Here is a 57049-nt window from a genome sequence, read left to right on the forward strand (position 1 = left end):
GAGACTCAACGAGTTCGCTACGGTATTCCTCATAGGCGATCGTAGGTTTATAGAGGTATTTATCAAAGCGGCAGCTTTTCAGTTTCTCACAGCCATTACAAGCTCCCGGAGTACGATCTCTGCGTTTACAGCGGAACTTAGAATAATCAGGGCAGTTGACAGTACAATTCTTTCTCTTAAACTTACAGTGAGCATAGTTCTCGCATTCTAGAGAAAGTGTAGATTTATGAGAGAGATAACGGTGAGCACGGATTTCCTTACCTATCGTAGATTTATCTTTGCCTAGATTATCAGCAATAGCTTTTTTAGAAGAACCATTAACGATGCCGATCGCGATGACATTGCGATCGTCCTGAGTCAGATGTTTGTTTTTGTTCGTTGCCATATTCATCACCCTTTGTAATGTGTATGATAATAACCAGCGGTTACCTTCATCATAGATATAAAAAAGGATATATGAAAGACTAAATGCAATTGTAAGTGTAAATTCAACTAGATTGTTGTGTAAGAGTCTTTTCTACTTAGCTACTTTGAAAGTGGAATTTAACTTTTCACTTCAGCGCCAGTCTGCTGTATCCTTTATAATTTGTTTCACATTATCTTCCAATCTGGTAAAGTATTGCTGATAATATGTGTATTGCTGCCTACTGATGAGCTCTTTTTGATTTGCCGTTTCTATGATGCAGAGAAATGTTATCAGCAGTGATGCCATATGTGTACGTGTTTCGATAAAGCTTTCCTCAGAACCGCATAGCTTATTGATGACGATATCCGAAAGGTTTGCAAGGGGAGAATTCGAATCAATAGTTATACATACTACAGGGATATTCAACCGTTTACATTCCTGTGCCATCCTGATTGGTCCGATTGTTGTTCCTGAATGTGCAGGGCAAAGCATAAGCATTTCATCCGGGCTATACTGCTGATTGATGTTAAATTGAAAATATTCAGGAAAGGAGGCAGGATTGCACACCTCTGTTTCCACCTGCAGCAATTTCTCCATACAGGGGGCAAGCATATTCCCTATAAAGGTGCCGGATGCCTGTCCGCTGAAATAAACCTTTTTTACTGTATGTGTCAGAAAATGCTGAACAAAGTCCTCAGTGAGTTCTTTTTTATGCTGTAGGAGTCTACGGATGAGCAAAGGTTCATCAGTAATCGTCCGCAGTAATGCAGTGCGTTCCTGTTCCTTTGCTGTTGTCTTGGCACCTTCCATATCAGATGATACCGGAGGAGCCCAGAATGACACCAATAATAATAACCCAGATCATTAAAACGGTAGGCTTAACATTCTTTTTACGCATCAGCCATGCACACAGCAAAGTTAGAAGCAACGGCAGAAGATTCGGACAAATTTGATCAAACAGCTCCTGAATAATGATAGGCTCCTTTCCATAGCTGATCTGTAATGGTGTAGACAACGACACATAAGCACTCGTCAACGCTCCAACCACACTGAGTCCGACAATTAGACATAAATCTGTAATTTTTTGCAAAACGCCGGAGTTAACGACCTTTTCAATGAAGACCGATCCCATTTTAAAGCCCTGATGAATACCCCACCAATGAACCAGATAATTTGGCACATTATAAATCAGGAAATAGAGAAGCAGACCAAATGGATTGCCTGCGATACACATAGAAGCCCCAATGCTGGCGGATATGATGCGAAAGCCGCCGGTCTGAAAGAAGGCATCACCGATTACGCCTGTAGGTCCCATCAAAGAGGTTTTAACTGCTTCAATCGTAGGTCCCATGGTATTACCGGATTCGACGTTTTTCACCTCCAGGGCTGCAACGATGCCGACAACAATTGCCTCAAATTGCGGACAGGTATTATAGAACTGCATATGCCGTACCAGTGCATCCCGCATTCCCTGCGGGTCATCCTTATAAATCTTTTTAAATATCGGAGTAAGGGAATAGACATAAAACATATTGTGCAGACGCTCACTGTTGTAGGAAATTTCAATCGGCATGCTGCGCCAAAAGACCTTGTGTAAATCTGACTTTGTAATTTCAAATGCTTTCTCACTCATATGCGTCTTCTCCCTTCTCATTACCTGATGCATACATGGCTACAAAGCCAAGACCTGTTGCGATGATAGTGATAGCGATAACATTCAGATTCAGGAAAGCGGCAACTGCGAAGCCGACGAAATACAGACCGATAAAACGTTTGTCCCAGAGAATGTTTAAAAGCATACCGAATCCGACAGCAGTCAGCATTTCACCGGCCTTGCCAAGACCGTTCAATACATTTTCAGGAATGACATTGATCAGTGACGTAATCGCCCCGGTTCCCAGAAGAACGGTAAGAAAGACAATGGCTGTCATGAAGAACAGCTTTACAAAACCGACACCGAGGTGAAACTGTCCGATTTTTTTATAATTTCCTTCTTCAGCCCATTTGTCAGCCCAGCGATGCATCAGATAGCTGACAACAATGTTATAAGCATTGGATACGTTCCCGCCCAGAATCGCGATTGGCATTGCAATGGAAATCGCGACATCAAAGCTGTTTCCGGTTGCCAGTGCAAAATAAGTTCCTAAAATCGCCCCGATACGCGTTTCTCCATTGATGATACCGGCATAGCTGATAAACCCCATCCATACCAGTTCCAGTGTTCCCCCGATAACAAGCCCCTGCTCGAAATTTCCCATGACCAGACCCGTTAAGGCACCGCATACGATTGGTCTGTCCATAAAGGAGCTTCCGGCGATATTGTCCATGGACCATGCAAATGCATAAACAAGGCCCAGTAAGATAGCTGTTTGCATAAGTTCTCCATTCTCCCGCTTTCTGCGAGTAAATTTTAACGAAACAACATAGATAAAGATTTGTTATTTCCTTTTTCTCTTTCTTATAAATACTTCGTAATGGATACCGGACGTTCATCCGGTGTAACATAGGATTCCGCTTTCACGCCGAGGTCTACGATACTGCGAAGGTCATCATAATCCTCAGGGGCAAAAGCCAGAGAAGGGCATACCATCTTCTTACCCGGTCCGCCTTTCATAAGTGCTACATTCAGATGCTGTATTCCGGGTACACTGCGGATGATACGCAAGGCGTCCTTCGGTGTTTCCACAAGCAACTCAATTCTTCGACGTTCGTTTTTAGGATCCATGAGAAACAACCCTGCTTTTTCTACAGATAGAATCTTCAGACCGCAGTTTGCCGGAGCCGACATTTTCATCAGACTCATACGCAGAGGGTCCTGTATCACTGCATCATTGGCAACAACGATCATATTGATATCCAGTTTTTTCGGCCACACCTGTGAAGTCTGGTAATGTAGTAAGCGAAAATCAATTCGAAACAAACTGATCATACAAATCTCTCCTTTCTTTCCTTATTGTACACACGGTGGTGAGCTCAGGCCTCCGCATGGTTCAGGCACTACTTTTTGAATATATAATCATACATATATAGAATTTCACTCACAGGGATGTCCACCTTGTAGTAATCCATAATTCTGGCAAAGCTGTCGTTGAACATTTTCTGAAACCGTTTCTGTTCTACATCCAAAGAGTAACCACGTTCCTTCCGGGCGATTTTATTTTTCATGACAAGCCGTTCTATAATACAGGAAATATGAATGTACATACCAACCATAGTTTCATTGGCGATCAGCATACCCAGCAGCTCCTGAAGGTGATCCAGTGCTTCTTCAATAAAGGTGATCAGTTTATCTGCATTGAGTACGGTCAGGTAATTCATGACATTTTCCAATGTGAAATTCTTGATGAGATTCCGGTTAAACTGCTCTTGCTCATTCTTTGTGAAGTAGCTGTTCAGTGTTGAGGTTATACTGTCCACATCCTTGAATGCAATGACATCCTCCATCGGTACGCTGGAAACATTGCGTATGTCTAACCGTGTTGTTGTGACAATGAACAAAACATCATACAGCTTGAATATATCATCCTGTTCCTTGTTTTTCTGTAGGCTGAGACAGTCATAGGCGAAAATACTGATATCAATCTGTCGGGGCATGCTGTTTTTAAAAAGCTGAACAACACGCTCGATTGCTTCCATTCCTGTTTCCGAGGTAAATATGATTGCTTTTTTGCGATTGATATTGCTGAATATTTTATATTCACATACGGTTTCTCTGCTTACCTTGCTCAATATTTCCTTCATTTCTACATTTCTGCGGATCTCTCCGGCCACATGCAAGGCCATTCGGGTGGAAACATTGTTGATGATTCCGATATTGATGCCGCATTCTTCAATCAGCTGTGTACCTATATTCTCCAGAGATCCCATATCCACAAGCAGAATCAAATCCTTTCGTATACTGTTGTCGTTGATATATTTTCTCAGCTTCATGACAATGTCGTCCATGGACGTACTAACCGGCATATCAATTCCTTCCATAATGTGGCTTCCAATCAGCTTGTTCGCAGCGTCTGCTATGGAAGAGGCAGTGGAATAGCCATGTGAGATAATAATGCAGTTGTAACGGTATTTATCAATGGAACGGTTATAAAACTGAATATTCAAAATCAGAAATATCAGATTCATATCATTGATTTCCACATCAATTGTCTGTCGTATCTTGGTCATGATTTCCATGGCGCTTCGATAGCCTGTGGGATAATGCTCCTTTAACAGATGAATGACCTTACTGATTTCTTCGGCATGCTGCACCTCATAGCTGCGGATGGAAGAAAACATCTGCATATAGCTGTAAATAACGCGTGCAACAACGAAAGCACAATTGGATGGTATGTAGATATCATAACGGTCCAGCATATGTTCAAATACATCCAAAACCGCTTTTTCATAGGCACGAACGCGTGCATTGTAATATTTATGCTCAAATACGATATAGTCATAATAGACATTCATGTTATCAATGCAGCGTTCAAGAAACAGCTTCAGATCGATGCTTCCCTTTTCATATTCCCGATAGGCAGTCACAATAAAATCGAAGAAATCAATGATTCTTCCATTTTTTGTCTGCGGCAGATATTTGCAGATATCAATCATGTATTCCTCTTCACTATTGCTTTTATCAAGAGTCAAAGAATTGATAATAGATACCGGAAGATGATACAGATATATGTGCAGATCATCCGATACATCGTGTGACAGATAGGCATTTGCACAGCTCGACTGTATGCAGGTTGATAATTCCTCAATATTGTTTTCATAGGTATGATTCACCAGGGCGATAAACGCCTTGCTGGAAATGAGAATATTTTTCTTCAACCGCAAGCCTTCCTCTTTGAAAAATTCAATGATCAGCATTTCCTTATCTTCTATCGGCCTGTTTTGAAGGCTTGGGATATGACAGATAATCGGTATGCTGTGAAAGAAAGCGTTATGTATATTCTGCTTTGAGTCTATACAGCTGGTAAAGATAATACGGGTTCTGGACTTAAATACCTTTCCCTGTTTTCCTGAGGAAATGGTATATTCACCACTTTGCATGTACTGAATCAATAGAAAGTAGCACTGTGGTGAAAGCCGCTCAACATTCTCTATGACCAGAATTCCATTTTTTGCTCTGGCAATCAAACCACCTAGATATTTCTGCGAGCCGTTGTCCAGATAAGTCCCGAAGATGATTTGTACATCCTTTTCCCTGCCATTGCTTTCCTCATACTGACTTTCATTAAAGAAGACCAGTCTGGCATCTTTGTCTATTAGCGATTCTTCGATAGCATACTGGTAAATCAGGCGTGTGAAGAAGGTCTTGCCCACGCCGCGTTCCCCGTAAAGGAGGATTGGCAAACCGTTTGGCGGGTATTTAATAGCAGACTGGCACTGCAGAATACATTCACTGAGAGAGGTATCATGTCCAACAGCCTTCAGAAAGCTTCGTTTTGTTCGCAAAGACCTACCAAACTGATCAGTCAGCTCCTTTTCATCGTAAAATTCATTATTTTCCAGCTTGATCTGATATACACTTTCAAGTGTATGCCGATCCAGAAAATAAACCGGTCGTGTTTGAACCTTCAGAAAGATACCGTCTCTGTAAAATTCATTCAGATACTGTGAGGCAAGCGAACGAGAAATGTTCAGGCGCTTGCTTAAGTAGCTGGAATCACATTTCAGCAGCTGATTGCTGCAAAATTCAAATGTGCATTTTACAATAAATTCATAAACTTCATTTTTTGTTTCTCTACTCATTGCGGCTCCTTTCTGCACCCAATCTTTCCACTTTTATATTAAAGGGAAACGGACGCCATATGTAATGTGTCGACACTTTCGATACATAGGCAGGAAATATCGTCAGCGAATGCGTCTTTAGACCTGCCCTCATGAAGTAAAAGGTATCAGGTTCTGCTGTTAGTATTGAGCTATGCTGCTAATATATGAATTTCAATCAAGAGAACATGAAAAAAGAAAGCCGGCAACTGCCAGAATGATGGGAATAAGTGTTCAAAGTGTCGACACTTCCCTGCCCTGTCATCAGAGTATTTATAATGAAGATAAAGATATGAAGGAAAGGAGGAAATAAGCATGCGATTTGTTATAACAAAGGATTATGATGAGCTGAGTCAGGTGATTTCATCCACCATGCTGAAGCATATGCACACAGACCGGCCTCGCGTCAATATTTGCGTGACAACCGGCACGACGCCCGTACAGGCATATCAAATACTGGCTCCCCTGGTGAAAGACAAGCCGTATTTTGAACATGTCCATTACTATGTGGTGGATGAGTTCTGGTATGCAAAGGAGCCGGGAACTCAGGATATGGATATTCCCGTAAATAAAATGAGCATGGATTTAAAATTCTTTCAGGCAGCCAGTATCCCGGAAGAGAGAATTCATACTCTGCGGGATGAAACCGTGGACAGCTTTGATGCGGCGATACAACAGATTGGCGGCATGGATATGGTTCTTATGGGAATCGGTACGGATGGTCATTTCTGCGGGAACCATCCGGGTACCTTTACAAACTGGAATCAGGGCTGCCACAGCATTGACCGCTACTGTACGCCGCAGGTGAATCAGCTGCTGGAATTTCTGTTGAAGGATGACATTCACAGTGATGATGTGTCGAGAATCCCTGATCATTACCTCACGATGGGGCCGAAGACGATTATGGATGCAAAAAATATTGTCATGATTTTCTCAGGGAAAGGAAAGGCTGAGACGGTACGCAGGGCATTCTTCGGTCCGGTCACTATGGATTTTCCGGTATCTGTTTTCCAGCTTCATCCACATGTAAGCGTGCTTTTGGACGAAGCAGCGGCATCTGAAATAAGGGAGCTTTTGTAAACGGGATGCTGATTCCCCAGTATCAGCGGAAAGGAAAAGGCAGTTTCAATAAACTGCCGGTGAATGTATGAGATTTATAATTACAAAGGATCATGAAGAAGTAAGCAATGTTATGGCACAGCTAATGCTGAAGCATATGCATAGCGACAAGGAGCGTGTCAATATTTCTATCACAACGGGCAAAACGCCAGTTCGCGGATATCAAATCCTGGCTGAACAGACGAAGGGGAAGGCATATTTCAACAATGTGCATTACTACATTTTTGATGAATTCTGGTATAAGGATGATCCAAAAGGTATCTGCCGTGCCAGCCTGGACTACAAATACTTTGATCTTGCGGATGTAGAGGAGAGTCATATTCACAATCTGGATGAGAGTAACGCGGACACCTTTGATGAGGATATACAGCAGGTTGGCGGTTTGGATTTGATAATTATGGGAGTTGGAAGCAATGGCCATTTTTGTGGAAATCAGCCGGGAACCTTTGATAACTGGAATACGGGTACCCATCGTATTGACAGACATGCGACACCGCTTGTAGAAGAACTGCTGCTGCAGCTGTTGAAGGAGGATTTACATAGCGACGATACAGCACGTATTCCGAATCATTATATTTCCATGGGGCCGAAAACAGTCATGGCTGCGAAAAGTATTGTCTTCCTGATGAGTGGAGAACAAAAGGCAGAGGCAGTGAAACGAGCGTTTTTCGGACCTATCAGTGAAGATTTTCCGGTATCCATTTTTCAGCTGCATCCGGATGTGACAGTCGTTCTGGATGAAGCTGCCGCAGGCAAAATCAAAGAGCTGCTGTAATGCTGCGTGTACACCGCTTTGAACAGGACTGTCAATATATCGAGGATACCAAGCATCATAAGCTTTATCACATTCCCGCAGAGCAGTGCGGTATATTTCAGGTATTGCACGGGGCTTTGTTTGCCGGTACTGCGCTTTGCGGTGCTGCGCTGGGACTTTCGCTACCGCTTTGGCTGGCTGTCTCAGCAGGCTGTATGCTGGCAGTACTGCTGAAGCTATATGAACATCGTGTTTTTCTGCCACGGCTTTCCTGTGTGAAACGACTGCCGAAGCAGATGGATATATCGCGCAGACAACATCATAAGCTGCTTATTATCAGCGGATTTCTCATTGCCTTCCCACTGCTTATCTTATGGAATCAGACATATCAGAATCCTGTTGTAGTTACACTGGCGCTTACTGTGACAGGTACATCCGCATTTCAGTTCATACGGCAGCTGCGAATATTACGGAAAAGGAGAATGCTATGAAATTTATTGTTACCAGAGATTATGAGGAACTGAGTCAGGTTATGGCTCAGCTGATGCTGAAGCACATGCATACTGAAAAAGAACGTACCAATATCGCTATCACAACCGGAAGCACCTGTATACAGGGATATCGACTGCTTGCCAAACAGGTGCATGGCCGGCCGTGGTTTGATCCGGTGCATTACTATATCTTTGATGAATTCTGGATTCAGGATGAACGTCATGAGAAAGAAATATCCGTTTGTCAAATCAGTCTGGATGAAAAATATTTCCACGCCGCAGAGGTTGCGCCGGATCATATTCACGATTTGAATATGGAAAATTATAAAACCTTTGATAAGGATATACAGAAGCAGGGAGGCTTAGATCTTGTGATTATGGGAATCGGGAAGAATGGCCACTTCTGTGGAAATCAACCGGGTACCTTTGACAGCTGGAACGCAGGAACACGGCTTGTGCGAACAGATGAAACACCATATCTGAGAGAGTATTCCCGTAAGCTGCTGCATCATGACTTCCACAGTGAGGATACATCCCGGATACCGGAGTATTATATTACGATGGGGCCAAAAACAATTATGTCCGCAAAAAATATTATATTTCTGCTAAGCGGAAAGGAAAAAGCCGAAACAGCAAAGAAAGCATTCATGGATCCTGTCACAATGGAATTTCCGGTATCTATCTTTCAGCTGCATCCGCATGTCACTGTTATTCTTGATGAGGCAGCGGCGGCACTGCTACCTCTGTAAACATTGTATGCACAGGCGATAATATGGCATACGCCTCTTTGCCTGTTTCAAACTGGAAAAAAGCTCAAGAGTATCCTAACGAAAGGAAACAGCTTGAGCCTTTTTCTGTATGACGGTGTGAAATTATAAAGTAACGACGATTGCTTTGAAAAGTACGATATGCAATGTCGGGTATATCATGACATAAAAAAAGTGTTAGTGTTATCGATCTGGGGGAAGATATACTGACTTACCTATATGGGTGGGGGAAGAAAGAGTAAGCCAGCTGATAACACTAACATAGTTAATATAACCTATTTTATATGTAAAATCAACTTTTTTTTAACATTTGTCAAAATTTACCTATTTATATTGGAAATATTTACTTTAAAAAGAAAGAGGTATCAAAATTGCGAAAATCATGGATGACTGCATGAACACCTGCAATTTTCTCATATGCAGCTTTTCGCTCCGGCGTGGTAATCGCAATCAGTCTGCCCGGCTGACAGCGATATGCAAAATCAAGACCGGATAGAGAATCTTCAATAATCATACAGTCCTCCAGCTTTACTCCGATTGCCTGAGCACCTTCATGAAACATAGATATCTTATCGACATGGGTGCCGTCGTCATAAATGATCTTATCAATATCAAACCAGCGGTCAAGGTGAAAGGAAGAAATAAAGAAATCAATATTATCCTTAATGGATGCTGAACAGATGGTCATTGGTATCTGCAGCTCTTTCAGATTATCCAGTACATCCTCCAGACCGTCCACTAAATGAAACATCTTCGGATCATTGATACAGCACTCGCGATACAGCGCTTCCTTTGCTTTGGACAGCTTTTCACTCTCCTCATCACGCATGTCGCCGAGCAGCAGCTCGATGATTTTCTTGTTTGTCTTCCCATGGGTATGATCCAGCTCATAATCTGAAATCGGACATCCGCGATATTTCTGAGAAAATACATCCCATGCTTCCTTATGCTTTTCAGAATCAAAAAACATCGTTCCGTTAAAATCAAATAACAGTCCTTTTTTATTCATAGCTTCTCCTTTCAGAAAGGCTTCCGCCTTTTCTCTCTTTATTGTAGTATACGGATTTGGTTCGTCAAGTCCTCCTGTATAAATCCATAGGCGTTTTTCAATCCATAGGCGCTGCTGTTTTTCTGTAGCGTTCCGTTATGGACAGGACCATCGCTGCGCACCTGAAACCATCCATCCTCCTGCTTCAATACAAGATGAGAGCAAGGAACAGCTCCTGCCCTATACAGTACAGTGTCTTTTTTCTTTGAGGAATATACGGTGACTGGCTGTTCACTGACAAGGTAGGAAATGTCACGGTCCCTTCCCTGCATCACCATATCGAAGGTCCGATAAAAATCCGCAGCCTTTTCTCCCCAGTAGGGGTCCGAGGCATAGCGTACATTCATGCCGCCTGCCTTATCGCCGAAGAACCCTCCATGATACAGATCGCTCAACGGATTGAGATAACTGTTTTGCAGGTACTTTTCCGCATGCGCAAGGATGCTTTCCCTTACGCTTTTATAGCCGGAGGCGCTTTGTGAGGGGGAATCATCATACGCTGCATGACCGAACAGATTTTTCTTTTCCCGTGCAATTGCACTTCGTCCAAAATCACTTTCGTTCATTGCCAGTGCGAACATCATGATGGCATTTGTGCCATAACGCTTCTGCGCCTCTATAAACCAGGCGCCGCTGTCATACAGAAGAGACTGCGAGGAGGACGCAAAGCCGAGATAGTTTTCCACATACCAATTGATATCGTCCGCTGCATAGCGGCTGATGCTGCGATGCGGCAGAAACTGATAGTAATTGTAAAAGGCTTCTTTATTTGCGGCTCTTTCATGACTTCCCTTACGATAATCATCAATCATATCTTCAAAGGTGGAATAAAAATAATGACCGTCATAGCTGTAATAGGCGTGATCCTTCAGCCCTGTTTCTCCCATGGACAGCTCATTGGCGTAGCTGGATTCTGCTATATTCGTTGTTATTTTATGCGTTAACAGATGAGATGTTGCAGTATAGTGATTGATGGACGCCACATCATTTTCGTCATAATAATTATGTAAGGTGACTTCATCGACAACTGCCCAGCCATCCACTCCTGCCTGACGAAACCGTACTTCGTTTCCGTCGTCACTGATATCGACAAAGGCGGCATCATTTCCATAGCAGCCGTTTGTATAGCCTGTTTCCTCTGTTTCTGCCATACGGTAGGAGGTGTTGAGCGTACAGTCCTTTCTTTGAAATTGTACGACACCATAACCGATCGCAATCAGCTTATGATCATAGCGGATACCTGCATTTTGTTTTTCCGCTCGTTTTGTCTGCGTCAGCATTTCTTCCTTTGCCTGCGCCAGAGAATGGTATTGTGCATACTCCTGCTCGGCACCTTCTTTCAGGATTACAACCGTATAGGTCCTTCTGGCAGAGAAAACCCATGAGATAACCAGAACCGTCAGGGCAATCAGAAGTCCGCTGGCAAGTATGGGAATATAGCGGTTAATTTTCTTTTTCTTGCGTTTACGAACGTTTTTTTTCATGCCTTCCTCCATTTTCTACAGTGTATCGTAATTCTTAAAAAAAGGAAAGAACTCTTGTAATTCTTAAGAAAAGTTTTATAATGATGAAAAAAGTGAGGGTGATGACGATGCTATGTGAAAAAACATTTTATGAGCTTTCTCTTCTTTCCTATTTTGATACCTATGCGGTGAACATACCGGTTTCGGATATGATTCGGCATATACAGGAGGATGAGCAGCTGATGCAGGATTACGGTCAGTATCCAGATTTCCAAAACAACATGAAGCTTGTCCGTCAGATCAACCCGGACGAATATGCGCATATGACAGTAAAGGAATGGTATAACGATAACGCAGACAGCGGTGTTGTGTATTATACATTTGAGATGGAGGATGCTTTGATATTTGCTTTCCGCGGAAGTGAAAAGCTGGATGATGTACATCACAAAACCGGATGGCAGGACTGGAAGGACAACTTCCGTATGTTTTTGAAGGACCCCACCTGGCAACAGATTCTTACACTGCACCAGATACAGAAAACAGATATACAAAAACCCTTTTATATGTGCGGACATTCCAAGGGCGGCAATCTGTCGCTGTATGTTGCCTTGACAATGAAAAAAGAGCTGCAGGATTACCTGGTAAAGGTGGTAAGCTTTAATGCACCGGGGATCACAAAGCCGATTCTTTCCCTGTATGAACAGCGTGCCAAGGATCCGGAATTTCTGGAAAAGCTGCTGATTTTTGAGAATGAGAATGACTGCGTTTCAGCGTTTTTTGAAAATTTAAAAGAACCGGTTTATGTGCGTTCCTGTTATCCATGTACAAACATGGAGGAGCTGTATCACAACCACAATTTGTATGCGATGGATTTTCGGGACAATGCTTATGTTATGGCGGAGAAGAAAACGGTTATGCCGAAGTTCTTCTATCATTTCATCAATGATTTCTTCATGAATCTGAAGGAGGAACGGGTGCAGAGGGTTGTCGCTAAAATGGACGAGTATTTTGACAGCGGCTGTTCCATGGAAGAGCTGTATAAGCTGATGCTTGTGGATGTATCCCGGTATGTATCGCTGTTTGAGGATATTCCGGAGGAGGAAATGGCGACCATCACCCTGCAGGATTTGATCGACCGCCGTAAGACTAAGCTGATTATGGATAAGGTCAAGGAGCTGCAGCCAAACAAGACGCTTCAGAAAATGGCGGATACGGTTAGAATTTCTTCTCCAGTCGCAAAGCTGAATGAGATTGATATGAAGGAAATAACACAGGGTCTCATTGATAATTATGAACTTATGGTAAAAGAGAAAACAAAGGAATTTCAAGCAATGATTACGGAAAACAATGAGAAAATCATGCATGCAATCCGATCAATACGAAATCGCGAAGGTGATTCTCAAGAAAGAATATAGTTGCAAAGTTGCCGTTCCTATAGTATTCTAATAGTAGAATACTGCAAATGTAGAAAGAAGGGTACCTATGCCGCTGAAACATGCAATTCTGGGTCTGTTGAACTATGCGGAAATGACGGGTTATGATATTGACCGTTATTTTAAGTCAAGCATTGCCTTTTTCTGGCATGCGCAGACGTCGCAGATCTATAAGGAGCTGAACACCTGTACAAAGCATAACTGGGTGGACAGTGAGATTGTATATCAGAGTGATAAGCCGAATAAAAAGGTGTTTCATATTACTGATGAGGGAAGACTGGAGCTTAACCGCTGGCTGGCGGATGCGGATCTTGAGGATATCATGAAGTACAAGAATCCGCTGCTGATTAAAATATTCTTTTCCAGCAATATCGATATTGATAAGACGATGCGCCTACTGGAGAAATACATACGGGAGTGTTCTGATATCATTGATAAAATGAATGAAGATCTGAATAAGATTCCGGAATTCGAAGCACAGATTCACAAGGATAATGAATCCTTTTACTGGGGAATGACAATGACCTATGGATTTATGTACTATCAAAATGAAATCAAATGGGCCAACTGGTGTATTGATAAGCTGAAAGAAAAAATAGGATGAAACCATATTCATACAGGCTGTAAAGGTAGCTTAAAATTTCACGGAAACCTGTGATTATCTATAGAAACATGATATAATGAGGGCGAATAATTATCATATCCTAGAACAGAAGGGAGAAATATCTATGGAAAAACTGACAATGCAGGATTATCTTAACTGTTTACAGGCAAAGAAGCAGGAAGCACATGACAAGCAGTGGCTGTACATCGAAGTGAATGCGAAGGATCTGCTGGAAGAGTGCGAGCCGGGCATAAGAAATCAAAATGTATGCTGTAAGGCTATGCTTGATGCTATGCTGGAGGGTGACGGCTTTATCGTAGAGCCAAAAAACAAAAGCAAATGCGCAGCGAGTCTGACAATCCGCTATTATGTGGATAATCTGAGTCCTGAGCGGAGAAAATATGCAGAAGTAAATCAGTAATCAAATAGAAAAAGGATGTAACATATCAATATGCTGCATCCTTTTTGTATGTCTGTATATTTTTGTCGAAGAATTCTGTTTCCCGGGAAATGCCTTCCTTCAGTTTGATGACAGTGGTCGCAGCACTGACAACAGCAGCCAGCTTCAACTGCATACATCACATTTTTTGTATGGATAGAGATAACACTGCAGCACGTTATTTACCGGCTTTTTATAACTTCAGTACAGAGTCTGTGTGTTCGCAAAACAAAAATAAGACTTTACAAATATATGGTTAAATGCTTTGAAAAGCCTATAAATAAAGGGCTTTCAAGAGTTCATATCCTGTCATTATCCAAAACAAAAGTTGAACTTAAATTGGATTGAAATGTTTTTGAATCTCTTTTATTATCTAGGTGTAAAGCAAACGAGGAAGCGTGAAGGAGGTGACATGATGCTGAAAGATCTGACAGATGAAAAGCTGATCCGGCTGAACATTGAAGCTGCTGACTGGGAAGAAGCAATTCGCAAATCTGCGCAGCCGCTGATAGACGAACACAAGGTCAAGCCGTCCTATGTGGATGACATGATTACAGGGGTTAAAGAAAACGGTCCTTATATTGTTCTTACCAAGCATGTTGCACTTCCACACGCCAGACCGGAGTCCGGAGCACTGGAAAGTGCCATTGGTATCGCAACCTTAAAGACACCGGTTGTCTTCGGAAATGAAGCAAACGATCCTGTGAAATATCTGTTCTGTTTAAGTGCAAAGGATAACATGGAACATCTGAATGCACTGGCTGAGCTGGCGGGAATGTTTGAGGATGCTCAATTTTACAGGCTCCTGGAACATGCAGAGAGCGCAAAGGAAATCATGGAATACATCAGTAAATAGAAAAAGGAGGAAACTGATATGTACAAAGCTTTAGTATGTTGCCGTGCAGGCATGGGATCCAGTATGCTGTTGAAAATCAAGGCGGATCAGGTCATCAGCGAAAACGGCTATCCGATCCAGACAGAGCATGGAAATCTGGATTCACTGAATGGATTTAGCGGGGATCTTGTTATCACGATGGATGATCTGGCAGATGAATTAAAGGACAAGGTTCCTTATGCACTGGGGATTCGCAATATCATGGACAAGGTGGAAATGAAATCCAAAATGGAAGAGTTTCTTGCCACAAAATAGGGATGAACAAGGGAATGTATAAAAAATAACTAAAGGAGAGAAAAACATATGTTAGATGCGATTTTAGCGCAATCACGAAATACCGCATTGATTATGGGGCTGATTGCGATGATTGGTCTGCTGCTGCAGAAAAAGCACGCAACGGATGTGATCAGCGGTACGATGAAAACAGTTATCGGATTTATGGTCTTCAACATTGGATCTTCAGCAATGTCAGGTGTTGTACAGACATTTACAGATTTGTTCAATGTAGCATTTGGAATCGAAGGAGTTACCACGCAGGTAGAGGTCGCAACAGGTCTTGCATTGAATACCTATGGTACGGAAGTGGCTTTGGTTATGCTGCTGGGCTTCGTTGTCAATCTGATCGTTGCCAAATTTACAAGATTTAAGGCAATCTTCCTTACCGGACAGCACTTTCTGTACTTTGCATGTGTTATCGCACTGATTTTTATTGCAAATGGTCTGCCGATGCCGCTTACGGTAATCGCCGGTGGTATCCTGCTTGGATTCTGCGGAGCAGCACTGCCATCCTTCTGTCAGCCGTTTATGAATAAAATCACGGGCGCCGATAACCTGGCAATGGGTCACTTTAACTGTATCGGTTACGCATTCTCCGGATATGTAGGGAAATTATTCGGTAAAATGGGAAAAAGCACAGAAGAGAAGAAGGATGCCAGCACTGTTAATATGCCAAAATTCTTTGAATTATTCCGTGACTTTATCTTCTCGGTAGCACTGTTCATGGTTGTATTGTTCTACGTGGCTGTCATCGCCTGTGTGGTAAACGGTCATATGGATATCGTGCTTGAAAAAGCAGGAAATGATATCTGGTTTATCTATCCGTTCCTGCAGGGTCTGCAGTTTGCGGCCGGTATGAGCGTCCTGATTTATGGTGTGCGTCAGTTTATTGCAGAAATCACCGCAGCATTCGTTGCAATTTCTGAGAAATATATTCCAAACTCCAAACCGGCAGTTGACTGTCCGGCAATCTTCCCATTCGCACCGACAGCTGTATTGATCGGCTTTGTGGGAGCATTCGTAGGCGGTCTTGCGGCAATGGCAATCATGATTGCATGCAACAGCAGTGTCATTATGATTCCGGCAGCCGGTATCTGCTTCTTCTCCGGTGGTACCTGCGGTATCTTCGGAAATGCCTATGGCGGATGGAAGGGCGCATTGGTTGGTTCCTTCATCGTTGGTATGGCATTGACCGGTCTACCGCTGATTCTGTATCCTGCATTCGCAGGACTGGGAATTTCCGGAGCATCCTTCCCGAACGTCGATTACAATATTATCGGAGCATTCCTGAACTGGATTCTGGGAATCTTCGCCTGATTCACGAATAGGGCAGGGATGAAAGTCCTTGTCCTTCTTTTTGAAAAGAGGTAGGTCCTATGGAACTGAAACAGCTGATTAAGCAGCAGAAAGCAAAGGGTGTCCTTGTAAAAACACTGGCGCATCCTTCTCTGGTCATCATGGCACAGGATTGCGGAATGGATTTTATCTTGTATGATTGTGAGCATGGTGTCCTGTCCTATGAACAGCTGCATGATCTTATGGTGCTTGGCAATATGCGAAAGCTTTCATCCATCGTCAGAGTTGCACAGCTGGCAAGATCAGATGTATCCAGAATTCTGGATTACGGTGCAGCCGGTGTGATGGTGCCTATGATTGAAACAGCTGAACAGGCAGAGCAGCTTGTACAGTGGAGCAAATATCCGCCGTTGGGAAAACGAAGCTATTCCGGGGGAGCCAATACGCACTATGCCCCTGGGGGAAATCATGCCCTGCATATGAAACAGCTGAATGAGAAAACGATGAGTATCGTACAGATCGAAACAAAGCAGGGTGTGGAAAACATCGAAGCTATCCTGAATGTGAAGGGAATCGACGGTGTTCTGATCGGTCCCTGTGATTTGGCAATATCGCTGGGCAGGCCGGATGATCTCATGCATGAGGAAGAGCTCAGCATGATTCAAAAGGTCGCAGATGCCTGCTTGAAACGAGCTTTGGGCTTTGGAATTATCGGTGGCAGAGCGATGCAGGAATATTTTAAAAAGGAAAGCAGTCTGCTTGTTTCCGCTATTGATACAGCACTGATGCGGGAAGGCTTAATACAGGCAGTGAGAGAATATGAGCAACTGGAAAGGACGTAATGATATGGCAGTAGAAAAAGAACAGATACGGGAGTTTCTGGATATCGAATCCAGCGAATTAAAAAATTTTATAGACAGCATTGACGCAGAGGCGCTGATTGCGGCCAGAGAACTGATTCTGCAGGCGGAACAAAATCATAACCGTGTGCATGTGACAGGAATTGGCAAGCCGGGACATGTGGCTGGATATGCGGCATCACTGTTATCCTCCACAGGAACACCAACCTATGAGCTGCATGGTACGGAAGCGGTACATGGCAGTGCGGGACAGGTGCTGAGTGGAGATGTCGTAATTGCAATTTCCAACAGCGGAGAGACTACCGAGCTGAAGGCAACCGTGGAGACACTGAAAAGCAATGGTGCCAGGCTGATCTCATTAACCGGAAAAGCTGATTCCTGGCTGGCAAAGCAGGGGGACGTCACACTGATTGCCGGTGTCAATCAGGAGGGGGATGCTATGAACAAGCCGCCAAGAGCCTCTATATTGGCAGAGATGGTCATGCTGCAGAGTCTGAGCATCTTATTACAGAACGCAAAGAATCTGACACCGCAGCAGTATGTGAAATGGCATCCGGGCGGCAGTCTGGGCGCAAGTATCAAAGAAAGCGGGGACAGATAAATGAAGCTGGAAGGAATCATAACACCAATCGTAACACCGTTTCATCGTGATGAGGAACAGAGTATCAACTATGAAGCGACAAAGCAGCTGATCGATCATTTGATCGCTAAGGGCGTTAAGGGAATCTTCATCCTTGGAAGCAACGGAGAGTTTCATGTAATCGATGAAGCGGAAAAAATAGAATTTGCCGAAAAGGTGATTGAGATGGTTGACCACCGTGTGCCGGTCTATGTAGGAACAGGGGCATGCAGCACAAAGGAAACCATCCGTCTGTCAAAGAAAATGGAGGAGCTGGGTGCGGATGCACTGAGTGTCATCACACCGTATTTTCTGACACCGACAGAGGAAGAGCTGGTACAGCATTTCACAGCGGTTGCGGAAAGTGTAAGTATTCCCATCATTCTCTACAACATCCCAAAGGCAACAGGCTGTAACTTAAGCGCAGAGGTCGTGGGACGTCTGGCAGAGGTAGAAAACATTCGCGGTATCAAGGACAGCAGTGGTAAGGAAGAAAATCTGAAGGCATACGCAGAGCTTGCGAAGCGGGATGATTTTGATCTGCTGATCGGTTCGGATTCCAAAATCAGCTATGGCTATGCTTTGGGGGCAAGCGGTGCTGTGGCAGGAACCTCCAATGTGATAACGGAGGTGCTGGTGGAGCTGGACAGGGCACTGCGTAAGGGAGAAACAGAAAAAGCAGAGGCACTGCAGAAGGACATCAATGTACTGCGCGGCGTATTGAAGCTGGGAACGGTACCGGTCGTCATGAAGCGTGCGGCAGAGCTTGCGGGAATTGCAGAAATCGGACCGGCAAGGAAGCCGGTGCTGGAATGCAGTGCGCAGGATGATGAAAAAATCAAAGAGATGCTGCAGCATTACCATCTCATATAACAACACGGGAAAGGATGATGGATATGAAGGAATACATCGTACGGGAAGACAGAGGAAAGCTACTACTGTATACGCTGCTGCATCTGTGCTTAACCATATTTCTTATGCTGCTGACAATCTATGTTTACGGTTCCGGACATTTCCTGCTTGCGTTCTTAAGCATCACAGGTCTCTGGTTTTCTGTAAAAGCCATGTGCCGTTATGGCTTTCGGCTTGTCAAAAACACCCCGGTATGTGAATTTAAACGCGACGAGGTGATTCTTCCGGCACTTCCCAAAGAGCAGCGGCACTTGAAATATAGGGATATCCGTGCGGTAAAAATTCTTCGCAGCAGCAGCTCTGTCAAGCTCTTTTTCTCAGGAGATCATGTGACGCACCCCTCCGGCTGGCAATACGCAGGGGCGGTCTATCTCTTTCAGAGAAAGAAGCTGAATGATGTACAGAAGTATGCCATGGACTGCCTTCATACCCATCACATATCCTTCGAGGTTGTACAAAAGGCAGAAAGCTAAAACAACAGGAGGTACGTATATGCAGAAAGCAGAGCTAACAAAACGCATAGCGGAAACAGGCGCTATGGCAATCGTTCGTGTCGAAACGATAGAGCGGGGAATAGAAATCGCAAACGGATGTCTGGAAGGGGGCGTCAGCTGTCTTGAAATTAGTTATACACTGCCCAATGCAGGTGAGGTGATTCAGGCTTTGCGTGAGAAATTTCAGGATCGTCTGATCATCGGAGCAGGAACCGTGCTTGACAGTGAAACAGCCAGACATGCCATACTTCACAATGCGCAGTTTATCATAGCACCGAATTTTTCTCAGGAGGTAGCCGTTATGTGCAACCGGTATCAGATTCCCTATGCGCCGGGCTGTACGACATTAACGGAAGCACTTCAGGCCCTGGAAGCAGGGGCAGCCTTTATCAAGGCGTTTCCGATTTCCGATTTCTATGGTCCCAGACTGGTATCCGTATTCAAGACGCCGATTCCCTATATGCCGATTCTTGCGAGCGGGGGAATTGATCTGAAAAATCTGAAGGATTATGTGCTGCGTGGTGTGGACTGCTGCGGCTTCGGCTCACTTCTCACAAAAGGCAGCCGGGAAGAAATCGCAGCCAATGCACGCTCAATCAGAACGCTGATTGATGAAGCAAGACAGGAAATGCAAACTACGGCGGGATAACGTTTTAAAAGCCATTATGATACAATGAAAGGCGTATGATGAGCTGCGCCTTTTTTTGAGTTCAAAATTTGTGCGTATACAAAACAAAACTTGTACCGAAAACACTTTGTCAGTGATACCGTTTTCAGATAAAATCTAGTTGTAAGCATCATATGGGGAGGTATGTGTATGGATAATGAACTCATGGCACTCATGCAGGTGCTGTCCAATAAGCCTTATCTCACTCTGAAGGATATCGAAGTAAGTGCCGGCATTACCCGTCGTCAGGCAACCTATCGTATTGAAAAGGTGAACGATCTGCTGCGGCAGCATCATGCGCCCATCATTACCATTGGAACAGCGAAGGAAATTCGATTGGATTCCAAAGCACGGCAGAAGCTTGAGGAGCTGCTTCAGGAGATGAATCAAAGCAGCCAGTATTACATGAACAAAAAGGAACGTCAGATCTATATGTATCTGATGCTGTTTATGAACAGTGAGTATCTGTCATTGAGTGATTTCATTGATTCTCTCGGTGTGAGCAGAAGCACGGTGCTGCTGGATTTCAAGGAACTGACACAAATGCTGGAGGAGCGCGGCATCCGGGTGAGAAACAACCGGACCAAGGGCTATTATCTGATTGGCTCCGAAATGGAAATCCGCAGAATGATGATGAAGTATGTCATTTATACACTTGCCGAGGAACAGAGTGCTAAAATCTTCGATGTCTTTATCGACGATTTCAATCTGGATATTTTTGATTATTCACGGCTGGTGATCACGGAGCTTGCACAGCGGCATAACATTCGGTTTGTAGAAGACCGTCTGGTGGAGTTTATTTATATTTTTATTTTTCTGAAGGCACGTATGCAGAGTGGAAAAAACGCAGAGGAGGAAATCCATGCGTTGCTGGATATGGAAGCAATATCCTCGATGAAGGAATATGAGTTTACGGTGGAGCTGTTAAAGAATTACAAGAACACTGACAATATTACAAATACGGATATCAATTATATCTCCTCGTGGATACTGGGAATTTCCTTTGGCGATATCAATGAGGAGACCAAGGATTGTATACTGATCTCCGATATCATCGGAAAAATCATGACCCGTTTTGAATATCTGAGCGGAGCCCATTACCGCAATACCGAGGAAATCTTCATTCAGCTGTATTCTCATTTTCGACCGGCCTATTACCGTCTGCTCTGCCGTCTGCCGATATTCAATCCGCTGTGTGACAAGGTGAGGGAGGAATACCGGGAGCTGTATCAGCTTGTGGAGGAAACCATGAAGCCGTTTCATGTGATTTTCGGTGGAGATATTCCGGCAGGAGAGATTGCATATCTGACCATGCATTTTGCTTCCATTTACTCCGATCAGAAAGCGTTTGAAATAGCGAAGCAGAAGACTGCACTGGTGGTGTGTTCCAATGGAATCGGCAGCTCTGCCATTCTTTATAACGAGCTTACCGGTATGTTTCCCGAGCTGCACTTTTTGCCACCGCTGGAAACCTCGCATATCCATGACGTCAAAGAGCATGTGGATATCATATTTTCCACAAGCTATGTTTCTTTAGGTGCGGGTATCCATGCGCCTGTCATTCGGGTAAGTCCGGTCATGTCCATTGCAGAGCGCTATCAGGTAATGCGCGAGGTCTACATGCAGATGGGAAGTCATTTTTTAAAGCAGCCCAATGTTGATGTCGTGATGGGGATCGTAGCAAAATATGCGAATATCCAGAATGAGCATGCATTGTACAATGAGCTGATTACGTATTTCTCTCATATTGACACGACTACACAGGAGGAACGTGTCCTGCATCTTGCGGATATGGTGAAGCCGGAGCTGATCCGTCTGCATTTGGATGCTGATAATTGGGAGGAGGCTGTGCGAAAGGCCTATGAGCCAATGGTACAGCATGGCTATATCACACAGAATTATGTGGAGGAAACCATTAGCAGTGTACGAATCGTAGGGCCATATATCGTGATTACAAAGCATGTGGCGCTGCCGCATGTGAAGCCGGAAGCAGGAGCGTTGTCTGTTGCACTGGGAGTTGGCGTATTAAACAGCGCTATTGAGTTTGGTAACCGTGACAATGATCCGGTAAAATATATTTTCAGTCTGAGCGCTACGGATAATCAGACGCATCTGTGTGCTATGGCAGAGCTTCTGGAGATGTTTAATAAGCAGGAATTTTTCGATATGCTGGATCAGGCGGAGAACAGCGATGAGGTTATGGTGTATTTGAAAGAAAATCAATAGTAAAAAGAGGGCGGTGATTCTATACATCATCGTCCTGTGTATTTGTTATGGGGAAATCGCTAAAATGCTATGTCTGGAATTTGATTTCGCTTTATATCATACATTCCCTATATCCTGTTTTCTTGTTTACAGCGTGACAGCACTCAAAAGAATAGGCCCTGCTTTTATTTATATAGTTCTTTCGCGTCCCTGGGTAGAAAATAGACATCCCTCAGATACTTCATACTGTTTAATGCCTCCAAGGTATTGTAGGTCAAATCAAGCTGACATCCTATCTCTATAGCTGTTTCATGAAACAGCTCAGACATCGTAAACACCGCCTGCCACAGCGCCTCGCTATCAGCTTTTGCGTAGGTTGCTAGAAAGGTCTGATATACAGCATTCGGCAGCAGCTGTTTCATATACTTTCCGCATTTTCCGGCACTGATTTGAAAGTTACAGGAAATGCCGATTTTCCATTCCAATAGACGTTTTAGCATAGGCCGCAGTGTAAAATCGATAACATCCAGTGCATAGGGGAGTTCATTTCGTTTTAATCCCTTCGCGACATTATTCAAACACCACCAATATTCATTACAGGTACAGGAAAACTGCTGTTGTGAAGGCTTTTGAATCCAATATAGCTGAAGTGCTTTTTTACTTGGCTGCGGGAGGATTCCATCCTTGTCAAGCAGTATTTGATAGGCTTCCAGGTGCGTCTTTGCATAATCCTGTGTGCAGACATGAAGATCAATCCGGTTTCCGTCCCTCAACTGCATAAGCCACCCGTAACAGTTTTCTTTATCCCCTGGATCATAGACACTGTCTTCCGGATACTGCATATAAAGCCGTTCACCGAAACGATCAATCCAGCTGTTATCTTTTTGAAAGGAAGCTGTTTCTTTTACGATATATACGACATCATAATCCTGAAACATATCCCTGGGCACATCCGGGTTCACACGGGAGCCTTCCAGGTAAGCCGCCCGTATCCTATCATCCTGCGCAGCTGTGTTGATCAGCAGCTTCATTATTTCGTCTTCTGTTCTCATGAATGTTCACCTTGTCCTCTGGCAGCACGGTGGGATAGCATTATAGCTGTATTTTGCTCATCCATGTGGTGCACCGCTTTCCTATTCTATATGTATTATAACGTGAAAACAGAAAATATATATGCTTTTTCAGGAAGGAAGTTACCGAATGCCTTTAAACCAGATATAAAAAGAGAAGAATATATTATAAAATCTGACAGCGCATGACTACGCAAAACGCTTAACAGAGAAAGAAATAACTGGCTGTTGCAGTTTCTAAAAAGGATTCAGCTGGACAGTCTTGTTTTATCCCTTTATAATGGAACATAGAGGTGAATATAACATGGAAAAAATTACAAGCTTTTGTATTGATCATGACATACTGGAAAAAGGAATGTATATATCAAGAATCGATGGTGATATTATTACCTATGACCTTAGAATGGTGAAGCCAAACTACGGCACGTATCTGGATAACGATGGTCTTCATACCTTTGAGCATCTGTTCGCTACCTATGTAAGAAATTCGGTATACAGTAATGCGGTGATTTATGCCGGGCCGATGGGCTGCAGAACAGGCTTCTATTTTCTAACGAGAGATTCTATCAGTAAGGCACAGGCGGTGCAGCTGGTTAAGGATACGATGGCGTTTATTGCGGGATTTGAGGGAGATATCCCAGGTGCACAGGAGTCTAAGGAATGCGGCAATTATCTGGATCATGATCTTGCCAAGGCGAAATCCTATGCAAAGGCTTATGGTCAGGTGATGAAGGACTGGAACGAGGAACAGCTCGTTTATCCACAATAAATCAGTGGTTTCAGACTGGATTGGTCTGAAGCCTTTCTTTTGAAAGAGGGTGACGTATGAAAACACGTATCAATTTGCTGGAGGGAAAAATTCTTCCCGCATTAAGCGCGCTGGCATTGCCAATCATGGCAACCAGTCTGATTCAGATGGCCTATAATCTGATCGACATGATATGGATTGGAAAAATCGGGGCAAGTGCTGTCGCGTCCGTTGGCGCAGCCGGTATGTTTATGTGGCTGTCCAATGGTTTGGCAACCTTGGCAAAGATGGGAGGTCAGATCAAGGTTGGGCATGCGCTGGGGGCGCAGAAGAAGGAGGATGCGACATCCTATGCACAGAGCTCGATTCAGATGGGAATTGTATTCGCCATCGGCTTCGGTATTCTGTCTGTTGTGTTTGCGGACGAGATGATCGGCTTTTTTCAGCTGAACAGCGCACAGGTCATACAGGATGCAAAGCTGTATCTGATGATAACCTGCGGTCTGGTCATATTTTCTTTTATGAATCAGATATTCACCGGGATTCTGACAGCGATGGGAAACAGCAGAACCTCCTTTATCGCAACCGGTATTGGGCTTGTTTTGAATATCGTGCTGGATCCTCTGTTTATTTTCGGTTTCGGTGTAATTCATCCGATGGGTGTTGCGGGGGCTGCAATTGCGACAGTACTTGCACAGCTGGTGGTTATGCTGTTGTTTCTGTATACCATACTACGGGATACGGTCTTGTTCTGTGATGTCCATATACTGCATTCTTATTCTTCACAGCATACAAGAGAAATTTTCCGTATTGGATTACCCTCCGCTGTGCAGAGTATGTTATTTTCCGGTATTTCTATGGTCATTGCAAGATTGATTGCAGGCTGGGGAGACGCTGCCGTGGCAGTACAAAAGGTGGGTTCACAAATCGAATCCATTTCCTGGATGACTGCGGAAGGCTATGCGGCGGCTTTGAACAGCTTTGTGGCTCAGAACCATGGTGCGAAGAATACAGATAGAATCCGGGAGGGATATCGACTCTCCATGATTGTTATGCTGTCCTGGGGTGTGTTCTGTTCTTTTGTTCTGATCGTTTTTCCACAGCTCATCTTTCAGGTCTTTATCCAGGAAGCAGAGGTGTTGCCAATGGGGGTGGATTATCTTCGGATTCTTGGTGTCTCTCAGTTGTTTATGTGTATGGAAATCACAACAGCGGGTGCCTTCAGCGGACTTGGAAAAACGCTGCCTCCATCCATTGTAAGTATCACGTTAACCGGCGCACGAATACCGATGGCGATATTGCTGGGAAGATGGCTGGGTCTGAATGGCGTCTGGTGGGCAATTACGATTAGTTCGATCGGGAAAGGTATCGTATTGCTGGGGTGGTTCTTAAAGGATATGAAGAGAGCAGGTATGCCAGAGAGGTAATCATTGTGTTAGAATTTGAAAGTTAAAAAATCATTTCATTATGCTAGAATCAACGATTAAGGTTGATGATGAGCTGGCATTAAAATGTTTGCAGGATATTATAGGTAAGATGGAAATTATAGATGTTCTTTCAACATCAAATATGTATTTGAATTATCTGATAAATTCAAAAGTAGAAAAAATAAAATCACTAAATATTGATTTAACGTGTGGTTTTAAAAATACGCTGGATTTTCTGAATCTTTTTGAATTGACAACGATCCTGGGAAATCTGATTGATAATACGACACTATTCTCAATCACACAGACTTATATGAATACAAGCACGGAAAGATATTAATACATTTAAACTTTTGTTTTGAAGGTTTTCCTACAGAACAAACTCCTGCGGCAATGCTAAAATACTACCGGCAGCGAAAGGGTCTAACCACACGGCAGTTAGCCGAAAGTATAGGAGTTGTACCCGCAACAGTGTTAATGTATGAGCGTGAACGATTCCCGATACCATATCAAACAGCCGTTGCTATGGCTGAAGTCCTTGAAATTGATAGAAATCTGCTCTTCGATGAGTTTGCTCAATTTATGGATTATCCTTACAGTGATAGACTTCGTGAAGTCAGAAAAGCACACAGATTAAATCAAGCAACTTTTGCTGAAAAAGCAGGTATTAGTTTGAGCATCTATTCTAAATGGGAGGGCGGTTCACGACAGCCGTCAAGAAAAATGTATCAGCAATTGGTAAATACATATCCCGAAATAAACATATGAAAATACAGCGTATCTGTGATATAGCAGGTACGCTGTATTTTTTATCGGCACATTGGTTTCATTACCCATCTTTCTGTAAAATAAAAGTACACTAAAACACAGGAGGAAAATACTATGGAAAAGTCATTATTTGAACAAATGGGCGGTACTTATACGCAAGTTGGGGATTACCTGATACCAAATCTCCGTTTGCCAGAACAACAAGGTCAGCCGATCGGAGTATGGGGGCATCGACACGTAAGATATTTGAAACAACACCATAAAATTATTTATATGAACCTGTTGACAAGCGGGAAACTAAACGACTATCTTGTCGATATTGAAAATCAGGCTGAAAATATGTTTCTTCAAATCGTAAAGCAACTTGCAAAAAGCGAAGGCATAACAGAAGAACTTAAGGCAAAAGATCAGACGGAATGGGTTGCGCAAATGAACAATGTTTGCTACAGAGCAAGAGAAATTGTAAATTCTAAGTTGATTTATTAAAAATAGTCCGCTCAATGGAGCGGACTATTTTTAATAAATTTCATTTTCACACATTTTTTCAGCTTGCTCTATTATCAAATCCACCGCCGTTGCCTGTTTATCCGGTGGATATTTATATTTTCTGAGCAACCTTTTTACAGTAATTCTCATCTGTGCCCTAACACTTTCTCGCACATCCCAATCAACTTTAATATTATTTTTAATGCTGATTGTTAGTTCTTTAGCAATTTGTTTTAGGACATCATTTTCATAGAAATCTCTGGCAGATTCATTGGACGAAATTGCATCATAAAATGCCAGTTCATCGTCTGATAATCCCAGCTTTTCGCCTCTTTTATGAAGCTCATTCATATCTTTTGCCATATCAACCAGAGCCTTTATAACCTCTACCGTCTCTAAAGAACGTTTTTCATATTGAATTACTGAGGCTTCAAGCATTTCAGAAAATTTCTTTGCTTGTACAATATTCTTTTTAGCTATCGCCTTAATCTTGCCGTCAAGCAAACGTCGTAAAAGTTCCAGAGCTAAATTTTTTTGTGGCAGTCCTTTTACTTCTTCAAGAAATTCATCAGATAAAATTGAAATATCCGGTTTATTCAATCCAACGGAAGCAAATATGTCAACGACTTCTTCAGAAATAACTGATTTGGAAACCAATTGACCAATTTCATATTCTATTTGATCTTTCGTTTTCTTCTGTTTGTCTCTTGGTAGTATTTTTATAATACCTGATTTGATGGCTTTAAAATAACTAATCTCTACATTGATTGCCTGAGCTTGCTCAGAGGTCGAACATAATGCGTATGCCTTACCAATTTCTGCAACCAAGTTAAGAAATTCTTTTTTCTCATCTTCCGGTTTACCCAAAACAAAATCCACACCAGAAACAATACACGCCATTCGTTCACTTGCCGAGCCGCTTATGTAAGAAGAGTAATCCAATCCATGCAATATTCCTTGAATTTGCTCATACTTCTCAAGCATGAGATCTATTGCTACTTGTGGATCAATACCTGTTGTTTTTCGGTCAGACGGTGTATATTGTGCTAATGCACTTCTTAAATTATCTGCAATGCCAATATAGTCTACAATTAAGCCGCCGGGCTTGTCTTTAAACACACGATTAACTCGTGCTATGGCTTGCATAAGATTATGACCACTCATCGGTTTATCGACATACATTGTGTGAAGGCAAGGGACATCAAACCCCGTCAACCACATATCGCAAACAATAACAATTTTTAATTCATCTTCAACATCTTTCATTCTCTTTGCAAGTAGCTTTTTCTGAGATGCAGTAGTTGAATGCGGCTGAAATTCAGGCGGATCAGATGCTGCAGAAGTCATAATAACCTTAATTGTACCTTTATCAATGTCGTCACTATGCCATTCCGGGCGGTATTCTATAATCTTTGAGTAAAGTTTTACTGCAATCTTTCTGGATATAGCTACAAACATAACTTTTCCATTAATCGCTTGTTGTCTAAGGACGTAATGAGCAATAAAATCTTTCACCACTACATCAATACGACTATCTGTTCCAACAATGGCTTCTAACCTTGCCCATTTGCGCTTTTGGCTTTCGGCGTAAGTTTCCTCCTGTCCCTCAACAATGCTGTCATACTCATCATCAATCTTTGGCTTTAATTCCTGCGGAAGATCTAACTTTGCAATTCTGCTTTCATAATAAATCGGAACAGTAGTTTTATCTTTAACCGCTTGAGTCAAATCGTAAATATCAATATAGTCACCAAACAGAGCAGGGGTGTTCTTATCGCTCAACTCAACAGGAGTTCCAGTAAATCCGATAAAAGAAGCATTCGGCAATGCATCTCGCATATGTTTCGCAAAGCCAAAAGAAACTTTTCCATCTTTTTCTTTTGCTTCTAACCCGTACTGACTGCGATGTGCTTCATCTGCTATAACAACCACATTTCGTCTGGTAGTCAGTGCTTCCATCGATTGGTCACTCTCATCTGGCGAAAACTTTTGGATAGTCGTAAATACAATGCCGCCAGCTTGAACGCTCAATAGTTCTCGTAATTTCTTTCTTGTGTCTGCCTGTTTGGGCGTTTGACGCAAATAATCGGCACTTTTTGCAAAAGTAGTAAATAGTTGATCATCCAAGTCATTTCTGTCAGTAATAACAACAATGGTCGGGTTACTCAGTTCTAAAACCAATTGACGAGTATACATGAGCATAGAATAACTTTTTCCGCTACCCTGTGTATGCCAAATTACACCCGCTTTTCTGCTTCCATTTTCAGAGGCTGCCAAGTGAGTGGTATACAACGCTTTATTTACAGCAAAAAATTGATGATAACCAGGCAAAATTTTGAAAGACTTATCTTCTTCATGAACAAAGAAGCTATACTTTGAAACAATGTCCAAAAATCTCTTTTTATTCATCATTCCATACAGCATAACTTGCAATTGCGGAAAAGAAAGTCCCGATTCTTTTTCTCCGTCAATTGTTCTCCAGAACATAAAGCGATCCAGATCAGAAGTAATTGTACCAACTTTTGCATTGATACCATCACTTGTGATCATAAAGGCATTGTAATAAAACAAGGACGGAATATCTCTTTTATAAGTCTGAAGCTGATTAAACCCATCAACAATATCTACTTCTTCGTTTGTCGCATTTTTCAGTTCTATTACAACAACAGGAATACCATTTAAGAACGCAACAATATCAGGTCTGCGTTCTTTTCCGTTTTCAATTACAGTGTATTGATTGATTGCCAAGAACTCATTATTTTCAATATCTTTGGCATCAAAAATATAAGCTTTTTCGGTTTTTATGCTTCCGTCCTTCTGCTTAACCTCTACATCAATACCATCGGTTAATAATTTCTGAAACGCAACATTATTTTGGACAATAGATAAGCTCTGCTGACGAGTAATCTTTTTAACCAGTTCTGAAATCGTATCATTAGAATATTGTTTGTTAATACGTTTTAATGCACTATATAACCTTTCGTACAGAACAACATCTCCAAAACTTTCTCTCTCTGAAAAGCTTCCTCCCGGCGAAATATCTGGTCCATATTGTGTTTGATAGCCTAAATCTTGAAGCCACTCCATTGCTGCTTGTTCAAGATCATTTTCTATAAATTTGGACATTTTATTCACCTCGCATTTTTATCATATTTTAATTCTGATAGTTTTTCTACTATTTGAGTAGCAGCTTTTTCTGCTTCATTAGCTGAAACACCATTATTGATAAAATACTTCTTAACAAATAATCTGTATGTAGCTTTTTGAGAATCAAAAATATACCAATCTGGCGCAGAAAAAAGTTCTGATGCGTTAGCAAAATCCTTCTGTACTTGTTTAGTTTTTGATTTGTTAAAGCCGAGAGAAATACAAACTTTTTCGATAACGGTATCATACTTAGTAACGCTAGGTCGTATTGTTTTATCAAGTTCTTTTTTCTGTTCAAGATTGCTAATTTGCTCTTCAGCATTCTTTTCTTTATTTTCTTTTATTTCCTCGATCTCTGATTTTAACACATCATACTCTTTAGCAATAACGGATTTTTTATCAAGAGAATTAATTATATATTTTGCTTGGTGATCAATCTCTGGAAACAGAGTTTTCTGGCTAACCCCAAGTTTGTCAAGTTCTGCCAGAATGTACTTTTTTCTTTCTTTTGGAATGACATAAGAATATGCTTTATCGGTAAGCAATTTATTCTGTTTATTAATATATTCCTTCATTCCTTCATCAATATCTTCATCATTTTCCTCTGCTATTTGGAATTTAAGTTTTTCCAGCAAAACATTTCTTGCATTTATCGTTAATTCAATATTCTTTTGCTTAATATGGAATGGAACATTCTTATTAGAATACAGGTCGCTTTCAAAGTTATTGTATACCATACCAAAAAGAATAAATGCTCCTGATTGCCTCTTTATTCTGTTATTATCCAGACTGGCCACCACGGTAACATAACTAAAATCTTGTAAAATAGATTTTACTTCTTCTTCAGTGAGATTTTCAATTGTGAAGCGATTAATTTCATTTGTAAAAGAATCAAGCTGTGAGCCTTTCTTGCAGCTTCTAGCTAATTCTGATAATACATTTACTTTTGGATCATCAGGCGATAGTGGAGTATCGATCCATACAAATACTTCCCCATCAGCATCTTCAAGCTTACTGCACTCCTCCAAGCGATTTTTCAGCTCTTCTAGATCTGTATTTTCTCTATACCATTCTTCATCCTGCTCAATAATATCCTTTAATTTCACCTGTATGCTTCGAGGTTGGCATGCAAAATATAATGCTACTAATGGATTTGATGTAATATCCAACAAACGAGTAGGTAATTCATAATGCTGCATTTTTGTCAGCTTTTCAAAAGGAGTTTTATGCGAAACAAATTCCTCTGGACAATTCACAAGAATTTCAGAAAAAATCTTGCTTTCATAATCTAACCGTCCATCCCTAAAAATGCTCGGTGCTAAACCGAAAGATGTGTCATTTTGTCCACGATAAAATAATTGATGTTCTGTATCTGTACCCATATTTAAAAGTTTAATTTCCCAAATAAAATCTTGTACAGAACCTATTACACCAATACAGTTTTCATACATTATTTCTCACCCACTTCCACTGGCAGTTCTCCACTCATCAATTTGGGGAGTAGGGTATCTCTAATCTCTGCCAACACTTCATTTTCTTCTTTGAGCTTTGCGATTTTCTGCTCAATAGGTTTTGCGATTTCTTCAAATTTCAATTGAAGTTCCATCGGCGGTACAACCATAGGAAACATTTTAAACGCTTCGAAAGGGAAGTTCTGCCTTGTTGTGCCAATGGCATGGTGTTTGATCATTTCCTGAAATATCGGTTGCTTCATATAGTAATAAAAGAAAGTAGGAGTAATCGTATCCTTCATCTCAAAAACAGTATAAATCGGGCTAACAAGTCCAACATCATACTCCTTGAGCATGGCAATAGAACCGATATTTGCTCTTGCCGGATTATATGCTACTTGATTGCGGCGAACAATTTTATAGTTTTTAGTGCTCTTACTATAAACTTGTTTTGTAAATACATCTTCGGATGCTTTAAATTCGCCTTCTTTTACGACCGAAAGTACAGGGTAATCTTTTTCTTCTTTGTTTTTTTCCTTAAGTTCTATAATGTTCTCAAATACAGTTGATTCTGCATATTGCCCATCTGCTAATTTGGACTTTTGTATAAATGTTTCTTTATATATTTCGTTTGCTACATTCAGCAATAGCGCTATGTTAACTAAATTATTTTTAATTTTCTTTTCATACACGCATAGCTTTTCTGCAATTCTATCCTGCTCCTCTCTAGAAAAATCAGGCAACGCAATCAAGTTCATATTGTTTTGATTCAACTTTGGTTGAGCCGAACCAGTTATATATTCTGATATATCATTTGAATTTAACCAAAAACACAAAAATTCAAGATTTGATAATTCATTTGATGTAACTATATGCGCATGATTATTAACCCAAAACTTTCCTTCTACAATGGTTGCAATTGGTTGTTTGCGAGACCTTAAATTTTCCCCATCTTCAGCTATCAACAAATATTTACCTTCAAAAAGATAGTCATCGACATAATCAATAATACCCTGTGCACCATAATATGGATAATTTTTTTCAATATTTTCCCTTTGCTTAGCTGATAATGGGATACGTTTATTGTCATGATTAATAATTAAATCACCTAAAAGCATCTTATTCCTCCTTGAAATCTTGGTTCCATCCCATTTCATTTAATTGATGCTTAATTTCTTCATCAAGCTTTTGAGATTCATCTATTACATTATATAATTTCTTTGTCAATCTTTTCATTTTTTCATCGAAAGGTTCCGTGTCTTCTTCTATAGGAACAACACCTACATAACTCGCCGGTGTCAAATTATAATCTTTTTCACGAATTTCTTCCAATGTTGCTATCTTCCAAAATCCCTGTTTATCGGCATATTCAATTTCTGTACCATCCGCCTTTGTTGCTTTCTTTTCATGGTTGCGGAAAGAATGGTATGCGGAAGTGATTTCATCAATAGTTTGTGCAGTCAGCTGTCTCTGTGTACGACTGTCCTCATAAGGTTCAGTTTCCATATTTCTGGCATCGATAAACAGAATTTCCCCATGTCGATCACGGTGTCCGTTTTTCAGCTTATTGCGAGCCATAAACCACAGGCAAACAGGAATTGATGTTGTTGAGAACAGTCCACCCGGCAAAGTAACAATACAATCGATTTTGTCATCTTCAATCAAGTTTTTACGAATGTTGTATTCACTGATTGTAGAAGATGAAAGAGAACCATTCGCCAATACAAAACCCGCTGTTCCGCTTGGCGCTAAGTGATACAGCATGTGCAAAATCCAAGCATAGTTGGCATTACCCGTAGGCGGAATACCGTATTTACTCCATCTTGGATCATCTATTAAACGCTCGCCGCCCCAGTCACTAATATTAAAAGGAGGATTTGCCATAATATAATCTGCCTTTAAACTCTTGTGCTGATCGTTATGAAAGGAATCCGCATTTTGCTGACCAAGGTTTGCTTCGATTCCACGGATAGCAAGGTTCATTTTGCAAAGTTTCCATGTATTATAATTGGATTCCTGCCCATAAATAGCTAATTGACCGTCAATTCGTCCCTCTCTGTCTTCTACAAAGCGTTCACTCTGCACAAACATACCGCCAGAACCGCAGCAAGGGTCATAAACTCGACCATCATGAGGCTCAATCATAGCTACAATCAACTCAACTACACTGCGTGGAGTGTAGAACTCTCCACCCAGTTTTCCCTCAGCACGTGCAAACTTTCCAAGAAAATATTCATATACAGATCCTAAAGTGTCTTTGTTCTTGTCGTTTCCAATCTCAAGTTCAGATAACAAATCAACCAATTCACCCAAAGAACGTTTATCTAAAGATGCTCTTGCAAAATCTTTAGGAAGCACACCACGAAGGGAAGAGTTTTCCTTTTCAATCACATACATGGCATTATCGATAACCTGACCAATTGTCGGATCTTTAGCACTGTTTTTAATTGTTTCCCAACGTGCTTCCTGCGGCACCCAAAACACATTTTTTGCAAGGTATTCATCTCTATCTTCCGGATCAGCATATTCATCCTGAAAAATTTCTTGATAAGCTCTTTCAAAACTATCAGAAATATATTTCAAGAATATAAGACCAAGACATACGTGCTTATACTCTGCAGAATCCATATTATTGCGGAGTTTATCCGCCATTACCCACAAATCTTCTTTTCTTAATTCAGCCATTTTTATTCCTCCACCATTAAATAATCTGAGATACTTTTGCCCAGATTTGCTTTTCGTTTGGGCTTTCTTTTGCCGACCTAATAATTTTTAATATTGATTCATTTTCCATTAGGTATTCTTGTAGTGTTGCGCGAAAAATAAAAAAGTGTTGCAAATAAAATAAAAAATCTATATATCAAAATATGAAATTTAAATGTACTTTAAATCCTGCGTAAATCCTCATATTCTCATATATATTAAGGAAGGGGAATCCCTTCCTTATTTTCTATACTTCCCGAAGTGGCTTTGCGTAGATCCACATCTTTCTGCGGCCGACCTTAGCATATACAGAATCAGTTTCTGGGTCATTATCTAGGACAGTAAATGTACCTTTGATTTTAACGTACTCACCAGGCTGTAGTACCTGATCGCCGGATTTCTTTCCGCTCTTCGTGACCTCATCACATACAGCTGCATCCAGCCAATGGTACTCGGCCACTGGTGTGCCAGTCAAGGCATAGCAGATCACTGCATCACGGGATGCTGACACCTTAGATACCTGATAGACATCCGGGAAGATAAACTTATCACCTTTATTCAGTATCTGGTCTGGTTTCGGCTTGCTAGAAGCGTTATTCTGCTGTAGATACCCTTTTACCTTGCTGACGAATTTCGCCCAGCTGTAAGGCTTGTTGGCACGAATCTGGCTTGGACAGTTTTTGCCGCTCCAGTCGTGATGCTGGTACAGGCTCTGATGATCAAGCCCCTGTGCTTTCAGCAGCTTCGCAGCCAGCCATGCAGCGTTATCGGTGGCTTTCTCCAAATTACTATCCGGATTGACACAGATCTCGATTGCAATGGTGGTCATATTTCCGTTTCCACATCCGTCGCCAGCGTGCCATGCTACTTCATTGTCTGGAATAGACTGCGTGATCATTTTATCATCCACAGCATAATGCCAGGAAGCCTGCAGCGTGGATCCACTGTTCTGCAGATACGTTCCGTGGTTCTTAGCTCCAGCTCCTGCCTTAAAGTTATCCGTGTTGTGGATCGTAACACCGCCGTTCATCATTCTCTTGATACCGCTTCTTGCCCCACTATAAATTACTGGTGCTAACATTTTTGTAATCTTCATTTTTTCATCCTCCTATTTTTTTATTTTGATAATACCCTCATAGATTGCACTTGCACCTATGAAACTGAACAATGCGACCCATAAAGCACAATATATGGATAGCGAAAAGAAAAACATACAGAAGCATATGCCTATTGCGAATGATAAAACAAAATTTACCACCCATGTCTTAAGCCCTTTTTTAATAAATGGCAGCTCCTTAATTTTTTGTACCAGCAGCGTCTGAATGACACTATAAATGATAGCAACGAAAATCAGATTAAGTAATAACTGTGGAATCTTCATTTTCTTCTCCTTTCCTTGCAAAATAAAAAGAGGTTGCCCTCTTCCTCTTATTCGGTAAGCTCAGCGTAACCCAGATCTGTAAGAATAGATCTTACTTCGTCCTTCAAGCTTACCGGAACTTTGTGAAACTCCAGCTTGCCATCCAAAACTCTGTATGCTAAAAATTCAGCCATTTCATTCACCTCCTCCCACTCCTAACTGCATCAAGATTAGTTCCTGAACTGCATCTTCCATCACAGAAATACGTTCTTCTGTATTTGGTTTTTTTGTATCATCGGGAAATAGAATATCCTTTTCCGCTTCTGTAAGCTCAGTAACATTTCCATCCCGCAGTTTATAATTGTATCTTCCTCGTTCATCAATCAGTCCACTTTCAAGATAGTTTCCTTGTGCATGTGCGTACTTATCACCATTACCTTCATCAATCAATGTATATCCATCTACATCAGAAAGAAATACATCACTGTTAATCTCTGTGATTACAGTGTTAGTATCTGTCTTAACATATACTTTTGTCATGTTGATACCTCCTTAATAGATTTCTGCGTCAGCCCAATATTTGCGGCCGTACACTCTTATCATCCCCGATACAGAAGCAGTGAAACTGAAAAGTATACGATCTATATAACTTGTATATGTGATCCTCTCACTCGTTATATTTGTTGTTAATGACCCCTCTGCGCTTAATGTCAATGTTGGAGCTATTCGCATGTCAACTGGTATTGACATCATATTGCTAAACGAATTTGATGCAGCATTCATTGTGAAATCAACACATATATATCTTCCAAATCTTTTACATATCATTCGTTCTTCTGCATAAGTTCTTGGAACATCTGGTGTCGCGATCTCCCCAAGCTCTAATTTTGCATAATCTATATATACATCAGATGATATACCTGCTGAGGCGATTATTATTTGTAAAGATTTAACATCATCAAAGTCTATATCTCCCGCTATATCGAAAGTCATACTCATGATCTTGTATTCATTCGCTGAAATCATATGTGCTTTTCGTGCTAATAATACAGATGTTTTATCACTTGAATTATACAAAACTGTTGCTGATGTTGTTATTTCCTGCGCATTTCCTGATATCATTTTCACACTTAATGTCAATTTTTTTCCTAAGATTTTCCGAATAATAGAATTATTCAACTCTTTGTGCTGATATACCAGAAATCTACTTCCCCCTGTGGCTGATACGATTTTCAGCCTTCTGCTACTATTTACTACAGTGTATGGCACATATCCTTCCTCCGGATTCATATAAGCGACCCATCTATCTGCTGTATACTTCCTACGCTCTGTGATATCGAAACTATTTCCACGTTGCCATACCTGAAAATCACCATTATCTAATAGATTGGGATTACTGAACGGTGGATTTCCTGTAATCTCTCCATATTCATATATGGGTTTAACAACTGCTTTAGCCCAATCATATACATCACTCGCAGGTAGGGATGTAGGAAAATCGGTTATATCACTTCTACTATGATTATGAAGTTTTGGTGTCCTCTCATCACTTAGGCGGCTATCATTGCCCTGACACACAGTACCCGCAGTATTGCCAAAAGCTTTATTAAAAGCTGAATTTTTGCTGAAGACTGGCTCCTTACCATCCAACGCCTTTTTAGTCGCATCTGATATGGGTTTATCCTTGTCTGAGGTATTATCAACATTACTTAGTCCTACCTCTGATTTTATGTAGGATGGTTTATTCGGCTGCTTAGCCCAGTCATAAACATCGCTCGCAGGTAGAGAAGTCGGGATATATACACTCTTTGCTATGCTGCCATCATATGAGCCTGTTACACCTCCGGTAAATGTTAAAGCTGCCGGATTTTTTCTCGCATCACTCAAACGATTATCATTACCCTGGCACACAGTACCCGCAGTATTGCCAAAAGCTTTATTAAATGCTGCATTTTTACTGAATACTGGCTCCTTGCCATCCAATGCCTTTTGGGTTGCATCCGATATGGGTTTATCCTTATCTGCTGTATTGTCAACATTATCCAACCCAAGTTGCTCAACCGTAACGTTATGCGGATTAGTTTGATCATTAACGTGTTGCACAAGATCTCTTTGCAAAGCGTAAACACTGCCGTTGATCTGTATGTTGATCGTAATGTCATCAGTGATAGATAACGCAAATCTTAAACGCTTTTCATAGGCTATACCGCTATCTACTGGGCTGATATATTCAGCATCATTCCCAGCATTATCATATGCATACAACACCTCTTTTCCACTCGCATCTGTTGCTATTATCCCTATCTCACGTAAATAATAACCAGAGTGATCATTGCTTGTTATATCAGCCTCAATCAGAAGCTGATTATCTTTATGCTGTATCTCTGGCACGACATCATATAGAGGATTTACCATGCTATGGATATCGTGATGATCTGCACTGTATTTACCATCACCGATACGTATACATTTTACCGCAAACTGCTTGCTGATCTGTGTCTGCGTCAGCAATGATTGTCCGTCATATGTTATTACCATGCCTCTAAAAGCCATTTAAACCACCTCCTTAAAATATAATATAGACGAATGCAATACCGCATATCTTGCGTTTATGCTCGATTGCTCGTATCTAACAAGCGTTAGATCATAAGCGATATGAGCTGGCTTGATCATATCCAGATAGCTCCTTATCGCTGCTACAAAGGCATCAGATAAATTGCTCTGCACTATATTGACAAGGAACAGATACTGCTCCGGATGCTCCTCTATTTCAACAGGAAGCCCCGTCATAGCTGTCAGCTCGTTATATATACTTTGTCTCGATGCTGTATATCGTGCATTGAGTTTCGCAATCAAGTTCTTTCTTCTCTCTTCCTGTGTTAGACCATCACCTGTTAGATCAAACATTTTTTCATACCTTGCAAGTAAATCATTTGCTGTGCTTAAAGATAGCTCTCTGATATATTCCTCCAGGGCATTATGCAGCCTATCCAGCTCCTTAGATTCAGCAGTCAGTAGCTCATCCATTTGCTGCATATTCTGGAGCCATAGTGGGAGATATTTTGTATCAAACCGCATGAAAGCTCACCTCAGCTATCTCAAAATACTCATCACTATCTGCTGTGATGGAAGAAGTACCACCGTTGAGAGTATATGAATCAACATCTAGGACACCCGGTATATCATACAAGAGATCACTGACTTTAAAATATGCCAATGATCTACTGGATCCGAATTGCTTTGTAGCAAGATACTGCTGAAATGCAGACTTAAACTGATCAGTAACATTGTTTATTTCAAATCCGTTAGATAAGTGTATATTACCACTTATGCTTAGAGCCTTAGCCTTAGCAGCTACGACACTGACAGCTGCTGCAATAGGCTTCATTTCAGCGATATGTGCTATAGCGTTCTGTATAATGATTTCATCCGGCGCTCTTCCTTCAAGAGAAAGCAAAACGACCTTTACAGTGCCATTACCATTTGCACATGGGATACACACCGCATTTCCTATACCCGGTACCTCTTTCGCCCATTTCACATAGTCGTTCACATTTCCGGATGTGGATGGATTTCTGATCCTGTCAAAAATGCGACTGCGAAAAGCCTCATCCGTCTCAATGTCTACGCCTCCAGCAAAGGGCTTTATATTGGTTACCTTGACACCATCAAGGTCAACAGCACTTATATCTCCAGCAGTTACATTTCCGACTGTTCCCGGAGTATTACAAATCGCTTTTACTTCAGCTGTTGAGGTATCGTTTATTACTACCTTTTCAAGTGTCGCAAAGGTCAATAAGTCAGATTTTATAATTGTTCTAATAGGGATAACCGTTCCTGGACTCCCTGTAAATAAGACTGTCCCCTGAGCTTGTGTAGCTGGTAGTCTTGCTTCTCCAAAGTCCAAGGCAGCTCTATCCAGAAATTCATCATAAGCTGTATCTAGTAAAACCTTATCCGGAATAGTGGCAACTTCCATTGCATACATCATGGCGATCTCTTGTGAAACTGCTTGTACATTATCCATCGAAAATGAACCCTCCAGTTTACTGGTAGGATTCATCAAGCTTTCCATAATTCGAGTTTTTATATCTTCATATTCAAAACTTTCCAATTCAACTAGCCCCTTCCATAATCTGTTCAATTTCCAAATCGTCGTAGATGCTGGATACAGTAAACTTCACCTTTATTCCTGTCGACAGCTTTTCAAAATTGAAGTCCTTAATGGCGGTTATATAAGGTGAGTATATCAACGCCTCCATGATCATTCGCTGAATCTCTAAGGTTATGATGTCATACGATAGACCGATACCAGCCAGATCATCAAGCTCTGATCCATAATCGTCCGTGTATGTTACATAGCGATACCGCGCAGTCATGAGTGTTTTATATATCCATATCTTTAACGCTTCGTTTTCTTCAACGATGATCGTTTTACCATCGGTATCAGTCTTCAAACAATTATTTTCAAAGTCATATGCATATTCCCGGAATACAGGAAGTTCTTCCTCCATGTCTTCCTGTTCATTGATTTCCGAGAAAAAAGGGAAGATACTCATACAGCCACCACCTTTTGCAAGATATAAAAGCTAATGTTATCTAACAATACGATGACATGATCACCATACTTAAGCTTAAGGTCTGGATTGCTGTAAATATGCTGATTGACCGTGAGATCATATAACTGGAGTGTGACCGGATCTGTACTTGTCACTGTAGCCAGTAGGATCTGCTGATCTGTACTGTTTTTGTTCTTCAGTAAAACTGCCATTTCATAAGCCCACTTATTCATACTCAACCTCCAGTCTCAATCTCTCTCGTGTCCATCAAGTTTTTAAAAGCAAGTGTTAATGTCATAGTGTGTTTACCATTACTAAATGAGTGGCTATCACTCTCTATATAAAATTTGCCATATAGTCCTGTGGATTTCTCTTGTACTATGATGCTATATCCGGAAATCGCTCTACAATCTCCTGTAACAGTTACGTTTCCTGATTCTTCGATACCCTGCATCAATGCCTTTGCTTCAGCTTCAGACGATTTTCCATCCTCTTCTTTGTATACTTTCTGCACCGTACCGTATTTATTTCGGGATGTACGATCCTCAATAATGCGCTTTTTATTACCGTCTTTATCTGTAATCAGCACTTGATTTACTACATTTTCAGCGCTTACTCTGTAGGTCGCATCCTGTAGATTGTAACTACCATCTACCACAACACCACAAAGCTCACCCTTTTTAATAACTGCTAACTTGTTAATGGATTGAGCCATCGGCATATAAACCTCTTTTGTCTTTTTGGCAGCAGCTGTATATGCCATCATTATCGCATCATATCCTGTTTTAGCAATACACGGAAAATACACCTTTGTATTGGTTGCTGCAATGCTCCCCGGTGTGATACCTAGATCATTACAGATCGTCCGTGTGATCTGCTCTGCTGTATTATTGAATATCCGGCTGATCTCACTCTTGTTGATATAAAACATCAGATCATAAGCTGTTACAGATATCATACCGGATGCAGCTGCTCGCTCTACCGTCCAAACAACACCACCAAACAGATTTTTATTTTTATCGTCCTGGAGTATAACTTCATTACCCGGCTCCAGTATTATTTTAGCCAGTTTTTCATCATGAGGATTTTGATAATACGTGAATTGCAATGACCTAGCGACAGCTTTTGTGTCACCTGACCACGAAAGATCCTGCACCAGATTGATGATGTCTTTATCCTTAGCAAGCAACCTCATTTTGGAATCACCAACTTTGTGCCAGCCCAGATCCAATGACCTTTATCGGATGATGCAAAGCCGTGTTTCTTTGCCGCCTTTTCGATAGCATCCTTGTTCGCATTATATATTTTAGGATACTTAGATCCATTACCATAATACTTTACTGCGATCGACCAGAGGGTATCACCGCCCTTGATCGTATGTGTAACCTTCTTTTGCTGCTTAACTTTTTGCTTCGGACTTTTTGCGGCTGGTCTTGCAGTGGTTATCGTCTTTTTTACAGACGTTTTGATTTTAACAGTAGGCACGTTAAGAGACTTATACTCAGTCAGATCAATCGTATAATAGATATCCTTATCACCCTCATACCTTATGGTATGGATGTTGTCGATCGTCATTGCGATATTGATACCTGTATCACTGACTATAAGTCTAACGGGCTGACTACTGTCCTTCCATTTTTCTATCAGTTTTAGATATTCAGCAGGAGATCTATCAGCTCGTTTATAAAATGGTGAAGAGGAAGAAGGGAAGAAGCTGGAGAGGGAACCTGTAATCAGTCCCACACCTCCCAGCTGATTTGCTTCTCCAACATTCAGCAGAGTGATTTTCTGATTAAGTTGCGGATCATCAAGCTCAAACTGTGACGGATTCACAGGTAACTTTATTTGCTCCTTGCTGTTTGCTGTAGATATCAGCTGATATACTCTCATGTTTCTTCCTCCTCTTTTTATACATTTTCTATTGCTTCCAGGATTTTCTTTACTACTTTATCACCGATTTCATCAATGTCTCCCTCTTCTTTAACAACGATTTTATCAGCAAGTTTTGGGATTTGAATAGTTATTGTTTTACCATTCTCCGAAGATTTTCCTGAACCGTTACCAGATGGAACAACAGCCCCATTACCGGAAACAACAGGCATCGGCTCACTGCGGCTTAACTTGCTGACCAGTAGGTTTATGCCTTGCAGCATAGACTTTAGATATGGCACAGATGCATCTGACTGTAAAACTTGTGTCACTCCGCTAGCACCCTGCACATTTTTGGTGATCCTGTTTATCACTGGATCCATCCATCCTGTGTTATGCTCTAACGGGACGACAGCCTCTCTACCTGCCTCACCGAAAATCGCTGGCGTTGCCTTATCAACTACACCACCCTTAGCAAGTGGTTGTATATGCTCCAGATCTAGCCCAAAATGCGAACCTCCGGCGAATGGCACCCAATCCGGAATATCAACCTGGATTGAATTGATACCATCTATAGCCCAGTTAATGATCCCGATAACAGCATTTAACGGAGCCTTGCATATCTCTCCAATTCCAGAAAATATTGTACCAAATGAATCAACGACACCCTGCCAGTCTCCAGACCATACAGCACTGATCAGATCCAGACCACCCTGGATGATACCTGTAATGCCGTCAATCACGTTGGTGATGATTGCACCGACAGTCTCAAAGGCTGTCTGCACAAAGGGTGCCAGTGTCATAATAACGTTTTTTATGCCCTCGATTGCAATGCTGAGTGCAGGCAATACAGCGGTAACGATATTACCGATCTGCGTCACGATGGTCGAAAAGATAGGCGCTAAAACTGGCATAACCTGTGCAATGGCTGCCACGATTTGCTGTATCACTGGCGTTGCTGCTATAGCAACGTTTTGAATCGTTGTGATCACCGTTTGAGCAAATGACATGATGGAGGGCATCATTGCTTTGATACCATCACCAAGAGCAGCAAAGATAGGGGATAATGATTTAAACGTGGCAATGATTGTCGGCATTGCAGCAGATACTGTCTTAATGCCCTTACTTAAGCTGTTACCAAACGCAGAGCCTAATTTATCAATGTATGGCATCGCTTTATCAATCAATCCAATCATATCTGTAAGCACAGGTTTTAATTGATCAACGATCTTAAGCCCAAAGTCTGCAACGCTAGACTTAAGTTTTCCGGTAATCGTAGATACCAGACCGCCGCCAGAGGTCGCAAGCTTCGCACTTGCTCCACCAAAGAAATTTTCCAGATCCTTGGATACGCCCTTAAATCCTTTTTGCTCAAATTCGTCAGCCGACACTTTAAATCCAAAGCTTTTCAAGCGCTCCATTTCACCCATTTTCGCATCACCTAATGCCTCAATGGCATCCTGGACACTTGCAGTACCACCAGAAGCTGCTGCCATGTCTTCAGCTAATTTTACAAGGCTCATAGCCTCTTTTCGGTTGCCCTGAGTTAATGAGATTGCTCTGGAACCTGCCTGTATGACCTCACCAGTCTCAAATGGTGTCGCATTTGCGTTATTGCGCAGCTGCTGCGTAAATTCTGCCGCTGCCTTATCAACAGCGGTTTGATCCATGTCTTTATTGGTGGCTCCGATAAAGTGCTTAATGGATATCTGTTGCTGCTCAAGCTGCATCCCGCTTTTAATCGAGGCACCGAGCGCCGCTGTAGTTACAGTTGCAGCTACCGTCACAGGAATTACAAGCTTTTTTGCAATCGCTTTAAGCTTAGATCCTATGCTGCCAAGTACCGATGCTGTCTTATCAACGGCTGTAATAATAGGCTTTGGCACCTTGCTTTTGAGCAAAACAAACTTACTTTTGATACCATTGATTATGCTTGTTGTCTTGTCTTTAACTATGATCACAGGCATTGCGATAAGCCGACCTACATCCTTGATCTGCTTTTTTACCTTTACGATTTTTGTCGTTGTTGCATCCTTAAGCTTGATCATAGGGCTGACGATCGTCTTTTTTAGCAGACCCAGCTTATTTTTTATCTTATCGGCTGTTTTACTGGCACTATCCAATATCTTAAAACGTACAGTTAAACCCTGTTTAAATTCACTCATTTTCCGTTTAAGTGATGATAGTTTCTTGTAGACTGCATTATCATCAATCTTCATTTTCCAGGATTTCTCATACAATTCTTTCATAACTGTATGTGTTTTTTTTACATCCCGCCGGAAGTTTTGCTGCTCTTTAACAATGTTTTTTAAGGTAGGAGTGACCTTATCCTTGATTCCGATTTCACCCTTGACCCCCTTATTTTTCGGCATGATCAGTCACTCCCTCCCATTGCTTCCTGTATTTCTTCAGATCTCATCATCATACTGGCTCTGTAAAATAACTGATTGATCAATGGCTCTCTTAAAAAGTCATCTATCTTCCAGCCCAGTTGGACGTAATAATGCAATAGCTGCATATCACCGTCCTGGGCTATCAGTTTTTTAAATCTTCAACAGCCTTGACCTTTGCACCTTTCTCAGCTGTTACGCCAGATAGTTTCAGTATTTCTTCAGCAATTTCATTCACCTCATGCATTTCAAAGATATCCACGGCATCAACAGGCTTATAGATATCACCACTAGCTTTCAGCTCTTTTGCAAGCTGCTGCATATTCGGCTCAAGGATGCCGATATAAGCACAGTATCTTGTTGATTCCATGGTGTCCTCAACATCCAGCACCTCAGTGATCTCATGCGTTTTTAAATCTCTTATGATAATGTCAACATCCATAGACGGCACATGAAGCTTTTTTGTCTTGCCTAGCTTTTTATCACGCAGGCGTTGTGATGCTTTTGCAGTAAATTCCTGTAACAGATTCTTTTTTTCACTTGTTGCTCCCACTTTTATGCACCTACCTTATCCAAATTGATCATATCCGATGGCGTAAAGCCTCCACTGATTTCCTGTGTTACTGGAGCGCCTACCTCATAGCTAACAGCTGGTAATTCGTTTAACCAGCAGTTATCGACGCTGTAACGCTCTGTCTGTCCTCCGGTTGCATCAGGATCTTTAAGCTTTGTGATGATTTGCAGACGCTCATCCTTACCTGCGTTAATTTTCTGGCGGTAATCCTCAAAGCGTGAATACACCTTATTCAACTCTAATGTCCATTCACCTTTTTGATTCTTAAACTTTGAATCCATGTCAATGCCGACCTGAATATCTTCTCTCTCATAGCTGATTTTAAGCTCGATTTTCTTTGCTTCAGCAATGAGATCACCGCCAATCCAGACCTCAGCATACGATCCGCTAAGAACTCTGTATCCTCTAAATTTTGCCATATCTTAACTCCTCCTATACGTAATTGACCATTATGAAGTCTTCCATTGCATCTACAAGTTTAATGTTTGAGCATACAAAAAGACTGCTTCCTGTGTTTGCTTCAGCAATCTGTACATCATTCATCGTACTTGTATCTACACTGTGATCATTGAGATATTTTTTCTGTGCCTCTATGTCGATCTGGCATAGGTTATCATATGTTTCATCCAGGATCTCACCTTCAATCGTTCGAAAGTAATTGTTAATTGCCGCAATCACTTCCTGTTTTTTGTCATAGCTGTTACGTACTCTACCGATATAGTTATTTTCCAGCGTAGTTGTTATATCATCACAAATCAGATCCTTACCCTCTATGATTTTGATTTTTTTAAATTCCTCACTTTTCCCCTCAGGGATCGTTGTAAGGCTGTTTACACCGCGCCCGATTTTGTACTTCTCACCGTCGAAGACAGCAATGAGCTGACCAGCGTCTATAGCAGCATCTGGATCCTCTGGCACATCAGCAGATATGATATCCGGCAGATCATAATAGGTCGTACTGCGTGATAATGGCACAGCTACCATGATACCAGTGATACGTGCACAATAAGCAGCACAGCTGATCGTCTTATCCAATATGGATGTAGTAACATTGCTGATCGTACAGTTAATGATACCCTCGTGATCAGCCACTACTTCAGGCAGTACCGCTTTAAATGTCTTGCGCTTGCTGTCCCGCTGCTCTTTGATCCAGGCAACGATGGATGTTGTTTCTTCCTTTGTAATGCCTGGCACTGTAAGGTAATTCCATTTTAAATCCTTTAATGTCTTCAGCACTCCGGTATAATCGGCAGCATCTGGTGCCTGTGCTGCTACAATCACACGATATGGGCTAGCCGCAAAGATAAGTTTCATAAATTCGTAGTTAGCCTCTGACATTTTCGTGAAATCCACATCGTTTAAGGTACTGTATGTCTGTACTGCCGGGATACCCTCTGTGTCATCCTTAATGATGCACGCTACGATACCCCTAGCAGATCTGGTAATAGCATTGCTTGCCTTACCAATAAATTCAATATTTATACTAGGTAATCCCATAGATACCTTCCTTTCTTCAATTCATATTTAAATCAAAATCATCAAGATACGGTGTTTCTTCATCTTCATGTTCGTACGTATCTGTATATTGCAGATTAAATTTATAGTGAAGCCTCCAGTCCACTATAGCTGCGGTTGTATCTCCTACGCTGATAAAGCGATCATCAAAGTGAAGCACAGGATAAAATGCTTTATCCAACCTCTCACCGATATCATGGTAACCCGCAAGTGTCTCATCAAAGTTATGTATCATGATACCTACCTGATAATTACGATTGATCAGTTTTCCTTCTTTGGTATTCGTAATCGGAGCAAGTGATATATGCACATAATCACTGATATGCTGATTTGTAATAGCATCATTAAGTGTTTTGATATCGTCCGCAAACACTTTATGATCAGGTAATACCCTTTTGATCACCGGGATCAACGCATTTTTTATCTTTTCATATTCGCTCATTGCATTCTCCTTCCTAGAAATGTTCATCCAGAAAAACACTTAACCAATCCTGAAGGTACAGCGGAAGCCGTGCATCCAGGACAGCAAGCGATATCTCCATCATGTGCGCCCCCGGAACCATTTCCTCGCTGTTTTTCTTCCTGTGCCCGAACTCAACGTGTTCAGCATAATCGGTATTGTTAAAAACCTGGATGTAATAGTCACGACCTTTTTTTACGATCTTACCGATCTTCCAGTTTGTCTGTAAGTTGGAAGTATCCACTGGTGTCCTTCCTGTGACCTGTTCATGCAGCTCTGAAGCAACATCAATCACCAGACGCTCAAATTCTTTTGGAAAATCTGTCTGAATCACATCCATAAGCTCTTTTTCCCATTCGTCCAATCCCTCGAACATATATACGCATCCACTCATATAGTCTTACCTAAAGTAACATGTACCTCGTTGTGCGATAGGTAATAGTCTGTCTGTCCAGCTCTGGCGATCACCTCATGTCCGTACTGATTGATCACCAGATAGTCATTTTCCATGATTTCTATGTCCGGACGGGTGAATAACAGATAATCTGTGCTTATCCGGTATTCCGGCTGTTTATACGAGAGCTTACCGCCTGAGGGGCTGGATAGAGCACAAGGGAGATTTTCGTATACCAGCTGTCCATTTATGCCATCCTGATAAGTCGTTTCACCATTCGGCAAGTCTACCATCTGCGCACGATACACCTTACAGGTATGATCATAAGTAGCTGCAAGGATATCAATTTCATTCATTGCTTTTCCTCCGCTGCGGCACCTTCATTTTTCTGTAGTGGATCAAAATATTCTGATAGTCTTTCATAAAATCGACTGTTCTCATGTATGCTTCTTGCTTGTTGGTGTAGCTTATGCTGGTGTTACCACGAGATACTGATGCGATATCATTATCCAGTTTAACAACACCGTCCGCTCTCAGCATATCCTCCACGATCTGAGCAATGGTATCCTCCAGCTCTATCGGGATATCAGTACGATTACAAAACACTTTTACTTGGCTTAACGCACGTTTTACGTACCTGAAGACGATTTTCTCGGAATCAGTAGAAGAAAGGTCAAGATTATCCTTGACCTCATTTGTTATCTGTTGGATCTGATCCATCATCATCACCACCTGGTGCTGGAGCTTCCAAATTAGTTTCAGGATCAGCTTTTCCTTTTTTTCCCAGACTTCTTTTTGATCCGCTCTTACTTTTGCAAGCAGCAGATACTGCTTCAGTTAATGTTTCAGTTACTGCTTCAGTGTCCGTCCCAGGCTTGACCTGTACAGACTCAATAATAACTTTTTCTTCTTCACGATTACACTCTGCATATCCCATACGCTCCAGCTCCGCTGCCTTTGCATCATTTGCTGCATAGCGTACACATCCCATTTTCTGATATTTTCTCATATTAACACCTCTACTTAGCCTGTCTGATATTCGCAAAAATAGCAGGCAAGGAAGAATTTTTCAGCCATAGATCATGGTATCTACGGTAATCAGTAGCCCATGCATTTGCGGTCTGATTTGTTTCTGGATCAAAGATACGTACTTTATCCTGTCGTGTGATTGCAATAGGAGCGGTTACCGGAGTGATTAGCCAGTTGATATCCTTAGCAGCCGCTGTCGGTTTAAAGCCTCCCATCGTCTGATCTGGTGATGGATTACTTTCAGCACCATCCGATGGAGTGCGTCCGTCAAAAAACTCATATTCAGTTTTCATCCGCCCAGATCCTACTCTAATCATTGGAATCTGACCATCCAGAGCTTTAACTTTTAAATTAACATTACCAGTCGTAAATTGCGTTGTTTCCAACCTTTTTCCAAGTTCTTTGGAAAGGTCAAACATAGCAGCAACCATCATGGAGATCGTCACCACCAGTGGAGTGTCCTCACCAACAATGTCCTGTACTCTAGCGATATCCAGATAAAGCTGTGTTAGCAAGGTACTTGCATCTGGTGTATAACCATAAGCAACACGCTCATTTTTTACACAATGCTGTGCGATAGTGGAGTATCGGTATGCATCCACCTCCGGAATTACTTTTTCCCGCTGGAACTTTGACATCAATTTTGACACATCCAATAAACCCTGTGTTTCATCACGATCCATAGCATCCACGGTGATGCGGGTGCCTCTATCCTGTGTCATGGTCACTGTCTGGTATTCCAGCGACACATTAGCATCCGGATATGCGTCCCGTTTCGTACGGTCATAATCGCCAAGTCCTGACATCCCAATTACCGGGATTTTAACCTCTTTTCCTGCTGCGTATCTAACATCATCTTTGTTGATATCCATCCAACCGGATGTAAGACCCTGGATCATTGCATCATCCAGAGATGTCTGTAACTGTGCTACTACTTCAGCTCTTGTTGGCATTGTTTAAAATCCTCCTTTTTTAACTGCATTGTCAATCTGCTTTAAAACACTGTCCCCTGTAACGGTATTGCTGCCATTCAGCCCTCTTGGTGTTTCCTGCTTCACCTTTGACAGCAGCACCTCTTTCAGGGCAGTTTCAAACACCGTTGTCAGTGTATCAAGCCCTTTTTCCATGTCTGCTGCTTCTTTGTATGTACCATATGGCAGAATATCAGCAAGGGATGCCGGATAGCCTTTTCCGGTAAGCGTGGTGATTGCTGTATCCTTAAACTTATTTGCCTTTAACTCGGCTTTCATGTTTTCCAGCTCTTTCTGTAAGCTGTTTTGCTGCTCTTTCGCACGTTCTTCCGGAGACAGCTTTTTCAAGCGTTCCTCCTCCGCTTTTTCAGCCTCCCACTTTTCACGTTCTTTCTTCAGCATTTCCTCAACATTCAGCTCAGGTGCTTTAGGCTCCGTCTTCGCTGGTTCCGTTTCTTTCGCTTCAGGATCCTTTTCATCAGGTTCCGTCTTGTCTTTCACTCCTGTGAAAAATTCCTTCATTACCTGCATAAAGCCTTTTGTTTCCGGTTCCTGTGGCTCTGTTGCTGTCGGTTCTGTTTTTACTTCTTCAATAACTTCAGTTTCCATTTGTTTTCCTCCTATTTTACATATGTATTCTTCCACTGTTGAAATTTCACATTTTCATGTAGTGGTGTGATACCTTCTCTTTTTTCAAACATATTTATTTTTCGCTTTGCTGTGATATAACATTTACAATTTGGATGGATTGGAGGCAGATTGATGCCTGGTTCTGCATCCTCTATGCGGTAAGGACTGCCTTTAACAGCTGTTTCACAGTCACAGATTTTAACGCCTTTCCTTGTCCTGGAACACGTTCCATTCATGTGAAAAATGTATTCTTCGTATCCAAGTTCCCGAAAGCTGTCTAACTGACTTTGCATATGAAAATGTTTTGATTCCGTACGAATCACACGTTCAGCGGCATACCTACCTGACTTAAATTCATCATTTAACACCTTAGCCATTCGTTGCACACCAGCGCCTTTCGCAAAGCCCTCTGCAAGCGTTTTTTTGAGTGTAGCGGTCATTTTGTCCAGGTTATCCCAGATAGCCCTAGAAAACACTTTTGTTGACCACGGGTATGTAATGACCTTTTCGATGGCACCATGATCCAGTTTCGCCAAGTTAAAAGCGAATCCAGTACCTCGCTGCACATCATATGCCGTCCTGTAGTATGTAGTTTCATACACCTTGCTGATCGCTTTTTTTGTAATATCACACTGCTCCAGAGCAATGTCTGTCATTGCTCTGTCTATATCTGCCAGTAGCTGTTCTTTCAAGCTAATACGTGATTTTGCGGATAAAGCATTTAGCTCCAATAGCAAGCTAGAATCTTCCGGCGCATCCCTGATCTGATTCAGGTACTCACGCAATGACATACGCCATTTCGTGTACTCTTTGCCATGCAGGATCTGATTGACCTCTTCATTGCTTAGCTGGTTATCAACACCAAACCTTGCGACAAGAGCATCAATCTCATTCTGGAGCTGCATCCTTGCATTTTCATAAGCCCGATAGATTTCTTTCCATGCTTCATCAGTAATCTTCTCACTTTCCGCTAGCGCTTTTTTAGGATCCATCATCCGACTCCAGTACAGGATCTTCCTTCAGGTTTCCATAATCTCCTGCACCATATTTCTTCATAGCATCCTGTTCTTCAGCTTCTCGGCGGGCTAGTTCTTCTTGTGGATCCTCAACGTTTGGCACAAGCTGCATGAGCGTTTTATCAGAAAGAAATCCACGCAGCATAGAGATCATAGAAGCTATCTCTGAAACGTTTTGAGGCATGTTCCGGCGGAAGGTCATGTTTACAGATTTATAATCGTAAGAAGCCCCCAGGAAGTTGAGCATATTTGTGATCAGCTCGATCCGTCTCTGTAAAGCCTTTTTAAACTTACGCTCCTTAGTGACAACCAGCTGCTCAAAATTCCACATTTTGTATGATATAGCAACCCCTGACAGCTGAGAGCCTAGAGATTCATCCGTCATATTAGGCACAGATGACCAAAAGTGCATATCTTCGCGTAGTCGTTTCTTGTAATTTTCAAGTGCAGCGTCATTAACTTCTTTAGTCAACCATCCCATAGAGCCTTGATCTTCCAGAATTACTGTGCCTTTTTCCTTCATGTCTTTGACATCATCCGTGGTCACATCGCCCATGTTAGTGATTGTCAAGATAGCTTGATCATTGTACTCAAAAAAGTTTGCGGTATTACTTTGCGCTAGGTTATATGCATCCACCAGCGTGATAATGCCCTCAAAGTCTCCAATGCGTTCCTGATTGTTTAAAAACTCGACAAAAGGAACATCCGACCAGTAATGATCCCGTATATCCATAAGCTCAAAGTTATAGCTGTTGACGCTGCGAAAGTACATACAGAATGTGTCAGTCCAAAACTCCGCATAATAAGTTGTTTTGTTCGTCAGCACGTTGTAAGACTTCATATAACGGACGACAGCAAGCAGATGGTCAGAACAAGCCTCGTAGATAAACAAAGCCGAATCCGGTGTAACCAGTGAGAAGCGGATCCATCCCTGCATATCAACATAAAGCATTTCGTAACAATGTCCGTTGATAGAGCATTTCTTTTCCAACTCACTGTTTTCGTCTTGTTCGTCATTGTAATCAAATATCTGTTGCAAGCTCTCCATGTAGGATTCATCCTTTGCCGAATAGGTGACAGGCTTCCCCATGAAGTATCCTGTAGCTGTATCTGTGATATACTTGGGCATATTGTTGATCAGCTTATTGTTCGGTACGTTTGGATCACTTTTAAAATGTTCCAGGATTTTATGTTTCCCAGCATAATAGTTCTCCAGATTTTCATAGCGCCCGATACTTTGATTGCTCAACTCGATCAGCTTTCTTATGTCTCCTTCAGTGAAGGATCTTACATCCTCTTGTTCCATATAGATTACTGGCATAACATCCCTCCTTACTTCTTATCTAATTCATGTATATAAAGCAACCCCAATATAACCGCTATCATTGGATGTCTCTTCCACACTTCGGCTGCAACTATACAATAGCTCATTGCTAGCAGTTTCAAGCATTTGACTGTATCCATAAATTAAAACCTAATTCCCATGGTACGAAAGCGTTTCGCTTTCTTTTTGGCAATCGTTCTCGCCATTTCCAGAGCATCCGGCCCATCATCATGGCTCCCCATTGGAAACTGTTTTAGCTGCTCCAGCAGCAGCTTGTGTCTCTGATTAAACTTAATATACTTATTTTTTATATCGGGCTGCATACTCTCAACACGCAGTGTTTTATCCCCGGTTGACTGGATTTCTTCGATTGGAAGATGCAACCCCGCAGCAGCGGAAGCTTTCGCAATTTCCTCTTTCAAAAACCATTGAAACTGTACTGTTTCACATCCAAATTTCAGGTAACCTTTTCCGAATGTCTTCCTTAACCATATTTCTTTTTCTAATATGTCCTTTATGATCCTGTCCGGATGTCGGCGCTCTATGTCCGCATCAATCACATACATATAGCCCGTCTTACGGTGTTTAGCTATAGTGATAATCGCTGAGTAGTCAGATTTTTTACTTTTACCCAGAGATGGATCCACAGCACCGCAAAAATCAAAGTCTTTAGAACTGAAGTCAAGCTCATGCTCATTGTAGTAATCAAACCACTCTTCGTTAAACAAACAGTCATCAGGATTGATAGGCTCATTTTGTAGCTCGCTATTAAACGATGCATCACCATCTGTGATCTTAATGACCATCAGATCATAATAGCTGTTTTTCTCCTTCCATAGCACTTCTGTGCCCTCAAGCATTTCTGCCTCATGGGCTTTATAAAAAGCAAGAGCATCTGCTTCATGGTTTTCGTTATCCAGATCCGTGTATCTCTTTTCCCACTCATCCCATAGCGATGAGGATGACCAGGACAGCACAGCTTTGTATTTGATTGCCTTGTAGCTTGGATTCTTTAACGTATTTGCCAGTAAGCTATCGTAATGCAGCAGTGTACCAATGTAGATAATATCTGTGTAGCTGTCTCCAGCTCTGGATACTGCTTTTTTAAACCAGTTTGATAGTTTGTTACGCTGTTCGATGGTTCGCACATTTTCGTCGTTTTCGATATCATCTAAAACTATGAGATCCGGACGCCAGTTTTTATGCTTACGACCACGGATTTTTTTACCTGATCCAATGGCTTCTATTTTGATATTCGTTTTCGTTAGCAAGACATTACTTTTCCAAACTCTGCCCTCTAAATGACCAAAATCCTCAATAATCATTTCATTTTCTTCCAGTTCGGAACGAATAGAATCCAAGAATCCTTCAGCCTGATCTGATGAATCAGATAGGATGATAGGATAATGTTTATACTCGTATAACACAGAATGAAGAGTACCCTTGAATGTCAGCGTTGTAGACTTTGCATGACCACGGGGAGCTGCCACCACTCTTCTGGATCCATCCATGCGGGAGATCTTTCGCTTTTCCTTTAGCGGATTCTTTCTTTTCAATACCCCATCCGTCCAGATCTTATCCAAATCCCGGTGAAACTCAGGGGAAGATCTCACAAAGTAATGAGGGAAGTATGCTCGCCCGAAAAACTCCAAATCAATAGCAGCAAGCCTCTTCCGGATACCGTTGTCACCAGTAAGTGAGCAGCCTTGTTCATATTCAGTTCTTAAACACAACCGTTCAGGTTCATCGTTTAAATACAGAAAGTCTTGTAAAAGAGCATTTAAATGTTTAAATGCCTCCTTACTGTCACGATCCTCTTCACTGTCAAATCGTTGCCGTTCTGTTTCCTGTATGGCATCCTTAAGCGATGCCAGGCTATCCTTTTTCCTTCTTTTCAAATACCACACCTTCTTCCCAATAAAAAAAGCCATTTTAAGGCTTTCTAAGCGTTGTTTTGTTTTAGGCACACTTACACTCGGATTTTTTTCTTAAATCAAATTTAAATGGCTTTCTGTAAGATTTAAACGGTATCTGAGTGTAATCTAAAGTATGAACCTCCTGATGATATGCTTCGCCACCTTGGTGGCACACACACCTAGCTGTTTTTATGTATCCGCTGCTGCATTAGGAGGGGACGAATCAACCACACCTGTTTCACCAGTTTCATTTTCATTGTAATTTGCATACAGTGTGATTTCCTTTGCCTCTCCACAGATCGGTATGGACACTGTAACTGTCTTCTGTCTTTTTTTAAAAGTTGTAATATGATGCTTAAACATTTTTAGTACTCCGGATGCTATTTCATACTTACCATCCTTCACGCTGATTTCTGCTGGTGCGATTGCTTTCCCTTCATTCCCAAGCAACCGGATCCACTCAGCTTCCAGATAGGTAAGTGTAGATGGTTCCTTCTTGTCTCCCAGCCACCGGATCACACCGGGGATGTTTGCGACCTTATACCAAGTCTTAGCGCAAAAATCGCACTCCAGGAACACATACGATTCAAATATCACTGCTTCTTTCTCGTTCCATGTTCCGCCTGACCTAATGATTTTAGTCATTGTAGGCACAAGAGCATGGAGGTGCAGCTTGTTCAGGGTTGCCGCAATCTCTAACTCTTTCCCAGTCATTACATACAGTACATACCATTTCATATGCTGCACCATCCTTCCTTTTCGTCTGCGTCTTATAATATGATTACCCAATCCTCAGCAAGCAGATCTGTTTGTGATGCAACCCACGGCACACGATCTTTCGGAGCAAGGTCACTATCTGTAACAAGCCCCGTCGTATCTATGTAGATATATGGATGTGTCATTTTACTGTTAGCGTCCGGCTTTTGCAAAACGATGAAGATACCTTTACCGTTCCAGCCTTCCCGGGCAACTGCACACCCTTGTTTTAACAGCTCCAGAGCGCCGGAGAAGCTCAACCCCATGTATTCCTTATACTTATCCCTAAATTCCTCATAGGACATCCAAGAAGACAGTCCAGTTTCACTTTCAATCTTATATCCTTTCGTAGTCTTTGGAAGATCATAAGGTACTGACCAACCTCTTGATTCAAAATACTTTCCCAATGTCATAGGGACGATCCTCATTTTCTCAATATCAAACATATACATCCTCCTATCCTTGTTTCTTTTGATTCAGATACTTTGCAACAGCTGCATACAACTCTGGATTTTCCTTTGCCATCGCCGCAAAGATATCACTCTTCATTTCATCAACCGCACTATCCAGGACTTCCTGATTTTTTATGTCAATCTGCTTCTTGTATGCAGCAGCTCTAATGAGTGAGGTTGATTCCTTTAAGACTTTATCCAGCTTTACACGCTCCCAATCTGCCTCTTCTGTGTTTGCAATACGCTGGAACAGGTTGCTGGAGGTCAATCGGATGATTGCTTCGGTCGTATCCAGATCCGGATACTTTTCCATTTCTTCCATCATTTTACGGAAATTCTCCTGAGCGATGTTCAGTTCCTTTACACTTGCGTTTAAGTTCTGTGCGTGCCGGCAAACAGCAGCAGCGGAAATCGGCACATCATTTGCTGCCAGATACTCGACCACCTCCCGGTATGTGCTGCCACTCAGAAGCATCGTTTCAACTGTGTCCTTCAGCTTAGGATCAAGTCCATCAATCTTGCTGTGCTTCCTGTTTGCCATAAGCTAGCCCGTTACCATATCATCAATGATATTACCTTTCAAAAGGCGAGTGCCTTTGCTAGAGAGATTAGCTTCTAATTCTGAATAATCGTCACAATCTGCCAAATCTTCATATTTGTGTGATGCGGAGTTACGTATATTGATATATTTTTCCTGTACCAGAAAGTTCACAGAATAGATATAGTCTTTATATGTACCTCTGTCATCATTTTTCAAAACATCATAAATGGAATCCAGCTTATGATAGGAAGGGCTTAGGATGTTGATAATGCCAAGAATCTTCCAATTCCTTTTTTTAAATTCCTGCACTTCCATCTGATCAATAACATTCTGCATTACTATCTACCTCCTAAATATCTCATTATTAACTCATTGGTTTTTTCCTGGTTGGTTTCAAACCTCTGATCAAGTTTGCTGATTTCTCTGATGAAGTCATCCTTACGCAGCATAGCGTCTTTCATTTCTTTTATATCCTTTCTCACTTCATCATAATCTTTTTCGTGTTTGGAGATCGGTGTATAGTTCTCACGAATTTTCATTATTTCTTCATCCTGCTTCTCCTGATCTCTCTCATATTCTTTTTTTGATACGTAGTTTTCTTTAATGTCACTTAAAGATTCCTCAATTTTTGCTGTACGATTCATTGTACTTTTCAGGAAATAGCTAATAATACCTGAAATAGAACTAATGACCAGCGTCACGATTTTGTCCAACACTTTAAGACCTCCATCCCTCGTTGTTGGCATAATCATATCAGCTTTAAAAGACAAAAAAAAATAAAGCCCTTGAGTCAAGAGCTTTACTGTTTTACTGAACTGTTATAGGAAATCTGATATGCTGAGCTGTCCATCGCATGGAGATCTTCTTTTCTCCTTCGCTATATCCTTAACTATATCCCGAATGCTGCTCACGGTCAAGTTATATTTATATGCCAGCTCTTTAAAATTATATCCGTTAAATTCTGCACAGATACTTTGATTTCTCTTTA

At 41.6% G+C, this 57049-nt stretch carries 65 protein-coding genes (1 of these 65 cut by a window edge); 21 read left to right on the plus strand and 44 right to left on the minus strand.

Features of this window, described 5'->3' with window-relative positions:
• The 6 genes from KSZ58_RS01930 to KSZ58_RS01955 form a co-directional block, all read right to left on the minus strand.
• Window positions 1–385, minus strand: a 385-nt coding sequence (locus KSZ58_RS01930) for a helix-turn-helix domain-containing protein (RefSeq protein WP_217752593.1), incomplete at its 3' end; no start/stop codon positions are given.
• Window positions 386–556: 171 nt separating this feature from the next.
• The gene (locus KSZ58_RS01935) at window positions 557–1216 is read right to left on the minus strand and encodes an SIS domain-containing protein (RefSeq protein ID WP_009270000.1); all 660 of its coding nucleotides are present in this window, start codon (window positions 1214–1216) and stop codon (window positions 557–559) included.
• 1 nt (window position 1217) lies between these two features.
• The gene (locus tag KSZ58_RS01940; protein ID WP_009269999.1) at window positions 1218–2039 is read right to left on the minus strand and encodes a PTS system mannose/fructose/sorbose family transporter subunit IID; all 822 of its coding nucleotides are present in this window, start codon (window positions 2037–2039) and stop codon (window positions 1218–1220) included.
• The gene (locus tag KSZ58_RS01945; RefSeq protein WP_008816256.1) at window positions 2032–2781 is read right to left on the minus strand and encodes a PTS sugar transporter subunit IIC; all 750 of its coding nucleotides are present in this window, start codon (window positions 2779–2781) and stop codon (window positions 2032–2034) included. Before KSZ58_RS01945 ends, KSZ58_RS01940 begins: the two co-directional genes overlap by 8 nt.
• A gap of 83 nt (window positions 2782–2864) precedes the next feature.
• Window positions 2865–3335 (minus strand): PTS sugar transporter subunit IIB, encoded by a 471-nt coding sequence (locus KSZ58_RS01950; protein WP_002606469.1) that lies wholly within the window; start codon window positions 3333–3335, stop codon window positions 2865–2867.
• A 68-nt stretch (window positions 3336–3403) separates the two neighbouring features.
• Window positions 3404–6145 carry a sigma 54-interacting transcriptional regulator gene (locus tag KSZ58_RS01955; protein WP_009269998.1) on the minus strand — a complete coding sequence of 914 codons (2742 nt, stop codon included), beginning with the start codon at window positions 6143–6145 and terminating at the stop codon, window positions 3404–3406.
• Window positions 6146–6478: 333 nt separating this feature from the next.
• Here KSZ58_RS01955 and KSZ58_RS01960 point away from each other — a divergent pair, with 333 nt between their 5' ends.
• The 4 genes from KSZ58_RS01960 to KSZ58_RS01975 all read left to right on the plus strand — a co-directional run bounded on the left by KSZ58_RS01960 (window position 6479) and on the right by KSZ58_RS01975 (window position 9276).
• A complete protein-coding gene (locus tag KSZ58_RS01960; RefSeq protein ID WP_008816258.1) occupies window positions 6479–7243 on the plus strand; it encodes a 6-phosphogluconolactonase in 765 nt (254 codons plus the stop codon).
• 67 nt (window positions 7244–7310) lie between these two features.
• A complete protein-coding gene (locus KSZ58_RS01965; protein WP_008816259.1) occupies window positions 7311–8057 on the plus strand; it encodes a 6-phosphogluconolactonase in 747 nt (248 codons plus the stop codon).
• The gene (locus KSZ58_RS01970; protein WP_008816260.1) at window positions 8057–8527 is read left to right on the plus strand and encodes a hypothetical protein; all 471 of its coding nucleotides are present in this window, start codon (window positions 8057–8059) and stop codon (window positions 8525–8527) included. Before KSZ58_RS01965 ends, KSZ58_RS01970 begins: the two co-directional genes overlap by 1 nt.
• Complete coding sequence (locus tag KSZ58_RS01975; RefSeq protein WP_008816261.1) at window positions 8524–9276, plus strand: 6-phosphogluconolactonase; 753 nt, start codon at window positions 8524–8526, stop codon at window positions 9274–9276. Before KSZ58_RS01970 ends, KSZ58_RS01975 begins: the two co-directional genes overlap by 4 nt.
• A 361-nt stretch (window positions 9277–9637) precedes the next feature.
• On the opposite strand, the gene KSZ58_RS01980 is transcribed toward KSZ58_RS01975, so the two are convergent.
• Window positions 9638–10303: an HAD family phosphatase gene (locus KSZ58_RS01980; protein WP_008816262.1), complete on the minus strand. Its 666-nt coding sequence runs from the start codon at window positions 10301–10303 to the stop codon at window positions 9638–9640.
• Between the two features lie 38 nt (window positions 10304–10341).
• Window positions 10342–11826, minus strand: coding sequence for a glucosaminidase domain-containing protein (locus tag KSZ58_RS01985; RefSeq protein ID WP_161129383.1), 1485 nt, complete (start codon window positions 11824–11826; stop codon window positions 10342–10344).
• Between the two features lie 80 nt (window positions 11827–11906).
• Here KSZ58_RS01985 and KSZ58_RS01990 point away from each other — a divergent pair, with 80 nt between their 5' ends.
• The 3 genes from KSZ58_RS01990 to KSZ58_RS02000 all read left to right on the plus strand — a co-directional run bounded on the left by KSZ58_RS01990 (window position 11907) and on the right by KSZ58_RS02000 (window position 14263).
• A complete protein-coding gene (locus tag KSZ58_RS01990; RefSeq protein ID WP_227761271.1) occupies window positions 11907–13220 on the plus strand; it encodes an Mbeg1-like protein in 1314 nt (437 codons plus the stop codon).
• A gap of 67 nt (window positions 13221–13287) precedes the next feature.
• Window positions 13288–13842, plus strand: a complete 555-nt coding sequence (locus tag KSZ58_RS01995) for a PadR family transcriptional regulator (RefSeq protein WP_002606460.1) — start codon at window positions 13288–13290, stop codon at window positions 13840–13842.
• A 124-nt stretch (window positions 13843–13966) separates the two neighbouring features.
• Window positions 13967–14263 carry a hypothetical protein gene (locus KSZ58_RS02000; RefSeq protein ID WP_002606459.1) on the plus strand — a complete coding sequence of 99 codons (297 nt, stop codon included), beginning with the start codon at window positions 13967–13969 and terminating at the stop codon, window positions 14261–14263.
• 25 nt (window positions 14264–14288) lie between these two features.
• Here the strand turns inward: KSZ58_RS02000 and KSZ58_RS23105 are convergent, their stop codons facing one another.
• Window positions 14289–14417, minus strand: coding sequence for a hypothetical protein (locus KSZ58_RS23105; RefSeq protein ID WP_021420208.1), 129 nt, complete (start codon window positions 14415–14417; stop codon window positions 14289–14291).
• Window positions 14418–14693: 276 nt separating this feature from the next.
• Between KSZ58_RS23105 and KSZ58_RS02005 the strand changes: the two genes are divergently transcribed.
• The 9 genes from KSZ58_RS02005 (at window position 14694) to KSZ58_RS02045 (ending at window position 22526) form a co-directional block, all read left to right on the plus strand.
• On the plus strand, window positions 14694–15137 hold the full coding sequence (locus KSZ58_RS02005; protein ID WP_224720944.1) for a PTS sugar transporter subunit IIA: 444 nt from the start codon (window positions 14694–14696) through the stop codon (window positions 15135–15137).
• An 18-nt stretch (window positions 15138–15155) separates the two neighbouring features.
• Window positions 15156–15431, plus strand: coding sequence for a PTS sugar transporter subunit IIB (locus KSZ58_RS02010; protein WP_002606457.1), 276 nt, complete (start codon window positions 15156–15158; stop codon window positions 15429–15431).
• Window positions 15432–15479: 48 nt separating this feature from the next.
• On the plus strand, window positions 15480–16769 hold the full coding sequence (locus KSZ58_RS02015; protein ID WP_002606456.1) for a PTS ascorbate transporter subunit IIC: 1290 nt from the start codon (window positions 15480–15482) through the stop codon (window positions 16767–16769).
• 59 nt (window positions 16770–16828) lie between these two features.
• Window positions 16829–17590 (plus strand): HpcH/HpaI aldolase/citrate lyase family protein, encoded by a 762-nt coding sequence (locus KSZ58_RS02020; protein WP_009269997.1) that lies wholly within the window; start codon window positions 16829–16831, stop codon window positions 17588–17590.
• 4 nt (window positions 17591–17594) lie between these two features.
• Entirely contained in the window at window positions 17595–18209 is a 615-nt protein-coding gene (locus KSZ58_RS02025) for an SIS domain-containing protein (protein WP_009269996.1), read from the plus strand.
• On the plus strand, window positions 18210–19100 hold the full coding sequence (gene dapA / locus KSZ58_RS02030; RefSeq protein ID WP_217752594.1) for a 4-hydroxy-tetrahydrodipicolinate synthase: 891 nt from the start codon (window positions 18210–18212) through the stop codon (window positions 19098–19100).
• A gap of 23 nt (window positions 19101–19123) precedes the next feature.
• On the plus strand, window positions 19124–19612 hold the full coding sequence (locus tag KSZ58_RS02035; protein WP_009269993.1) for a hypothetical protein: 489 nt from the start codon (window positions 19124–19126) through the stop codon (window positions 19610–19612).
• A 19-nt stretch (window positions 19613–19631) separates the two neighbouring features.
• Complete coding sequence (locus tag KSZ58_RS02040) at window positions 19632–20282, plus strand: 2-dehydro-3-deoxyphosphogluconate aldolase/4-hydroxy-2-oxoglutarate aldolase (protein ID WP_022300622.1); 651 nt, start codon at window positions 19632–19634, stop codon at window positions 20280–20282.
• Window positions 20283–20450: 168 nt separating this feature from the next.
• Window positions 20451–22526 (plus strand): BglG family transcription antiterminator, encoded by a 2076-nt coding sequence (locus KSZ58_RS02045; RefSeq protein ID WP_022300621.1) that lies wholly within the window; start codon window positions 20451–20453, stop codon window positions 22524–22526.
• 164 nt (window positions 22527–22690) lie between these two features.
• On the opposite strand, the gene KSZ58_RS02050 is transcribed toward KSZ58_RS02045, so the two are convergent.
• On the minus strand, window positions 22691–23557 hold the full coding sequence (locus KSZ58_RS02050) for an aminoglycoside 6-adenylyltransferase (RefSeq protein WP_009269990.1): 867 nt from the start codon (window positions 23555–23557) through the stop codon (window positions 22691–22693).
• Window positions 23558–23879: 322 nt separating this feature from the next.
• Between KSZ58_RS02050 and KSZ58_RS02055 the strand changes: the two genes are divergently transcribed.
• From KSZ58_RS02055 to KSZ58_RS02075, 5 genes are all read left to right on the plus strand, one after another.
• Window positions 23880–24344 (plus strand): S-ribosylhomocysteine lyase, encoded by a 465-nt coding sequence (locus tag KSZ58_RS02055; protein WP_009269989.1) that lies wholly within the window; start codon window positions 23880–23882, stop codon window positions 24342–24344.
• 56 nt (window positions 24345–24400) lie between these two features.
• Window positions 24401–25750, plus strand: coding sequence for an MATE family efflux transporter (locus KSZ58_RS02060; protein WP_009269988.1), 1350 nt, complete (start codon window positions 24401–24403; stop codon window positions 25748–25750).
• 40 nt (window positions 25751–25790) lie between these two features.
• On the plus strand, window positions 25791–26090 hold the full coding sequence (locus KSZ58_RS02065) for a hypothetical protein (protein ID WP_238135784.1): 300 nt from the start codon (window positions 25791–25793) through the stop codon (window positions 26088–26090).
• A 53-nt stretch (window positions 26091–26143) separates the two neighbouring features.
• Complete coding sequence (locus KSZ58_RS02070) at window positions 26144–26518, plus strand: helix-turn-helix transcriptional regulator (RefSeq protein ID WP_217706350.1); 375 nt, start codon at window positions 26144–26146, stop codon at window positions 26516–26518.
• A 114-nt stretch (window positions 26519–26632) separates the two neighbouring features.
• Window positions 26633–27004: a TnpV protein gene (locus KSZ58_RS02075; RefSeq protein ID WP_175627745.1), complete on the plus strand. Its 372-nt coding sequence runs from the start codon at window positions 26633–26635 to the stop codon at window positions 27002–27004.
• A gap of 30 nt (window positions 27005–27034) precedes the next feature.
• On the opposite strand, the gene KSZ58_RS02080 is transcribed toward KSZ58_RS02075, so the two are convergent.
• The 34 genes from KSZ58_RS02080 to KSZ58_RS02240 all read right to left on the minus strand — a co-directional run.
• Window positions 27035–30130 (minus strand): type I restriction endonuclease subunit R, encoded by a 3096-nt coding sequence (locus tag KSZ58_RS02080; RefSeq protein WP_175627746.1) that lies wholly within the window; start codon window positions 30128–30130, stop codon window positions 27035–27037.
• A gap of 5 nt (window positions 30131–30135) precedes the next feature.
• Entirely contained in the window at window positions 30136–31602 is a 1467-nt protein-coding gene (locus tag KSZ58_RS02085) for an FRG domain-containing protein (protein WP_175627747.1), read from the minus strand.
• Complete coding sequence (locus tag KSZ58_RS02090) at window positions 31602–32720, minus strand: restriction endonuclease subunit S (protein WP_175627748.1); 1119 nt, start codon at window positions 32718–32720, stop codon at window positions 31602–31604. Before KSZ58_RS02090 ends, KSZ58_RS02085 begins: the two co-directional genes overlap by 1 nt.
• Before the next feature lies 1 nt (window position 32721).
• Window positions 32722–34287, minus strand: coding sequence for a class I SAM-dependent DNA methyltransferase (locus tag KSZ58_RS02095; protein ID WP_175627749.1), 1566 nt, complete (start codon window positions 34285–34287; stop codon window positions 32722–32724).
• A gap of 265 nt (window positions 34288–34552) precedes the next feature.
• Complete coding sequence (locus KSZ58_RS02100) at window positions 34553–35401, minus strand: N-acetylmuramoyl-L-alanine amidase family protein (protein ID WP_142419917.1); 849 nt, start codon at window positions 35399–35401, stop codon at window positions 34553–34555.
• A gap of 332 nt (window positions 35402–35733) precedes the next feature.
• On the minus strand, window positions 35734–35859 hold the full coding sequence (locus KSZ58_RS23110; RefSeq protein WP_257279179.1) for a hypothetical protein: 126 nt from the start codon (window positions 35857–35859) through the stop codon (window positions 35734–35736).
• 1 nt (window position 35860) lies between these two features.
• Window positions 35861–36205: a hypothetical protein gene (locus tag KSZ58_RS02105; RefSeq protein ID WP_142419918.1), complete on the minus strand. Its 345-nt coding sequence runs from the start codon at window positions 36203–36205 to the stop codon at window positions 35861–35863.
• A gap of 12 nt (window positions 36206–36217) precedes the next feature.
• Window positions 36218–38218 (minus strand): hypothetical protein, encoded by a 2001-nt coding sequence (locus KSZ58_RS22460; RefSeq protein ID WP_224727410.1) that lies wholly within the window; start codon window positions 38216–38218, stop codon window positions 36218–36220.
• On the minus strand, window positions 38219–38743 hold the full coding sequence (locus tag KSZ58_RS02115) for a putative phage tail protein (RefSeq protein ID WP_142419919.1): 525 nt from the start codon (window positions 38741–38743) through the stop codon (window positions 38219–38221). It lies immediately after the preceding gene.
• On the minus strand, window positions 38733–39779 hold the full coding sequence (locus KSZ58_RS02120; RefSeq protein ID WP_142419920.1) for a baseplate J/gp47 family protein: 1047 nt from the start codon (window positions 39777–39779) through the stop codon (window positions 38733–38735). The genes KSZ58_RS02115 and KSZ58_RS02120 overlap by 11 nt, the downstream gene beginning before the upstream one ends.
• Window position 39780: 1 nt before the next feature.
• A complete protein-coding gene (locus tag KSZ58_RS02125; RefSeq protein ID WP_142419921.1) occupies window positions 39781–40224 on the minus strand; it encodes a DUF2634 domain-containing protein in 444 nt (147 codons plus the stop codon).
• Entirely contained in the window at window positions 40221–40457 is a 237-nt protein-coding gene (locus tag KSZ58_RS02130; protein WP_142419922.1) for a hypothetical protein, read from the minus strand. Before KSZ58_RS02130 ends, KSZ58_RS02125 begins: the two co-directional genes overlap by 4 nt.
• Before the next feature lie 2 nt (window positions 40458–40459).
• Window positions 40460–41455, minus strand: coding sequence for a hypothetical protein (locus KSZ58_RS02135; RefSeq protein ID WP_217752596.1), 996 nt, complete (start codon window positions 41453–41455; stop codon window positions 40460–40462).
• The gene (locus KSZ58_RS02140) at window positions 41416–42114 is read right to left on the minus strand and encodes a LysM peptidoglycan-binding domain-containing protein (protein ID WP_142419924.1); all 699 of its coding nucleotides are present in this window, start codon (window positions 42112–42114) and stop codon (window positions 41416–41418) included. Before KSZ58_RS02140 ends, KSZ58_RS02135 begins: the two co-directional genes overlap by 40 nt.
• Window positions 42115–42131: 17 nt before the next feature.
• Window positions 42132–44465 (minus strand): hypothetical protein, encoded by a 2334-nt coding sequence (locus tag KSZ58_RS02145; RefSeq protein WP_142419925.1) that lies wholly within the window; start codon window positions 44463–44465, stop codon window positions 42132–42134.
• Between the two features lie 163 nt (window positions 44466–44628).
• Window positions 44629–45036 (minus strand): hypothetical protein, encoded by a 408-nt coding sequence (locus tag KSZ58_RS02150; RefSeq protein ID WP_074748339.1) that lies wholly within the window; start codon window positions 45034–45036, stop codon window positions 44629–44631.
• Between the two features lie 2 nt (window positions 45037–45038).
• Entirely contained in the window at window positions 45039–45476 is a 438-nt protein-coding gene (locus KSZ58_RS02155) for a phage tail tube protein (RefSeq protein ID WP_142419926.1), read from the minus strand.
• 13 nt (window positions 45477–45489) lie between these two features.
• Window positions 45490–46554 carry a phage tail sheath C-terminal domain-containing protein gene (locus tag KSZ58_RS02160; protein WP_142419927.1) on the minus strand — a complete coding sequence of 355 codons (1065 nt, stop codon included), beginning with the start codon at window positions 46552–46554 and terminating at the stop codon, window positions 45490–45492.
• 16 nt (window positions 46555–46570) lie between these two features.
• Window positions 46571–47014 carry a DUF6838 family protein gene (locus tag KSZ58_RS02165; RefSeq protein ID WP_142419928.1) on the minus strand — a complete coding sequence of 148 codons (444 nt, stop codon included), beginning with the start codon at window positions 47012–47014 and terminating at the stop codon, window positions 46571–46573.
• A gap of 13 nt (window positions 47015–47027) precedes the next feature.
• Entirely contained in the window at window positions 47028–47408 is a 381-nt protein-coding gene (locus KSZ58_RS02170) for an HK97 gp10 family phage protein (RefSeq protein WP_217752597.1), read from the minus strand.
• Between the two features lie 14 nt (window positions 47409–47422).
• Window positions 47423–47782 (minus strand): hypothetical protein, encoded by a 360-nt coding sequence (locus tag KSZ58_RS02175; protein WP_142419930.1) that lies wholly within the window; start codon window positions 47780–47782, stop codon window positions 47423–47425.
• Window positions 47775–48146 carry a translation initiation factor 2 gene (locus KSZ58_RS02180; RefSeq protein ID WP_142419931.1) on the minus strand — a complete coding sequence of 124 codons (372 nt, stop codon included), beginning with the start codon at window positions 48144–48146 and terminating at the stop codon, window positions 47775–47777. The genes KSZ58_RS02175 and KSZ58_RS02180 overlap by 8 nt, the downstream gene beginning before the upstream one ends.
• Entirely contained in the window at window positions 48118–48435 is a 318-nt protein-coding gene (locus tag KSZ58_RS02185) for a hypothetical protein (protein WP_142419932.1), read from the minus strand. Before KSZ58_RS02185 ends, KSZ58_RS02180 begins: the two co-directional genes overlap by 29 nt.
• A gap of 10 nt (window positions 48436–48445) precedes the next feature.
• The gene (locus KSZ58_RS02190; RefSeq protein ID WP_142419933.1) at window positions 48446–49408 is read right to left on the minus strand and encodes a hypothetical protein; all 963 of its coding nucleotides are present in this window, start codon (window positions 49406–49408) and stop codon (window positions 48446–48448) included.
• Window positions 49409–49411: 3 nt separating this feature from the next.
• Entirely contained in the window at window positions 49412–50035 is a 624-nt protein-coding gene (locus KSZ58_RS02195; RefSeq protein WP_142419934.1) for a DUF4355 domain-containing protein, read from the minus strand.
• 11 nt (window positions 50036–50046) lie between these two features.
• Entirely contained in the window at window positions 50047–51051 is a 1005-nt protein-coding gene (locus KSZ58_RS02200) for a minor capsid protein (RefSeq protein ID WP_142692041.1), read from the minus strand.
• Complete coding sequence (locus KSZ58_RS02205; RefSeq protein WP_142419936.1) at window positions 51038–52393, minus strand: phage portal protein; 1356 nt, start codon at window positions 52391–52393, stop codon at window positions 51038–51040. Before KSZ58_RS02205 ends, KSZ58_RS02200 begins: the two co-directional genes overlap by 14 nt.
• Window positions 52394–52539: 146 nt before the next feature.
• Entirely contained in the window at window positions 52540–54363 is a 1824-nt protein-coding gene (terL, locus tag KSZ58_RS23345; RefSeq protein ID WP_217752598.1) for a phage terminase large subunit, read from the minus strand.
• A 138-nt stretch (window positions 54364–54501) separates the two neighbouring features.
• On the minus strand, window positions 54502–55050 hold the full coding sequence (locus KSZ58_RS02215) for a transcription termination/antitermination NusG family protein (RefSeq protein WP_181952848.1): 549 nt from the start codon (window positions 55048–55050) through the stop codon (window positions 54502–54504).
• Window positions 55051–55082: 32 nt separating this feature from the next.
• Window positions 55083–55514: a DUF2829 domain-containing protein gene (locus KSZ58_RS02220; RefSeq protein ID WP_181952847.1), complete on the minus strand. Its 432-nt coding sequence runs from the start codon at window positions 55512–55514 to the stop codon at window positions 55083–55085.
• A gap of 10 nt (window positions 55515–55524) precedes the next feature.
• Complete coding sequence (locus KSZ58_RS02225; RefSeq protein ID WP_142419939.1) at window positions 55525–56061, minus strand: phage protein Gp27 family protein; 537 nt, start codon at window positions 56059–56061, stop codon at window positions 55525–55527.
• A 3-nt stretch (window positions 56062–56064) separates the two neighbouring features.
• The gene (locus KSZ58_RS02230; protein WP_142419940.1) at window positions 56065–56397 is read right to left on the minus strand and encodes a type VI secretion protein; all 333 of its coding nucleotides are present in this window, start codon (window positions 56395–56397) and stop codon (window positions 56065–56067) included.
• A 2-nt stretch (window positions 56398–56399) separates the two neighbouring features.
• Window positions 56400–56807: a hypothetical protein gene (locus tag KSZ58_RS02235; protein WP_181818996.1), complete on the minus strand. Its 408-nt coding sequence runs from the start codon at window positions 56805–56807 to the stop codon at window positions 56400–56402.
• Window positions 56808–56879: 72 nt separating this feature from the next.
• Window positions 56880–57049, minus strand: partial view of a Mor transcription activator family protein gene (locus KSZ58_RS02240; protein WP_142419942.1) — the 3' portion only. 154 nt of this gene lie beyond the right edge of the window; only the last 170 of its 324 coding nucleotides appear in the window; the start codon falls outside the window, past its right edge; it ends in the stop codon at window positions 56880–56882.

It is taken from the genome of Erysipelatoclostridium sp. DFI.2.3, from assembly GCF_019132535.1.
GTDB lineage: Bacteria > Bacillota_I > Bacilli_A > Erysipelotrichales > Erysipelotrichaceae > Clostridium_AQ > Clostridium_AQ innocuum.

Excerpts from the sequence above, each read along its gene's own strand:
- KSZ58_RS01935 (WP_009270000.1), bottom strand. The coding sequence starts at position 1,216 with ATGGAAGGTGCCAAGACAACAGCAAAGGAACAGGAACGCACTGCATTA.
- KSZ58_RS01940 (WP_009269999.1), bottom strand. The coding sequence starts at position 2,039 with ATGAGTGAGAAAGCATTTGAAATTACAAAGTCAGATTTACACAAGGTC.
- KSZ58_RS01945 (WP_008816256.1), bottom strand. The coding sequence starts at position 2,781 with ATGCAAACAGCTATCTTACTGGGCCTTGTTTATGCATTTGCATGGTCC.
- KSZ58_RS01950 (WP_002606469.1), bottom strand. The coding sequence starts at position 3,335 with ATGATCAGTTTGTTTCGAATTGATTTTCGCTTACTACATTACCAGACT.
- KSZ58_RS01955 (WP_009269998.1), bottom strand. The coding sequence starts at position 6,145 with ATGAGTAGAGAAACAAAAAATGAAGTTTATGAATTTATTGTAAAATGC.
- KSZ58_RS01960 (WP_008816258.1), top strand. The coding sequence starts at position 6,479 with ATGCGATTTGTTATAACAAAGGATTATGATGAGCTGAGTCAGGTGATT.
- KSZ58_RS01965 (WP_008816259.1), top strand. The coding sequence starts at position 7,311 with ATGAGATTTATAATTACAAAGGATCATGAAGAAGTAAGCAATGTTATG.
- KSZ58_RS01970 (WP_008816260.1), top strand. The coding sequence starts at position 8,057 with ATGCTGCGTGTACACCGCTTTGAACAGGACTGTCAATATATCGAGGAT.
- KSZ58_RS01975 (WP_008816261.1), top strand. The coding sequence starts at position 8,524 with ATGAAATTTATTGTTACCAGAGATTATGAGGAACTGAGTCAGGTTATG.
- KSZ58_RS01980 (WP_008816262.1), bottom strand. The coding sequence starts at position 10,303 with ATGAATAAAAAAGGACTGTTATTTGATTTTAACGGAACGATGTTTTTT.
- KSZ58_RS01985 (WP_161129383.1), bottom strand. The coding sequence starts at position 11,826 with ATGAAAAAAAACGTTCGTAAACGCAAGAAAAAGAAAATTAACCGCTAT.
- KSZ58_RS01990 (WP_227761271.1), top strand. The coding sequence starts at position 11,907 with ATGATGAAAAAAGTGAGGGTGATGACGATGCTATGTGAAAAAACATTT.
- KSZ58_RS01995 (WP_002606460.1), top strand. The coding sequence starts at position 13,288 with ATGCCGCTGAAACATGCAATTCTGGGTCTGTTGAACTATGCGGAAATG.
- KSZ58_RS02000 (WP_002606459.1), top strand. The coding sequence starts at position 13,967 with ATGGAAAAACTGACAATGCAGGATTATCTTAACTGTTTACAGGCAAAG.
- KSZ58_RS23105 (WP_021420208.1), bottom strand. The coding sequence starts at position 14,417 with ATGCAGTTGAAGCTGGCTGCTGTTGTCAGTGCTGCGACCACTGTCATC.
- KSZ58_RS02005 (WP_224720944.1), top strand. The coding sequence starts at position 14,694 with ATGATGCTGAAAGATCTGACAGATGAAAAGCTGATCCGGCTGAACATT.
- KSZ58_RS02010 (WP_002606457.1), top strand. The coding sequence starts at position 15,156 with ATGTACAAAGCTTTAGTATGTTGCCGTGCAGGCATGGGATCCAGTATG.
- KSZ58_RS02015 (WP_002606456.1), top strand. The coding sequence starts at position 15,480 with ATGTTAGATGCGATTTTAGCGCAATCACGAAATACCGCATTGATTATG.
- KSZ58_RS02020 (WP_009269997.1), top strand. The coding sequence starts at position 16,829 with ATGGAACTGAAACAGCTGATTAAGCAGCAGAAAGCAAAGGGTGTCCTT.
- KSZ58_RS02025 (WP_009269996.1), top strand. The coding sequence starts at position 17,595 with ATGGCAGTAGAAAAAGAACAGATACGGGAGTTTCTGGATATCGAATCC.
- dapA (WP_217752594.1), top strand. The coding sequence starts at position 18,210 with ATGAAGCTGGAAGGAATCATAACACCAATCGTAACACCGTTTCATCGT.
- KSZ58_RS02035 (WP_009269993.1), top strand. The coding sequence starts at position 19,124 with ATGAAGGAATACATCGTACGGGAAGACAGAGGAAAGCTACTACTGTAT.
- KSZ58_RS02040 (WP_022300622.1), top strand. The coding sequence starts at position 19,632 with ATGCAGAAAGCAGAGCTAACAAAACGCATAGCGGAAACAGGCGCTATG.
- KSZ58_RS02045 (WP_022300621.1), top strand. The coding sequence starts at position 20,451 with ATGGATAATGAACTCATGGCACTCATGCAGGTGCTGTCCAATAAGCCT.
- KSZ58_RS02050 (WP_009269990.1), bottom strand. The coding sequence starts at position 23,557 with ATGAGAACAGAAGACGAAATAATGAAGCTGCTGATCAACACAGCTGCG.
- KSZ58_RS02055 (WP_009269989.1), top strand. The coding sequence starts at position 23,880 with ATGGAAAAAATTACAAGCTTTTGTATTGATCATGACATACTGGAAAAA.
- KSZ58_RS02060 (WP_009269988.1), top strand. The coding sequence starts at position 24,401 with ATGAAAACACGTATCAATTTGCTGGAGGGAAAAATTCTTCCCGCATTA.
- KSZ58_RS02065 (WP_238135784.1), top strand. The coding sequence starts at position 25,791 with ATGCTAGAATCAACGATTAAGGTTGATGATGAGCTGGCATTAAAATGT.
- KSZ58_RS02070 (WP_217706350.1), top strand. The coding sequence starts at position 26,144 with ATGCTAAAATACTACCGGCAGCGAAAGGGTCTAACCACACGGCAGTTA.
- KSZ58_RS02075 (WP_175627745.1), top strand. The coding sequence starts at position 26,633 with ATGGAAAAGTCATTATTTGAACAAATGGGCGGTACTTATACGCAAGTT.
- KSZ58_RS02080 (WP_175627746.1), bottom strand. The coding sequence starts at position 30,130 with ATGTCCAAATTTATAGAAAATGATCTTGAACAAGCAGCAATGGAGTGG.
- KSZ58_RS02085 (WP_175627747.1), bottom strand. The coding sequence starts at position 31,602 with ATGTATGAAAACTGTATTGGTGTAATAGGTTCTGTACAAGATTTTATT.
- KSZ58_RS02090 (WP_175627748.1), bottom strand. The coding sequence starts at position 32,720 with ATGCTTTTAGGTGATTTAATTATTAATCATGACAATAAACGTATCCCA.
- KSZ58_RS02095 (WP_175627749.1), bottom strand. The coding sequence starts at position 34,287 with ATGGCTGAATTAAGAAAAGAAGATTTGTGGGTAATGGCGGATAAACTC.
- KSZ58_RS02100 (WP_142419917.1), bottom strand. The coding sequence starts at position 35,401 with ATGAAGATTACAAAAATGTTAGCACCAGTAATTTATAGTGGGGCAAGA.
- KSZ58_RS23110 (WP_257279179.1), bottom strand. The coding sequence starts at position 35,859 with ATGGCTGAATTTTTAGCATACAGAGTTTTGGATGGCAAGCTGGAGTTT.
- KSZ58_RS02105 (WP_142419918.1), bottom strand. The coding sequence starts at position 36,205 with ATGACAAAAGTATATGTTAAGACAGATACTAACACTGTAATCACAGAG.
- KSZ58_RS22460 (WP_224727410.1), bottom strand. The coding sequence starts at position 38,218 with ATGGCTTTTAGAGGCATGGTAATAACATATGACGGACAATCATTGCTG.
- KSZ58_RS02115 (WP_142419919.1), bottom strand. The coding sequence starts at position 38,743 with ATGCGGTTTGATACAAAATATCTCCCACTATGGCTCCAGAATATGCAG.
- KSZ58_RS02125 (WP_142419921.1), bottom strand. The coding sequence starts at position 40,224 with ATGAGTATCTTCCCTTTTTTCTCGGAAATCAATGAACAGGAAGACATG.
- KSZ58_RS02130 (WP_142419922.1), bottom strand. The coding sequence starts at position 40,457 with ATGAATAAGTGGGCTTATGAAATGGCAGTTTTACTGAAGAACAAAAAC.
- KSZ58_RS02140 (WP_142419924.1), bottom strand. The coding sequence starts at position 42,114 with ATGAGAGTATATCAGCTGATATCTACAGCAAACAGCAAGGAGCAAATA.
- KSZ58_RS02145 (WP_142419925.1), bottom strand. The coding sequence starts at position 44,465 with ATGCCGAAAAATAAGGGGGTCAAGGGTGAAATCGGAATCAAGGATAAG.
- KSZ58_RS02155 (WP_142419926.1), bottom strand. The coding sequence starts at position 45,476 with ATGGCAAAATTTAGAGGATACAGAGTTCTTAGCGGATCGTATGCTGAG.
- KSZ58_RS02160 (WP_142419927.1), bottom strand. The coding sequence starts at position 46,554 with ATGGGATTACCTAGTATAAATATTGAATTTATTGGTAAGGCAAGCAAT.
- KSZ58_RS02165 (WP_142419928.1), bottom strand. The coding sequence starts at position 47,014 with ATGAGCGAATATGAAAAGATAAAAAATGCGTTGATCCCGGTGATCAAA.
- KSZ58_RS02170 (WP_217752597.1), bottom strand. The coding sequence starts at position 47,408 with ATGTTCGAGGGATTGGACGAATGGGAAAAAGAGCTTATGGATGTGATT.
- KSZ58_RS02175 (WP_142419930.1), bottom strand. The coding sequence starts at position 47,782 with ATGAATGAAATTGATATCCTTGCAGCTACTTATGATCATACCTGTAAG.
- KSZ58_RS02180 (WP_142419931.1), bottom strand. The coding sequence starts at position 48,146 with ATGGATCAGATCCAACAGATAACAAATGAGGTCAAGGATAATCTTGAC.
- KSZ58_RS02185 (WP_142419932.1), bottom strand. The coding sequence starts at position 48,435 with ATGAGAAAATATCAGAAAATGGGATGTGTACGCTATGCAGCAAATGAT.
- KSZ58_RS02190 (WP_142419933.1), bottom strand. The coding sequence starts at position 49,408 with ATGCCAACAAGAGCTGAAGTAGTAGCACAGTTACAGACATCTCTGGAT.
- KSZ58_RS02195 (WP_142419934.1), bottom strand. The coding sequence starts at position 50,035 with ATGGAAACTGAAGTTATTGAAGAAGTAAAAACAGAACCGACAGCAACA.
- KSZ58_RS02200 (WP_142692041.1), bottom strand. The coding sequence starts at position 51,051 with ATGATGGATCCTAAAAAAGCGCTAGCGGAAAGTGAGAAGATTACTGAT.
- KSZ58_RS02205 (WP_142419936.1), bottom strand. The coding sequence starts at position 52,393 with ATGCCAGTAATCTATATGGAACAAGAGGATGTAAGATCCTTCACTGAA.
- KSZ58_RS02215 (WP_181952848.1), bottom strand. The coding sequence starts at position 55,050 with ATGAAATGGTATGTACTGTATGTAATGACTGGGAAAGAGTTAGAGATT.
- KSZ58_RS02220 (WP_181952847.1), bottom strand. The coding sequence starts at position 55,514 with ATGTTTGATATTGAGAAAATGAGGATCGTCCCTATGACATTGGGAAAG.
- KSZ58_RS02225 (WP_142419939.1), bottom strand. The coding sequence starts at position 56,061 with ATGGCAAACAGGAAGCACAGCAAGATTGATGGACTTGATCCTAAGCTG.
- KSZ58_RS02230 (WP_142419940.1), bottom strand. The coding sequence starts at position 56,397 with ATGCAGAATGTTATTGATCAGATGGAAGTGCAGGAATTTAAAAAAAGG.
- KSZ58_RS02235 (WP_181818996.1), bottom strand. The coding sequence starts at position 56,807 with ATGCCAACAACGAGGGATGGAGGTCTTAAAGTGTTGGACAAAATCGTG.